The sequence below is a fragment of the Pedobacter sp. PF22-3 genome, assembly GCF_026239555.1.
Lineage (GTDB): Bacteria > Bacteroidota > Bacteroidia > Sphingobacteriales > Sphingobacteriaceae > Pedobacter.
The window spans coordinates 230,686-288,356 of record NZ_JAPIVP010000002.1 but is presented as its reverse complement, the minus strand read 5'-3'; the positions used below and the strand labels follow the sequence as shown (position 1 = coordinate 288,356).

Sequence of the window (57,671 nt, the reverse complement as noted above, 5' to 3'; positions counted from 1 at the left end):
ATTAAGCATTAGATCATCTTTTAACAGATGGTATAGCCTAAATATCTTTATTTTTTTCAATGAGCTGCACCATATGTTTATTGAATAACGAAACCCCATCCTTTAAGGTATCAAAAAACGCCAGGTCGGCACGCTCAATCTCAATCAGAGCTTTTTGCAAAACGCGGCCTCCCTCAGTTGTTAATCTAATGGTCTTTGCTCTTGTATCTGTTTCGTGTTCCTGCCTGGTGATAAAGCCTTTTTCCTGAAGGGTGCGCAATACTTTTGACACCATCATTCTGTCTGCATTGCTTTGGTTGGCAATGTCTACCTGAGTTACTGCATCACTTTTTTTCGAAAGCCATGCTAAGGCTGCCATTAATACCAATTGGGTTTGTGTTAAATTCAAAGGATCAAGTACCCTTTTTTGCTTTCGTTGCCAAAGCATAGTGACTTGCCCTAACAGATAACCTGGACTATCTGCCGGGCTTTTAAAATGAAATTCAATTTCTTCAGACATTATTCAGGATCCTCTTTTTTAATCAAAATGTTGATTCGCTTCTTATATCGATAAAATTAAAAATTCCGCAGCCAATTCCGTATCAGATCCGTTGTAATATTTGTTTTGTCGTTTACTTGAATTGCATCTGCTGGTTTATTTAGCATTCAGGAAAGTCAATTTGTAGCCATCTAGATCTTTAACATGAAATGCACGGCCAAATGGCGTTTCAATGATTTCTCCCGCATTTGTAACCCCGTTTCCAATAAACTTTTCTTTCAGTTCTACAACATTTTCCTCAACGGCGAACCAAATGGCCACGCCAATACCAAGTTCTCTGTCTTCTAGTGGTTCAAGAGGCGTACGAATAGCAAAACTTGCTTCGCCATGGTTATACTTAAAAACACAGGCTTGCGGATTCGAATTGCCGACTTCGAAACCCAAAAGGTTTTCATAGAAGGCTTTTGAAGCGTCTAAATTTTTTACTTGGAGGGATGCAAATGTTAATTGTCTCATAGCTTTTATTATTTTGTTGTCGCAAATATAATATTCACGACTACAAAATTTTGTTTGATTATTTATTTTTACAAATAGTGGACAATTGAATTTTTGGATTGTTCAGGAGTTTTGAATGGATTGATCTTATTTGGAAAATGCCATTTAAAATCTCATATCCTTCTAAAGGGCATTTTATTTTAAGATTAACGCCGGGTTAAATTTTGCGGCACCAGGTCTTCGCATCTCCCCTAAACTGCTGATATGGCATAGTAATAGATTCTAACTATTTCATTATAGAATTAAATGATTGTGATTAGTTATTTCAATTCTCTAATTTTAATCATCCGGTTTAGTCTTTTAGTAACGGATTAAATTTTACTAACAAAATATTATACATAATGGAAAAAGAATCGAACGATATCAGTAAATGCCCGTTCCATAACGGCAGCATGAAGAGTAATGTAGCAGGTGGTGGCACCAGAAATGGCGATTGGTGGCCGAAGCAGTTAAAGTTGAGTATTTTACGTCAGCATTCTAACTTGTCTAATCCAATGGATGACGGATTTAATTATGCTGAGGCTTTTAAAAGTTTAGATCTTGCTGCCTTGAAAGCAGACCTTCATGCACTGATGACCGATTCGCAGGATTGGTGGCCGGCAGATTTTGGTCATTACGGAGGTCTGTTTATCCGCATGGCCTGGCACAGTGCCGGAACTTACAGGGTAGGCGATGGCCGTGGTGGTGCTGGTGCCGGTTTACAACGTTTCGCACCACTTAACAGCTGGCCAGACAATGTGAGCCTTGATAAAGCCCGCAGGTTACTTTGGCCGATTAAACAAAAATACGGCCGCAAAATTTCGTGGGCAGATTTAATGATTTTAACCGGAAATGTTGCCTTAGAATCGATGGGTTTTAAAACCTTCGGTTTTGCTGGTGGTCGTGAGGATGTTTGGGAAGCTGATGAATCGGTATACTGGGGTTCGGAAACCACCTGGCTTGGTGGCGATCTTCGTTACGGACACGGCTCTGATGGTGCAGATAAAGCACATGGTGTGGTGGTTACAGACGATGATGCCGATGGCGACGTACACTCCCGTAATTTAGAAAAACCACTTGCAGCCGTGCAGATGGGATTAATATATGTAAACCCTGAAGGACCGGATGGAAACCCTGACCCGATTCTTGCTGCTAAAGATATCCGCGATACTTTTGGCCGCATGGCGATGGATGATGAAGAAACGGTGGCTTTAATTGCCGGTGGACACACCTTTGGCAAAACCCATGGTGCTGCTTCCGCAGATCATGTAGGCAAAGAACCTGAAGCCGCTGGTATCGAAAGTCAGGGGTTTGGATGGAGTAACAGTTATGGTTCTGGTAAAGGCGCTGATGCAATTACAAGCGGATTAGAAGTAATCTGGACGACTACACCAACGCAATGGAGCAATAACTTTTTCGAAAATCTTTTTGGATTTGAGTGGGAATTGACTAAAAGTCCTGCCGGTGCACACCAGTGGAAAGCGATTAATGCAGATGCCATTATTCCGGATGCCTTTGATGGAGCTAAAAAACACCTGCCAACCATGCTCACCACCGATCTTGCTTTAAGATTCGACCCCGCGTATGAAAAAATATCAAGACGCTTTTTAGAAAATCCTGATCAGTTTGCTGATGCCTTTGCAAGGGCGTGGTTTAAGTTAACCCACCGCGATATGGGACCTGTGGCTCGTTATCTCGGTCCGGATGTACCACAGGAAGAATTGCTTTGGCAAGATCCTATACCTACTGTTGATCACGTATTGATTAATGAAAATGATGTTGCTGCACTAAAAACAAAAGTATTGGCTTCTGGATTAAGTGTTGCAGAACTGGTTTCTACTGCATGGGCTTCTGCCTCTACTTTCCGTGGTTCTGATAAACGCGGTGGGGCGAATGGTGCACGAATCCGTTTGGTACCGCAAAAAGACTGGGCTGTTAACAATCCGCCACAATTGCAAAAGGTATTGAGTGTATTGGAAGGGATTCAGAATGGATTTAATGCAGCGCAGCTTGATGGCAAAAAAGTTTCATTGGCCGATTTAATTGTGTTGGCAGGTGCAGCAGCAGTAGAAAAAGCAGCTGCTGATGCCGGACATTCCGTTGCAGTGCCATTTACGCCTGGCCGGATGGATGCTTCGCAAGCACAAACCGATATAGAATCATTTGGTTATTTAGAGCCGGCTGCCGATGGTTTCCGTAATTACCGTAAATCTAAATCTGCGGTTCCTACCGAAGAATTCCTGATTGATAAAGCCCAGTTGCTTACTTTAACAGCACCAGAATTAACCGTATTGGTAGGTGGTTTGCGTGTCCTTGACACGAATTTCGATGGTTCCAAGAATGGTGTCCTGACTACAAAACCTGGCCAACTTACCAACGATTTCTTTGTGAATTTATTAGATATGGAAACCGCATGGAAAGCGATTGCAGAAGATAAAGAGCTATATATGGGAAGCAGCCGTTCAACTGGTCAGCCAAAATGGACCGCAACCCGTGCCGATCTGGTATTTGGTTCTAATGCCGAATTAAGAGCGATTGCAGAAGTATACGCAAGTGCTGATGCACAAGATAAATTTGTGAAAGACTTTGTGGCTACCTGGAATAAAGTCATGAATTTAGATCGTTTTGGTTTAAATTAATTTTAAATGCACCACATGTTTATAAATAGGCTGTATCATAGAGTATAATTCAATCAATTTGTCACATTGAGCTTGTAGAAATGCCTTTTAAGGTATTTAAAACAGGTCCTTGGACAAGCTACCATTGATATGCTCCAATAAAATGGTCGTCATCTCGACTGTAGCGCAGCGAAATGGAGAGATCTATTTAGTTAGATTTAGCTTCGCTGAGCACTTGGTGGTTCTCGACTGCGTTGCACCCGATAGCTATCGTGTCCGCTCGAAATGACGGTAACTCAAGGAGATTTTTACGCGTGGGTTAATTGCTGTCTTTTAAGAAATAAAAAAATCTTTTAAGATTTTTTTATTTCTTAAAACAAAACTCAAACTGATTTGTCTTATAATTTCATTAGTTTGTTTGGTTTAGTTTTATTCTGTGGATGCAAATAAAACAAAATAATTGGCCTCATAGAAATATGAGGCTTTCTAGTTTATATAGGGCGCTATCCAAATACATTGGCGATAGTAATGCTAATCAATGCACCGACAGGAGACCTAATGCTGTCTCTTAAAAACTTGAATTTTTCTATCAAATTTTATAAATACATTCAAGTGTTTGTTTATGAGTGGTTTATGTTTATTCGATTTTTGATTCGAATGAAATATTATTCAAAAATTTTAGCGCCTGTAAAAGTAATCATACTATAATTTAACTTCTACGATAGCGTAATGCTAATCATCAAAATAATATTCTTGATTTTGTGATAAAATATCTATTATTGAATTGATAAAACGATTTATCAATAACCAAATATGATGATGAGCTTAGGAATATTTGCGCCCAGTGTGTCGTATATGTCTGTGTAGTTTGTTTGCGTGTAGTTTTAATCCATTTTAGAATAGGATCTCCCGGCACACAATTGCTTAACTGTAAGCCTTCTGATTAAAAATAATTGATAAAGCGTTTAGCTGCTAGCAGTTGAATGATATAATTAACTAACCATTTACTAAACCTAAACCAATGAAAATTAATCTACTCAAGATTTCAGGGCTTTCTGTGCTTTTTTTGCTCAATAGTCCTGCTTTTTCGATGAATCCGGTTGCTGAAAAATCTGATGGATTTTCAGCGCTAAATATGCCTTTGTTGCATATCCAAAACCGAAAAGTAATTACCGGAACTGTATTGGACGAAAAAAACATGCCTATTCCCGGAGTTGGCATCAAAAACATTTCGTCAGGTAAAACTGCTGTAACTGACGACGGTGGTAAGTTCAGCATTGAAGCCAACACAAACGATGTGATCCGTTTTTCTTATGTAGGCTATCAAAATAAAGATGTTACAGTAGGCAGCGAAGCCAACATCAGTATTAAAATGGCACCTGCCGAAGCCAATAAGTTAGATGAAGTGGTGGTAATTGGTTATGGATCTGTGAAAAAAACAGACCTTACCGGTTCTGTTGGGGTGGTAAAAGCCAGCGAACTTCAGGAACGTCCGTCTTCATCACTAAACCAGGCACTCGCTGGCCGGATCTCGGGCGTACAGGTAAACACCAACTCGGGTAGACCCGGCGGTCAGACGAACATCAAAATCCGTGGCTTTAGTTCAATCAATACGAGCAACAATCCACTTTATGTAGTAGACGGTGTGGCTTTGCCAGTGGGCTCGCAAACACAGAATAGTAACGCCATCGATTATATTAACCCAAGCGACATCGCTTCAGTAGAGGTGCTAAAGGATGCCTCTTCGACGGCTATTTACGGTGCAAGGGGTGCAAATGGGGTAATTTTAATTACCACTAAAAAAGGTACAGCAAATACCCAACGCATTACCTATGATGCAGATTTTGGTATCAATACATTGGCCGCACACCATGTTAAGATGCTCGATGCTTTCGAGTATGTTAAGGTGCAGGACCTTGCTTATGAAAACATTAAAGTTTACGATCCGGTAGGTTGGGCAGCAGGAAGTTATGCATCTACACCTGTTCCAAAAGCCGCCAGAATTGCCTTGCCCCAATTTTTTGATAGCAATGGTAATCCATTATATAATACCGACTGGTTAAAAGAATCTACACAGAACAAACTTTCGCAAAATCACCAGCTGGGTTTTACAGGTGGAAACGAAAATAGCACTTATGGTGTTTTTGCAGGCTATCGCGATGACCAGGGACTTTTACTAAACTCTTATTTAAAACGCTATTCGGGCCGGTTTAATTTCGATAGTAAAATTAAACCATGGTTAAAGGTAGGCGGTAATTTGAGTTACAATAACCAGGATGAAAACATTGTTGATCAGGGAACAGGCGGCTTAAATTCAGTGCGTATGATTACAGAAGCATTCCCTTTTCTGCCCATTAAACTGGCAGACGGCAAATGGGGCGATAACAAACTGATTCCATGGGCAGAAGGTGGCTCCAATCCAGTGCATATCTTAACCGATCAAAAATATGGTATGGTTACCCAAACTGCTTTGGGGAGTATTTATTCTACCATTAGTTTTAACAAAGATTTAGAGTTCCGTACCCAGTTAGGTGCCAATATTGTGAGCCGAAATATTAACGAGTACAATGCCAAACAATTATATGGAATCTCTGATGGCCAGAATGGAACGGCGAACGTAACCAATGATCGGGAAACCTTTTGGTCGTTGGAAAACTATTTAACCTATAACAAACGTTTTGCCGAATCGCATGCTATTAATGCATTATTGGGGATTTCGTGGCAGGCGACCAACTTCTTTAGCAATACCAGCCATGCCGAGAATTTTGTAACCGATTTTTACGGAAACAATAATATGGGCTCTGGAAGTAAATCGATTACAGTAGGCTCTAGCCGCAACAGATCGGCTTTTAACTCTTATTTCGGAAGATTAAACTATGCCTTTAAAGATAAATACCTGGTTACTTTTACCGGTAGGGTAGATGGGTCGTCCAAATTCGGAGAGAACCATAAATTCGCTTTTTTCCCTTCGGCAGCATTGGCCTGGAAAGCCTCAGATGAAGATTTTCTTAAAGGAAACAAAACCATTTCTAACTTAAAACTAAGAACCAGTTATGGTTTAAGTGGTAATTCAGAGCTTCCTGCCTATCAATCGCTTGCTACATTGGTTAATAATGCCGCAATTATTAACGATAGCAGGGTAACCGGTATTGGTATCGGCAGGTTGGCCAATCCAGACCTGGTTTGGGAAAAAACAGCACAGGTTGATGCGGGTTTAGAATTAGGCTTGTTTAACAATCGCATTAATTTAGAGGCTGATCTTTATTACAGAAAAACAACCGATATGTTATTAGATGCCCCGGTTCCACGTACCACAGGATATTCGGTGATTAGAAAAAATATCGGGTCTATGCAGAACAAAGGTTTAGATTTAGGGATCAATACGGTAAACGTACAAACAGACAATTTTACCTGGAAAACCAGCTTCAATATCTCCCTTAACCGCAACAAGGTACTTTCTTTGGCCACTCCTGATGATATTTTTGGTGTGGGTAACCCAAATTTCACCAATCAAACTGGTATTATCAGGGTAGGTGAGCCTGTTGGCTCATTCTGGGGGCTGGTACGTTTAGGCACCTGGAGCGAAGCCGAAAGGGCAGAAGCTGCCAAATATGTAAGTTACCGGGGTGGTAAAACCCTGCTTCCCGGTGATATTAAATATTTGGATGTAAACGGCGACCATGCCATTACAGATGCCGACCGCCAGATTATTGGTAACGGAACACCGAAAGGCTGGGGATCGTTGGGCAACTCCTTCCGTTATAAAAACTTGGAGCTGATTGTAGAACTTCAATATTCTTATGGCAATGATGTATTGAATATGACCCATCACTCAGGTGAAGACAGACAGGTGCAGGCCAATAGTTTTGCCAGCGTATTAAATGCCTGGACTCCACAGAATCAAAATACACCGATTGCTGCAATCAGGGATCAGTCTGCCGGATATGTAACCAACGTAGATACCCACTGGTTAGAAGACGGTTCTTTCATCCGTGGAAAAAACCTTTTACTGGGTTATACTTTTGATAAGACGCTTGTTGAAAAATTACGCTTAAACAAACTTCGTGTTTATGCATCTGTTCAAAATTTCTTCCTGGCAACCAAGTACACCGGTAACGACCCTGAGGTAACTACTTATGGAAATGCATTTGCACAAGGTCAAACATTTTTCGATTATCCAAAGCCCACTACTTTCATGGTAGGTTTAAATATTGGATTATAAACATTAAAAAAGAAAGGATATCAACATGAAAATAAACATAAAAAATATCGCTGTTTTGTTGTTGCTGAGCGGTGCTATAATCGGGAATTCGGGATGTAAGAAATTTTTAGATGAAACAGATCCAACCAATCTGTCTCCCAATAGTTTTTATACTTTGCCAGAACATGCAGAAGCAGGTATTGCTGCGGTTTATGCAGAGCTTCGGTTTATTGGAAACGGTGCCGGTATTTATTCGAACAACTGGCAGATGCTTGATGCGCCAACCGGCATACAATCTACCGAAACAGCACAAAACTCCGATCTGAACAATTTGTATTCACTAATTTATGACGGTACAAACCTGCATGTTAACCAAAACTGGAACGGACTTTATAAAGTAATTGCACAAGCTAACCTGGTGTTAGATAAAGTTCCGGGTATTAACCCGATGGACAATGCACAGAAAAAAAGAATTTTAGGAGAGGCTGCTTTCATCAGGGCCTGGGCCTATTTTTACCTGGTGCGTTTATGGGGCGATGTGCCTTTAATTACCAAGCCGATTACCAGTCCTAATGATCCTAATTTTTCTCCTTCACGTACGCCACAGGAACAGGTTTACAAATTGATTGTTGACGATCTGATTGCTGCAGAAGCGGCTGGTTTGCCTTTTATGGATGCTAGTGGGCGTGTTTCTACAGCAGCAGTTAAATCTGAATTGGCAAAAGTATATCTAACTATGGCCGGGCAACCCCTTAACAAAGGTGCAGCTTATTATAAATTAGCTGCAGATAAAGCCAAAGAGGTAATTGATTATTCAACAGGGAATCCATCATCACTTGGCTTGTTCCCCAATTATGGAGCCCTGCACGATGCAAAAAATGACAATAAGGTAGAACATTTATTCGGAATCCAGTACAATGACGCTGCCGGATCTGGTAACCCCTTGCAGTCATCTTATTTACCTTTGCACCAGCCATTGGTTTCTAAAATTGACGGGATTGGAACGGCTATTCCAACCACAAGTTTTTATGGTTCGTACGAGGCTGGCGATTTAAGAGCGAAAAACAGAGAAGGTTATTTCTTTACTGATTATTATACAGATGGATTTAAAATGCCACTTGTTAACCGCGGTAAGCCTTATATTTTTAAACACTTCGACCTGATTGCTAATGGAACACTAGGCGTAGAAGGTACCAGCAGGAGCGATCTGAATATTCCACAGATCCGTTATGCCGAAACCTTATTAATTTATGCCGAAGCACAGAACAGGGCAGATGGTAGTCCGAATGTTGCTGCCTATGCTGCGATAAATGCCTTACGACAAAGGGCGCAATTGGCTGACCTTGCAGGTTTGAGCCAAACACAGTTTGAAGAAGCGGTTTGGAGAGAGCGCTGGCACGAGCTGTGTTACGAAGGCATTATATGGTTTGATATGGTTCGCTTGCGTAAAGTGTACAATGAAACCACCAATGGTTTTGATAATTTTGTTGGCCACATTAATAAAAGTGTAAACCAACCTTTGCAAACCAAACATTTGCTGTTCCCGATTCCTACTCCGGAAATCAAAAATAACCCTAACCTGACTCCAAATCCAGGTTATTAACGAACAGTATTATTATTCATTTTCTAATGTTTGGTGTCACACCAACTATCAATAATTTTTAACAAAAACGGGTGCCCGATTTACGGCATCCGTTTTTGTATTATCGTTGTTTCACCTGAAGCACAACTGGACAGCGGTTTTTTGCTGCCCGCTCGCGAATATATTAAAGCAAAGCGGTATTGCACTTGCCAAACAAGTTGATTAGCAATTTTACAGCCTTTAAGTTTATGTAGACAGATTTAGGTCATCTGTAAATTGAATTTAAAAAAATAAAAGGCGGGAGGGGGGCTTTTTTTAATTTATTAGGCTTATTTTTGCAGCAAAATATAGAACCAAACAGGAGATCAAGTGGATCCCTGTGCATCTCGACAATCATTAGAAAAACTAATTTTATCAATGACAAACGACAAAAAAGAAATATTCGAAAGCGTAGCGCAACGTTTAAAAATTGAAGGTTTTAATGTAGTAAACCGTGATGAAACACGCCCGTGGGGTGGTTTCTTTGTAATAGATGAAGCGCAGGCGCAACAATTTGCTGATACTTATTTTGATGGATTAAATGTTGAAGACCTTAAAATTGGCGGTAAATTAAGTCCGAAAATTCTAATCGTTGCACCAAATACACGTTTATCTTGGCAATATCACCACCGCAGAGCTGAAATATGGCAAGTGGTTACCGGTACTGTTGGCATCAAAACCAGTCAGACTGATGAAGAAGGCGAAGTAAAAAAATATGCACCAAAAGACCAGATTAAATTACAACAAGGTGAACGTCACCGTTTAATCGGTTTAGACGATTGGGGTGTTGTGGCAGAAATATGGCAACATACAGATGCTTCAAACCCGTCAGATGAAAGCGATATCGTACGTGTTCAAGACGATTTCGGTAGATAATAAATAATAAAAATAGCATCCTGCTCTATACATTGGAGCAGGATACTCCTCCTCTAAACGTTTAAGCCAGCGTAGTTTTTGTATCACGGAAACTAAACGCTGCTAAAATACGTTTATATAGTATACAAATTCAATACATGATCATCCTCATTTTTTTTCTTTGCCATTGGTTTTTATCCCTGTTTAGCCAAACCTTTTTCCTTCACCGTTACTCTTCACACAAGATGTTTAAAATGGAACTTTTTTGGGAAAGGTTTTTCTATTTGATTTTACTGATTTCGCAAGGTTCATCATTTTTAAACCCGAGGGCTTATGCCATTCTGCATAGAATGCACCATGCCTACAGCGACACAGAAAAAGACCCACATTCACCACATTTTTTTAAGGATGTTTTCGGGATGATGATTGCAACAAAAAATATGTATATGAATTATCTGCAATTTAAAATACAGCCGGAGCCAGCTTTTCAGGGGAATTATCCCGAATGGCCAATTGTGGATAAGATTGGAAATTCATGGGGATGGAGAATCGCATGCGGTTTATTTTATATTGGCTTTTATATTGCTTTTGCCAACTACTGGTGGATGTATTTATTATTACCGGTCCACTTTTTAATGGGGCCGTTACACGGCGCAATTGTAAACTGGTGTGGCCATAAATATGGCTATTCTAACCATGATAATGATGATCACAGTAAAAACTCTTTACCCTGGGACTTTTTGTTGATGGGTGAGCTTTTTCAGAACAACCACCACAAAAAACCAAATAGCCCAAATTTCGCGACCAAATGGTGGGAATTTGATCCAACCTACCCGGTAATGAAGGTGTTGCACTGGATGAAAATTATCAAAATTAGAAAGGTTTAAAGTTAAAAGACTAAAGACCAAAGTAAAGACCAAAGCAGAAAGAATTTGAGTTCTCGCGTCGATTTCTCCTGCCATGGTCTGTGTCCCCACAGACCATCTTTAACTCTACTAGCAACATAAGGTTTTTTGCCACGGAAACACGGATTTAATAGATTCCCTTTCCTGCACTGTTTTGTGTTAGCTAAACCTGACAGTAGCGAAAATCCTTTTTGTTCGCAGTAACCTTACCTATACTGTCATGCTGAGGCACGAAGCATCTGCAGCCTATGAAAAGGATACTTGCATCACAGCATAACAGCACCTCAAAAAGATTGAAGCGAATGGCAGGACTGTCACGGCCGATAAAAACTGGACCCTGCTTTTCAGATAATAACGCATCTGTTTTTGCCACAGAAAACACGGAGTATATCCGCATTAATCAAATTCTTTTTATCTATTTTACCGTATATACTCCAATCTGTTTTAAAAATTAAACTACCGCATGATCAACTTCCTTAAAATCATTTTCTCTGTACTGTTAGTTTTTATGTGTTATAAAGTAATTAGCACTTCATTAGAAAGTAACCTGTTCGAACAATGGGATTTCCTGGGCGGCATACCCTGGATGCGTGCTACACTTTGGGATTTTTATGCTAACATCTTTATTATCACACTATGGATGTTTTACAAAGAAAAAAGCATTATTCTTAAAATCTCTATTGCTGTTTTGTTCGTATGTTTAGGCAGTATTGCAACCCTGGCTTATGTTTTAGTGCATTTATTCAAACTAAAAGATGGTGAAGGTGTTAAAGAACTACTTTTAAGGCATTGAGGAGTAAGGTTTAATGAGAGGGTTTTAAGAGGAGTTTATTTATAGCAAAACTGATTTTGGCTTTTGACCTTTTACCTTAAACCTTATGCTGCTGCAAACAGAACATCTACTATTCATCGCGCTCATTTCGCTTATTGCATGCTGTTCTATTATGGCTGTGGTTTGGCTTTGGGCAAAGAAAATTAAAAACGCGGGTGTGGTTGATGTTTTCTGGGCACTGAATTTCCCTGTAATTACGATCATCACATTTTTTTTATCTGATGGTTATGAACCCCGCAAAATCTTAATCTGTGGTATGTTTCTACTGGCCGAGTTGCGCTTGGGAATCCACCTTTGGCAACGTGTTATTGGTCATTTAGACGAAGAAGAGGGTAGATACGAACAGCTGCGTAAGGAATGGGGCGACAAAGCCGACCGCAATTTCTTTGTGTTTTTTCAGTTTCAGGCCATATCGAACGTAATTCTGGCTATTCCATTTTTCATTATCACTGCAAATCAGTCGCAGGCCATTTCCTTTTTAGAATATGCAGGTGCACTGGTTTGGGTAATTGCTTTTTTTGGAGAAATGATTGCCGACAGACAGCTTGCTGCTTTTAAGAAAGATCCAAGCAACAGGGGGAAAGTGTGCGATACCGGATTATGGTATTATAGTCGCCATCCTAACTATTTTTTTGAATGGCTAACCTGGATGGGCTATTTCATTTTTGCGCTCGCATCTCCATGGGGAATTTTGGCAATCATTAGTCCCGGAGTTATCTTATATTTATTAACCAAAGTTACCGGTGTGCCAAACAATGAAGAGCAAAACCTGAGGAGCAAACCTGTAGCTTATAAAAGATACCAGGAAACAACGAGTGCCTTTTTTCCGTGGGGGAAAAAGGATGGAAAAGGGAAAATGTAATACGGATGAGGGCAGTACAATTTGCAAAACCATCAGCCACTTTACATCGTACATTAAGCATTTTCCATAATAAATTATCCATTAACCATCTTATATTATTCCATTTTACATTTACATGTGGTACGATAAACTTTTAGAAAACGACAAACTTCCAGATGCAGCTTTGCGTATAGGTATTAGAAAATTATGTAAACAGCGCCTGGATGATGAAACGTTGGGCGATGAAGAATTGCAGCAGGAAAAATTTATGGATCTGGTTACCGAGCTGAAGCAATCACCCATTGCAGTAAATACAGCCGATGCCAATGAGCAGCACTATGAGCTACCCACCGAATTTTTTCAGTACTGTTTAGGCAAAAATTTAAAATACAGCAGTGGTTACTGGAAACCAGGGGTTAAAGATATCGATACCTCGGAAGATGATATGCTGGCTTTAACCTGTAAAAGGGCCGATTTACACAGTGGACAGAATGTTTTAGAACTGGGCTGTGGCTGGGGATCGCTTTCATTGTATATGGCGGCTAAATTTCCGGAGAGTACTTTTACAGTGGTTTCGAATTCTGCAACTCAAAAAATCTTTATCGATGAAACGGCGAAGCAGCGTGGAATACAAAATTTAACGGTTTTAACTGCCGATATGAATACGTTTACCATTGCCGATACATTTGACAGGGTGGTATCTGTTGAAATGTTTGAACACATGCGAAACTATAAATTTTTGCTCAACAAGGTTGCCTCATTTCTGAAACCAGATGGGAAGTTATTCGTGCACATATTTACGCACAAAACCCTGGCATACAAGTTTGAGGTAATTGATGAAACCGATTGGATGAGTAAATACTTTTTTACAGGTGGGATTATGCCCTCTAATCACTTGTTTTTCTACTTTAACGACGACCTCAAAATCGATAAACATTGGGTGGTAAATGGAACTAACTATGGCAAAACTTCTGAAGCCTGGTTAAGCAACATGGATAAGCACAAAAAAGAAATCATGCCTATTTTAGAAACTACTTATGGTAAAGACCAGGCGGTGAAATGGTGGGTATACTGGAGGTTATTTTACATGTCTTGCGCAGAACTGTTCAATTACAATAAAGGAAACGAATGGATGGTATGCCATTATTTGTTCGAAAAGGTATAACCCGATGCGTCACCCTGAACTTGATTCAGGGTCTTTCTAACAGATGCTGACCACGAAGTAGCTACAAGGCGATTGAAAACACTATTTCTACTTGTAAAATAAATCCTATAGCTATCGGATCAGCATGACGATTAATCAAATCTATTACAATGAAAACACTCGCCATTATCGGCTCCGGAATAGCAGGCATGGGTTGTGCCCATAAACTGCAACATAAATATGATATAACCCTTTTCGAAGAGCTCGATTATATCGGTGGTCATACCAATACCATTACGCTCGAAGAAGATGGGCAACCCATTTACCTGGATAGTGGCTTTATGGTTTTTAACTATCAGACCTATCCAAACCTGACAGAAATGTTTGCCGAGATTGGTGCCCCGGTAATTAAAACAGATATGTCTTTCAGTGTACAGTTTTTGCCGAAAAAGTTAGAATATAGTGGCTCGAGCTTGAACCATCTTTTTGCCCAACGGAAAAATCTGTTTAATATTCCCTATTTAAAAATGCTGATGCAGATTAACCGCTTTAACAAACAAAGCGTAGAGATTTTGGATAAGCCTGAATATCAGGATTATTCGATCGGGCGTTTTTTTGAGGCATTTGGTTATAGTGAGGATATGCTTTGGCAATATTTGATTCCGATGAGTGCTGCAGTATGGAGTGCCCCGATGGAACAGATTTTGGATTTTCCCGCAGTTACACTGATCCGTTTTTTTAAAAATCACGGCTTTTTAGGTTTGGATACCCAGCATCAGTGGTACACGCTGCAAAATGGCAGTCAGGCTTACCGCGAGAAACTGATAGCACCATTCCGCGACAGAATCAAAATCAACAACAAAATTGTTTCCGTAAAAAGATTAGAGAATGGTAAAGTTGAAGTGGAAAATCAAAAAGGCGAGAAATTCGAATTTGATAAAGTAATTATGGCCAGTCATGCAGACCAGACTTTTGAAATTGTAAAAGATAAAACAGCTTTAGAAACTGAACTCCTTTCTAAATTTAAATACCAGCTAAACAAAGCCGTTGTACATACCGATGAAAAGCAGATGCCCGAAACCAAACTGGCCTGGAGCAGCTGGAATTACCGTGTAGAAAAACAGGGCGATAAATTATTTCCCAGTACCATTTACTGGATGAATAATTTACAGGGCGTTTCTAAAAAACAGAGTTATTTTGTTTCTATTAATCCAACAGGCACATTAAATCCTGAAAAGATCATTAAAGAAATCGATTACCACCATCCTTTATTCGATGTTCCGGCCATGCGGGCTCAGGAGCAATTGCACAGGCTAAACGAAACCGGTCCGGTATATTATTGTGGAAGTTATTTTAAATATGGTTTTCATGAAGATGCGTATAAAAGCGCAGTGGATTTATGCAGAGAGCTATAGCGTAGTTACGTCATTCCCAACTTGATTGGGAACCACGCAGTGCTCATCGAAGATAATCGTAATGCTTTTAGCCCAGCTTCTAAATTGCATTAAGATTTCCGCCTGCACGGGAATGATGGATCGTTTATCATAATTTGTCATCCTGAATGCAATGAAGGATCTTTTATAAAGATTCTTCGCTGCGCTCAGAATGACAATATATTAAGAGTGACAAATCAATAATAAAATTTTGTAAATTGTAATATTAATGCAAATCAACTCAAATATCTACACCGCAAAAGTGATGCACCACCGCTTGGCGCCCAAAAAACATTCTTTTTGGTACAGCGTGTATATGTTTTACATCGATCTGGATGAGTTGGATTTGCTTGCGAATAAACTGCGCTGGTTTAGCCGCAATAAATTTAACCTCTTTTCTTTTCGCGATGCTGAACACCTTCAGTTACCAAAGGAAAATCCCGATAAAACCAAAAATACACGTCAGCATTTAGAAGATTATTTAAAAGAGCATGGCGTTGATGGCGCCAGGCTTAAAATAAAACTCCTTACCAACCTCAATGTGCTGGGTTATAATTTTAATCCCGTTTCCTTTTATTATTGCTTTGATGAGCAGGGCAATCCGGTATGTTGTGTAGCCGAAATCAGTAATACCTACCGGGAAATGAAACTTTTTTTCTTTGGAAAAGATGAATTGCATGGTGATATATTTAAAAAAATCACTACCAAATATTTTTATGTTTCGCCGTTTATTGACCACGACGATTCTTTTGATTTTAAGTTAAAAGTGCCGGATAATAAACTGGATATTAAAATTGATGATATTGATAAGCACGGCAATCGCTTTTTTATCAGTACTTTAATAGGAGAGAAAAAGCCATTAACCAATGCTGCCTTACTTCGCTATTTTTTTTCTATACCCTTAATTCCGTTGCAGATCATGGGTATGATCCACTGGCAGGCCCTTAAACTTTGGATAAAAAAAATACCTTTTCATCCAAAAGCCAAAAACCCTGAGTTGCAACGCAACGTATATAAACCCTATAAACCACAAGTTAAATAGATTAAAGATTATGAATACGCTTACCGCTACCAAAACATCAAAAGGTTTTTTCGAAAGGGCTGTGCTGAGCGCACTTTCTAAAATGACATTAGGGAAATTGGAACTTTCATTGCCAAACGGCGAAACAGTGATTTTTGGAAACGGTGAACATAAAATTGAAGCACATATTCAGGTTAACCATTCCGATTTTTTTAAATCCATTGCACTTTATGGTGATATTGGTTTTGGTGAAGGCTATACCTCGGGTTTGTGGGATACTACAAATATTACCAACGTTATTAAATGGGTAATCCTTAATATTGAAAATGCGCCTTCGGTTACCGGGAGCAAGGTGAAATCCATTGCGCTGAATATTTTTAAATGGGTGAACAAAATCTACCACGTGCGCAGGGCTAATACTTTGGCCGGATCTCAGAAAAATATATCTGAGCATTACGATCTGAACAATGATTTCTTTGCTACTTTTCTGGATAAAACCATGACTTATTCAAGTGGTTACTTCAACCCTGAAGGTTTAAGTTTAGAAGAATCGCAATACGCCAAATACGATCGCCTGGCGAGGCAGTTAAAGATTAAGGCAACTGACCATGTGCTGGAAATTGGAAGTGGTTGGGGCGGTAATGCGATTTTCTTGGCCAAAAATTATGGATGTAAAGTTACCTCGGTTACCATTTCTAAAGAACAGCAAAAATTGGCTATGGAACGTGTAAACGCAGAAGGATTGGCCGATAAGGTTTCGGTTATTATCCAGGATTACCGCAAAATTGAAGGTGTTTTTGATAAAATCGTATCCATCGAAATGCTTGAAGCCGTAGGCCATCAATATTTAGAAACCTATTTCGAAAAATGCCAGCAGTTGTTAAAACCAGACGGGATTTTTGCCTTTCAGGTAATTACCTCTCCCGATTGTAGATATGACAAATTGAGAAGTGGTGTAGACTGGATTCAGAAGCATATTTTTCCGGGTTCGCTTTTACCTTCGGTAGCAGCCATAAACAAAGCTATAAATGAAACCGGCGATTTAACCATGGTTGATTTGAAAGATATGGGTTTGGATTATGCCCGTACACTTCATTTATGGTTTCTTGAATTCAATAAAAACCTCAATAAAGTAAAAGCTCTGGGCTTTGATGAAACCTTTATCCGCAAATGGAATTATTACCTGAATTATTGCGAAGCCGCTTTTGCCATGCGGAATATTAATGTCATGCAAATGGTTTATTCCAGACCTAACAATATTTCGAGGTAGGGAGGATGTGAAATGGAAGATGTAAGATGGAGAATGTGAAAATCCCATCTTCCATTATACATTTTACATTGCCAGTGTCTTTTACCGATGAAAGTTAGGTGTTTGCCGATTAATTAATAGAGTTGGTGTAAAAAGTATAGCGTATTATTGTAACAAAATGCAATTTGCGCAGACTAATTACTAAAGACAAACTCTTGAAATGAAAAAACTTTTACTATTAACTTTTATCCTTGGAATATTTTTTACTGCACACGCCCAGTTTCCTACTGGCGGACTTGGTGGAGGGCCTCAAAAATCAGCCGTTACCGGAAGGATTACTGCCACGATACTCGATTCATTAACTAAGAAGCCAATTGATTATGCAACGGTTTCTTTGATCAATGTAAAAAACAATAAATCAGTAAATGGTGGTGTAACCGACGAAAAAGGAAAACTAACCTTACAGAATGTTTCTCCTGATTCATATAAACTGATGATCGGTTTTATGGGCTATAAAACAAAATCTGTTTTGGTTACCACCACACCTTCTAAACCTGATAATAATATAGGTACCATTTATATTTCTGGATCAGAAAATACTTTGGCCGATGTACAGGTGCAAGGTACTAAAGCAATGATCGAAAATAAGGTAGACCGCATGGTGTACAATGCAGAGGCTGACGGAACAAATGCCGGTGGCGATGCAACCGATGTAATGCGGAAGGTGCCAATGCTCTCTGTTGATGCCAATGGTGATGTTCAGCTCCGTGGTGCAGCTGTGAGGGTCTTGATCAATGGAAAACCTTCTGGTACCATGGCTGCCAGTGTTTCTGATGCCTTAAAAATGATCCCTGCCGAGCAGATTAAAAGTGTTGAAGTAATTACCAGTCCATCAGCTAAATATGATGCAGAAGGTTCTGGCGGTATCATCAACATTATCACTAAAAAATCAAATGCCCAGGGGGTGAGTGGGAGTGTTAATGCTTCTGCAGGTACCCGCCAAAATAATGGCGCATTTAATTTAACTGCAAAAACAGGCCGTTTAAGTGTAAACACCAGTTTGGGTTCTAATTTCGCTTATGCACAAGATTCGAGAGTGGTAATCGTGAATAACACACAGTTAAATGCAGGTGGTTTCAATAATATTTCTCAGGATGGAATCTCAAGATGGAGCCGCAACGGACTTAATGGAAGTTTAGGTTTGGATTATGATTTTAATGCCTATAACAACATCAGTACAAATGTTAAATTAAATCGTTTCTCTAACGGCGGTCCAGGTTCGGCTACTTATATTATAAATAATTTGCCAGCTACCAATATCAGCAACATGGATATGACACGGAGCAATATGGACTGGAACGTAGATTACAAAAAAACGAGTAAAAAAGAAGGCGAGGAGTTTACAATTTCTGGTCAGCTTTCTACCGGACGTACACCTACAAGCTTTAGCAACCTGTTAACTTCGGCAGCTTTTCCTAATGGTGTGCTCACAGCCAGCGATAATACGGCTAAGAACAACGAATATACCGGACAAACAGATTATACCTATCCATTTACAAAATCGACTATTTTAGAAGTTGGTGCCAAAGGTATCTTCCGTAATGTAAAGAGCCAGTATGGATCCTCAGATAGAGATTTTGATTATAACCAGGATGTAGCCGCAGCTTATGGAGTAATCAGTTTCGATATTACCAAGAAAATTAAATTTAAAGGTGGTATAAGGGCTGAATACACTAAAATAGATTTTAATACACTAACCAGCGGTACAGAAAAAAATGATTATTTTAACTTATTCCCAAGCTTTATTGTCTCTCAGACTTTAAAGAAAGGTGGAACAGTTAAATTTAGCTATAACCGCAGGGTGCAGAGACCAAGTGAAAATTATTTAAATCCATTCAGAAACGAAAGTGATCAATTTAATATTCAACAGGGAAATCCGCAGTTAAGTCCAGAGTTAAGTCAGAATTTTGAATTGGGTTATTCAACTTTTGTTAAAGGGTCGGTAATTAATGCTTCTGTTTTTTATCGTCGTACCGGTGGCGTAATAGAAAGCTCGATATCACCTATAACTGAAAATAATATCACTAAAGTATTATCATCTTTTATCAATGTAGGTACTGCGCAAACTTATGGGGTTAACCTTTTTGGGTCTTACAATCCAAAACCGAAATGGACTTTGATGAGTAATATTTCTGCTAATACCTATGAGGTAACCAACAATGCAACCAATATTAGTACAGGTACATTTCTAAACTATAGCATTTTTGGCCGTTCGGCTTACGGTTTCGGTAAAGGCTATAATTTCGAGTTGTTTGGTGTGGCCACTTCAGCACGTAGAACCTATCAGGGTAAAACAGATCCTTTCTATTTTTATGGTGCATCAATTAAAAAGGATATCTTAAATAAAAAGGGAAGTATTGGTATTAACACTTTAAACCCTTTTACCAAAGACCTGCATATTAAAACTGAAAACAATTCAATCAATCCATTGGGTACTGTTTACCAAAGCAGTAATATTTATTATCCATTGCGTTCTTTTGGTATTAACTTTAGTTATTCATTCGGTAAGCTTAAGTTTACAGAGAAGAAAAAGATTAAAAATGATGATGTTAAGCAAGATCAGCAGCAAGGCGGTATGGGTGGAATACAACAGCAGCAATAAGAATATATAAGTAAATAGTTCAGGCCTCCCGATCAAAAAACGGGAGGCTTTTTAGTTTAAGATTTACTTAAATACTATTGGCTCTTGCAGATTATTCCAAAAAAATAAGATGTGAATAGAATTATTATTGACACGATAAAAGATTGAAGTTTGTTTTGTAATCAGACCAATCCTAACATTTACCTCAAATGAGGATTCCTTAAACATATATGGTTGTTCCGAAATTAATTTTATTGTTTTTTCCGTTTTTTTTGATAAACTTATCAGCTACATGATCGCCAAATTTCTGTTGTATAAAAATATAAACTGAAGTAATGGTTTCTTTTGCTCTTTTTGTATAAAAAATATTTAAAGCCATTATTTGCCAATCATATCCTTTATGCCTGTGTAGGGGGTTAAATCGCCTGAATCGGCTTGTTTCAAAGATTCTTTAATGCCATCTTTTACCCGTTGAGGTATTACCTCACTTTTTTGTTCAAAAGTGATTTTCATCGCTTTTATCACTGCTTTCAAAGCAGTAAGCTGCTCTTTATTTTCAGGGTAAACAATTAATGCATCCATATTCAAAATTAAAGATAATTATTGCCATTAACAATAAAGCCTCGTTATTCTATAATCAAACAAATGTTACGCTTTAGAAGAAAAAAGGTAAAGTAATGTCTGTTTTTCAGATTTTTCTTACCCTTTTTAAAATCATCAGGCTTAACGGATTAAAAGAATAGCCACTAATATTGTTATGCAGCATTACAACCGATTGATCGTAGAATAAAGGAACAACCGGAGCATAATCCATTACCATTTGGTCCATTTTTCGGTATAGTTCAAAGCGTTTTTCGTTGTCGGTTTCATAGTAACTTTTCTCGAACAGCTGATCAAATTCCTTATTGTAGAAAGCGGTATAATTTGGTCCGTAGGGCACTTTGTTTTTGGAGTAGAACATAGAAAGGAAATTCTCTCCATCTCCATAATCGGCCAGCCAGGAACCACGAAAAAAGTTGACGCTATTTTTCGACATCAGATCCCGAAGACTGGCGCTTGGGCTTACGTCAATTTTAACTTTAATACCTACGGCAGTAAGCTGGCCCTGAATAAATTCGATCAGATCTTTATAAGTGGTAGTGGTATTTAAGGTTACCTCTTCCATCCCTTTACCTTCCGGGAAACCAGCTTCCGCTAAAAGTTTGGCTGCAAGTTTAGGGTTGTAGGCATATCCCCGAACAGCCAGGCTATCGAAACCGGGCATGCCTTTAGGTATAAAACCAGATGTAGCCGAAACACCAATGCCATTTCTCAGGTATTTAATCAAACGGTCGCGGTCTATCGCATAATTAATAGCCTGTCTGATTTTTTTTAAGCGTAATGGCGATTTCTTCACGATCGATAGACTGGTATCGACCAAAATACCAACATATTCAGTGCATAGGTAAGGGCTTTTGGTAAGCGTAAATTTCCCTTTATACTTTGAGGTCATTTTTCCGCTTTTGGTTAGGATATCATCGCGATAACTGCCATCTACATTATAGTAAAAATCCAGATCCTTTTTCAAAAAACTCATAAAACCACTCTGCTTATCGGTAATGAAACTGGCTTTTACGGCATCAAGATAAGGTAATGCCTTTCCTTTGGCATCTTTTTCAAAATAATGATCGTTTTTTAACAGTACCAGTATTTCGCCTTCTTTCCAATATTTAAATCTAAAGGGGCCGGTACCCACCGGATGACTTCTGAAATCTTTCCCATAATGTTCTACCACTTCTTTAGGTACAACAGAGCAATATTGGGTGGTGAGCAAACTCATGAAGGGTGGGAAAGGGCGCACCAGTTTAATCTGGAAAGTCGAATCATTCAGCGCAGTAAAATTGCTTTTATCCTTTACCTTATCGCTAAAAATCCACCCGCCTGATGAAGCCACTTTAGGATCGATCAACCGATAAAAACTGTACACAAAATCGCTCGCAACTACTTTCCTGCCTTTTCCGTTTTTAAAGATGGGATCATCATGAAAGTAAACATCGTTACGCAGGTTAAAAGTATAAGTAAGTGCATCTTCCGAAACCTGCCAACTTTTGGCGATGCAGGGAAGGGTTTGCAGCGATGAATCGATCTGTACTAAACCATTAAAAATCTGGTTGGTCATCCAGATGGCATTCTGGTTGCGTGCAAAAGCCGGATCAATTGAAGTTAAACCCTGATCGAGATTGATATTGAATACTTTTTTGTCGCGATAATCAGCCTTTTCCTTACATGAAACGAAGATGATTACACAAAAAAACCAAAATATATATTTAAATGAGCCTCTCATGCGATCAGGAATGTTATTTTTGCACAAATTAATAAATTTAATGCAGATGTCTTTTTTAAACGATTTATTTATTGGCCTCGATGAAGCTAAACAGGAAGAATTGCAGGAGCGTTTAGATTTAGTAGAGCACAAGATTAAATTTATGGATAAAATGCCTGTAGCCTGTATAGATGCTGGTAATTATCCAGGCTATTTGTTGTCAGAAGAAATTGCATTGGCAGGAGGCATGTTAGAAGCCGATATTTTAAGTGCTGTTTTCATCATTTATTATCAGCCGGGCAAAACGCTTAACGATTTAATGCGGGAAGTGCCTTCGGTATTGGATACTGATTGGCCAGCCGTAAAAAACAACCGCATTATTTTATTGAACGATGATGTAGAACGTGAGCGGACTGCCGAAAATGCTGTTTCCCTGATAGAAGATATTGCAGAAATGCTGCACCCGGGTTCCTTTATTTTTGGGCATGAAGGTGATAAGTGGATCAGGTTTGGCGCTTAGGATGTGAGATCTGAGACGTTAGATCTGAGATGTGAGACGAAAATTGCAACTTATACCATTCCAACTTTAAGCCTTTCAACACTTATCGGCTAAATATAGTATCTATTAGATTATAACATCATACATTACACGTATTGCCTGGCCAGGTTTATGCATCATAAACCTTCCATCCTTCAAATCTCCCTAATCTGATACTCTTCTATTTTTCGGTAAAGTGTGGTCAAACCGATTCCCAATAACCTGGAAGTTTCTGTTTTGTTCCCTTTGGTATGGATCAGTACCTTTTGAATGTGCTGTTTTTCTATTTGTTGCAGGTTATAATCGTTTTCTATTGGGGTAAATTCAAAGAATTCTGGTGGGAGGGCCGTTGCGCTTAACACATCGCCATCTGATAAAATAACTAAACGCTCAATGATGTTTTTTAACTCACGGATATTTCCTTTCCAACTATGACTGCTCAATATGGATAAAATTTTATCGTCCATTTTTGGTGCTGATCGATTCACCTTATTGGCAAATTCTTTCAGGTAGTAGGCAGCCAGTGCAGGAATATCGGCTTTACGCTCGCGGAGTGGGGGCAAAGTAATGGTGAAAACAGAAAGGCGATAATACAGATCTGACCGGAATTTTCCTGATAATGCATCAGCTTTTAAATCTTTATTGGTGGCGGCTAAAATGCGAACGTTTACCTGTTGCGTTTGGGTATCGCCAACTTTGATAAAAGTCTGGCTTTCCAGAACACGTAATAATTTTGCCTGTAAATCGAGGTTCATCTCACCAATTTCATCTAGCAGCAGCGTGCCACCATTGGCTTCTTCCAATAACCCTTTTTTGTCTTTATTGGCACCTGTAAAGGCTCCGGCTTTATATCCGAATAATTCGCTTTCCAATAAATCTGGACTAAAACCACTACAGTTTAGCGCTACGAATGGTTTTGTTGCCCTAAGGCTTTCATAATGAATAGATTGTGCGAAAACTTCTTTTCCTGTTCCGGTTTCGCCAAGCAACAAAACCGTGGTATCGGTTGTGCTTACTTTTTTTGCGAGATCAATAGCTTCTTTTAATGTTTTAGATTGACCGATAATGGTATCAAAGCTATGTTTCCTGGAGATTTTGTTTTCGAGATCAGAAACCCTGCGCTGCAGATTAGATTTGTCCATTGCTTTGTACAAAAGCGGAATAATTTTTTCGTTATCGTCGCCTTTTACAAGATAATCAAATGCGCCATTTTTAATGGCCAAAACCCCATCAGCAATGGTTCCGTAGGCAGTGAGGTTAATAATTTCTACGTAAGGTTTTATGGCCTTAATATCTTTAACCAACGCAACGCCATTTACATCTGGAAGCTTTACATCGCTGATGACAATACTTACATCATTACTTTTTAAAAGTTTGAGTCCTTCTTTTCCGGTATTGGCTTGTAAGGTTTTAAAGCCTTCAAGTTCTATAATCCTGGAAAGTAAACTGCAAATTTTCTTTTCATCATCAATGATGAGGACCATCCCATTCATAGGTTAAAATTATGCTGCAATATTAACAATAAATATACCGAATAGTTAACGATTGTAATAATTCGGACTTTCCGGCTTAGGTCGAAACTTAATCGATGAAGCTAGGCATAAAAATAACTTTTCAATATGGTAAAAAGCCTTTCAAAATGGTAGGATATTCTTTCTGCTTAACATAATGTTATTTGTTTTTTTTAAATTTTAATACTGATAGACAGTGTTTTATGTTTTTTATCTCTCTGTGGGTATCGCTTTTGATGACTGGCAGATATGAAATTTTATTAAAATGAACAATTCAATAATTTTTGTCAGGATAGCAACCAGTGCAGATGCAAAATATGCAGATGAAATAGTAGCAGAAACACAAAGCTCCGCATTGTTAAGAGGTTCAGGCATTTCGAAAAGAACGCCTGCTTCTGTTGTTGAAAAAATAAATGCCGGAAAAGCTGTTATTGCCGTAACTGCCGCTGGCGAATGGGTTGGCTTTTCGTATTTAGAAGGCTGGCAGAAAAATGCCTTCATTTCCAATTCAGGATTAATCGTTGCACCTAAATTTAGAAACTCTGGCGTTGCCAAAAGTATTAAAAACCGGATTTTCAGTCTCTCTCGTCGCTTATATCCCGAAGCCAAAATATTCAGTATTACCTCTGGCGCAGCCATTATGAAAATGAATAGTCAACTGGGGTTCGAGCCCGTAACCTTTGCACAAATCACTCAGGATACAGCCTTTTGGGAAGGTTGCAAAAGCTGTGTTAACTATACTATCCTCGAAAGCAAAAATAAAAGTAACTGTTTATGCACGGCCATGTTATTCAGTCCGGCACATATCGATCAAATTATCGCCAGTGCAGAAAATACCCTTAAATTGAAAAAAGACCTAAACCTTAAAAGCATTTAATACATTGCTATGAATACTGTAGAAAAACAACTGATCATCAGCCATCCTGATTTAAATCTATTATATAACGGAGCAATAGAACTTTTGTCTGCTTTAATTGCTATACCATCTTTTAGTGGCTCAGAGCAGGGCACTGCCAATGAAATAGAGGCGCATATGGCTAAACATGGCATTAGTACTATCCGTAAAAACAATAATGTATGGTGTTATAATAAGTATTTCGACCACGCAAAACCGACTATTCTCCTCAACTCGCACCACGATACCGTAAAACCAAATGAGCAATATACATTAGATCCTTTCCGTGCCATCATTGATGATGAAAAAATACATGGCTTGGGCAGTAACGATGCAGGTGCTTCACTGGTGTCGCTTATTTCTACGTTTATTTATTTTTACGAATCGACTGATCTTGCTTTCAATTTATGTTTGGCGGCCACTGGCGAAGAAGAAAATTCGGGTTTAAATGGCATCAGGAGTATATTGAATGACCTTAAACCCATTTCTTTTGCCATCGTTGGCGAACCAACAGGTATGCAAATGGCCATTGCAGAAAAAGGTTCGATGGTAATTGATTGTACAGCCAAAGGCAGATCAGGACATGCCGCACGTGAAGAAGGCGATAATGCCATTTATAAAGCGATTAAGGATATCGATTGGTTTTCACATTTTCAGTTTCCGATTGAAGACCATTTACCTGCGCCGGTTAAAATGACTGTTACAGAAATAAATGCATGTTTACAACATAATATTGTACCAGGAGAATGCCATTTTACGGTCGATATCCGTTTCGATCACAATTATACCCCACGCGAGATTCTAAATGTCATCATCAACCATACCATAAGCAGTTTTAACGTACGCCCTAATGTACTCCATCCTTCCAACATCGACGTATTACATCCGCTGGTAGTGGCAGGGTTGGCGCTTGGCAGAAAAACCTATGTTTCCCCTACCAGTTCCGATCAGGGTTGGCTAACGGTGCCTTCTGTAAAAATGGGACCGGGAGAATCAGCCAGATCGCATACAGCAGATGAGTTTGTGCTGATTGAAGAAATTGAAGAAGGGATAACACTCTATATCCATCTGCTCGAATCTGTTTCTAAAAGACTGTAAATCGGATAAACGCCATTTTTGTACCTTTTTCGTTTCGGAGGCACTAAAATAAAAGCATTTTGAGCATATTTGAATTTCGCAAAACAAATAATATGTTCAAAAGATTAACTGCCATATTTACCCTATGCTTAACGGTAATGTGCTGTGCGGCGCAACAGGTTCGTCCAGCAAAATCTTCCGAGATTTATAGAGAACTCAAAACCTTAAAACACCTGCCCAAGGTTTTGTATCTGGCAGCCCATCCGGATGATGAAAATACGGGTTTACTGTCGTGGTTAATTAACGATCAGCATGTAGAAACCGCTTATTTGTCGCTAACCAGGGGAGATGGCGGGCAAAACCTTTTGGGTACCGAACAAGGCGCGGCATTGGGCTTGATCAGAACACACGAACTTTTGGAAGCCCGTAGATTAGACGGTGCGCAACAATTTTTTACCAGGGCGATTGATTTTGGCTTCTCTAAAAATACCAACGATACCTTTAAACAGTGGGATGCCGATAGCATTACCGCAGATGTGGTTTGGGTAATCAGAAAATTCAGGCCTGATGTAATTATCTGCCGTTTCCCGCCCACTGCTGCTGCCGGTCACGGACAACATGCAGCTTCTGCAGTTGTTGCTGAGAAAGCATTTAAAGCGGCTGCCGATAAAAATATGTTTCCTGAACAGCTGAAATATGTTGCCGTTTGGCAGCCAAAAAGATTGTTGTGGAATACTTTTAGGTTTGGTGGTGTGAATACAACAGCTGAAAACCAATTAAAGGCAACCGTTGGGCAGTATGATGCTCAATTGGGCATGGGTTATGGTGAATTAGCAGGATTAAGCAGGAGTTTGCATAAAAGTCAGGGGGCAGGAACACAGTCTGTGGCCGGTGTACGTACCGAATATTTTAGCAATGTTTTGGGTGATCCGGCCAAAAGAACGCTTTTTGATGGCTTAAACATGAACTGGTCTGATAAAGGTATAGCTGATATTGATGAACTGATTGATATTGTATTATTATCTTTTAATTACAATCAGCCTGATAAAAGCCTGCACGGACTGTTGATGCTAAGAAAAAAAATTGCAGAATTGCAGGATGTTGCACTAAGAAAGGATAAACTGGCTGCTATTGATAACATCATTTTAAGCAGCGCAGGTTTTATGGGCGAGGTGGTCACTAATCAACCTGAAGCAATTGCAGGCAACAGTTATAATTTCCGGTTAAACCTCATCTCAAGATCGGCTACTCCAGTAAAAGTAGAAAGTGTAAACTGGTTAAACCAAACAGATAATTTAAATAGAACGCTGGCAAACGATTCGCTGATTACCATTGAACGTAAAATCCAGATTCCGGCAGATGCTTCGCCTACTGAACCTTATTGGCTAGCTAAGCCGGCAAAAAATGCGGCAACATTTAGCGTGGTAAATGATACATTGATCGGCCTTCCGGAAATGCAATCACCTATAAATGTATTGTTATCGCTGAAAATAGAATCAGAAAAATTTGCGGTTAGATTGCCATTATCCTATAAAAAATTAGATCCTGTTAAAGGTGATGTTGTTGAGGCGCTGAGGATTATCCCGGTGCTTGATTTAAGTTTCACCGAACCTGTTTATTTTGCTAAAGAAAAAGAAGCTTTAAATGTTAGCCTTCGCTTAAAGGCCAATAAGAACATTAATTACGGCAAAATTACTTTTAAAATTGGGAACCAGGTTGTAAAAACCTTCCAGGGCATTAACCTGGCCGAGAATACGGTTAATACTATGAATTTCCTTATCCCAGTTGAAGATTTAGCTAAAATTAAAACCAGCCAGAATAAATTAGAAGCAGTTTTTTCATCAGAAACAAATGAATATTCAAAAGGGCAGGTGTTAATTCAATATCCGCATTTGCCAACCCTCCAGTATTTTGTTCCGGCCACTACCTGGTTAATTAAGGGAGACATAAAAGTATTGGCGAAAAAAATTGGCTACATTGAAGGGGCAGGAGACCTCATCCCCGAGTTTTTAAGACAGGCAGGTTTACAGGTTGACGTACTGACAGAAGCAGATATCTTAAGCCCGGCAAAATTAGCAAGTTACGATGCTGTGGTAACAGGCGTAAGGGTAATCAATACCGAGAAAAGAATTAAAAACTGGCAAACTGCGCTACGTAATTATGTAGAAAATGGCGGAACCATTGTAATGCAGTACAATACCACGCAGGATATGGCGCTTCAGGATTTTGGCATTTATCCTTTTAGTATAAGCGGTAAAAGGGTAACTGAAGAAAATGCAGCGGTCAAGTTTTTAAAACCCGACCATAAATTACTGAACTATCCAAATAAAATCACTGCTGAAGATTTTAAAGGCTGGGTGCAAGAAAGGGGCGCTTACTTCCCCGATCAATGGGATGCTAAATATGAACCGCTTTTCGAAATGCACGATACTGACGAGGAACCGCTTCAGGGATCAACCCTATATGCTAAATATGGTAAAGGGAATTTCATTTATACACCGCTGGCATTTTTTAGGCAATTACCTGCCGGAAATGTTGGTGCAGCCAGGTTGTTTTTTAACTTTTTATCAGCGGGAAAGTAATCAAACTATAAATAGTGATCAAGGAAAATTAGGTTTTTTTCATTAAATTTGATTTATGGATACCATTAGAATTAACATATTAAATCCCAAAGCCACAAAGCTATTGAAAGATTTGGCAGCTTTAAATCTCATTGCTATTCAAGATGTTTCCAAAAATGGATTTGCAGAGGTATTGAAAAAACTACGTTCCAAATCTCAAACCATCCCTACATTCGAAGAAATAACAAATGAAGTAGAGTTGGTTAGGTCTAAACGTTATGCCAAGTTCGAAAAGTAGGATCATTCTAGATATTAATCTTTGGATTAGCTTTCTAATCTCAAAAGATTTTTCCAAGCTTGATGAAATAATTTTCTCGAAGAAGAGCATTTTAATCTTTAGCAAAGAACTATTAGAAGAATTTATTGAAGTTGTTAAGCGCCCAAAGTTTAGGCGTTATTTTGCTCAAACAGACATTGAAGAATTACTTGAAACTATAGATGAATATGGAGAATTCATTGTAGTCAAATCTAGAATTGAAATTTGTCGGGATGCAAAGGACAATTTTTTACTTTCACTTGCAGTTGATGGGAAAGCTGACTTCTTATTAACTGGAGATCAAGATTTATTGATGATAGAGAAGATCGGCAATACAAATATTAAAACAATTTCATCATTTTTTGAAGATGAGGTTAACAAAATATAACGGATCAGGAACTTTTGAATGTCGTTGTTGTTTTGTGATCTGATTTTTCAGAATGCTGTCCTTAAAAATGAAAAACCAATTTAAAAACTGGAATACCTGGTACATCCTTTTGGCACTTGCACTGGTATTTCAGCTTGTATTTTATTATTTGTTTACTAAATTCTGGGCATGAGTAATATCGATTGGGCCGTATTGATATTTACGCTGCTTGCTGTGGTAACCTATGGCGTTTTTATTGGTCGAGGGCAAAAAAGCAATGCTTCCTATTTAAAGGCTGATAATAAAATGCCCTGGTACATTGTGTTGCTGGGTATTATGGCTACACAGGCCAGTGCCATTACTTTTTTATCAGCACCAGGGCAGGCTTATACGGATGGCATGCGTTTCGTGCAGTATTATTTTGGTTTGCCATTGGCCATGATTGTCATCTGCATTACTTTCATCCCCATTTTTCAACGGTTAAATGTATATACGGCTTACGAATATTTAGAGAACCGTTTTGATAAAAAAACGAGGGTTTTAACGTCATTGTTATTCCTGTTTTCTCGTGGATTATCAACCGGCATCAGTATTTATGCACCGAGTATTATCCTCTCAAGTGTTTTAAACTGGAATATTTATTTAACCAATATCCTTACCGGCGGCATTTTATTGATTTATACCTATGTTGGTGGTGCAAAGGCAATTGCACATACACAGAAGCTACAGTTTTTAATTATACTAGGTACCATGGCCTTCGCCGGATATCTTTTGGTGCAAAACATGCCAAATGGAATCGGATTTAAAGACGCACTTTACCTGGCCGGGAAATCGGGTAAACTGAATGTAATCACTACGGATTTCGATTGGAAGGATAAATATAATATCTGGAGCGGTTTAATTGGCGGATTTTTTCTGGCGCTTTCTTACTTCGGTACAGATCAGAGTCAGGTTGGAAGATACATTACCGCCAAAGATAATACCAATGCTAAAATGGGATTATTACTAAACGGACTGGTTAAAATCCCGATGCAATTTGCGATCCTCTTAATCGGCGCATTATTGTTTGCTTTTTTCTCTTTAAAACCGGCTCCGATTTATTTCAATGAACGATCCTACCAGTATTTAAAAGAAACTCAGCCTCAGCAAGCCGTAGCTTTTGAAAAAGAACACAATGCCTTAGCGCAGAAATTTAACCAGCTATCAAAAAATATCCTTGCTGAAAAGGAAAAACATTCACCATCTCTAAATTCTTCGATAGCAGATTTTAATTCGACCCAAAAACAGGTAAAGGAACTGCATGGTCGGGTAGAAGAGGCCATAAACAAATCGAATTACAATGCAGAGAAAACCGATACCAACTATATTTTTCTATACTTTGTGAAAAATACCCTTCCGGTCGGGATGATCGGGATGCTTTTCGCTGTCATATTTTTGGCCAGTTGGGGTTCTATTTCGGCCGCGTTAAATTCGCTGGCTGCCTGTTCTTTAAAAGATGTACATCTTATTTTTAGCAAAAAAGAAGTAGACGACCAAACGGAATTAAAATACAGCCGTTTGCATACTTTAGGCTGGGGCATTTTTTCAATAGCTGTTGCCATGTTTGCCACACAAATGGGATCCTTAATAGAAGCTGTTAATGTGTTAGGCTCACTTTTTTATGGGCCAATTCTAGGTATTTTTCTGGTTGCTTTTTATTTTAAAAAGATAAAAGGCTCCTTGGTTTTCATTGCAGCGATCCTGTCTGAAATTGTAGTGGTTGCTATATACAAGTTCGATATTGTTTCCTTTTTGTGGCTTAACGTAATTGGTGCTGCCGCAGTAATTGCTTTTTCACTAATAGGCTTATTGTTTTACAGGCCGAAGGTAATTGTAAGCGAATAAGCTTAACTGTCTTTGGTATTCCGCAGAACGCTACGGATGTAAGATTGGATAAGCGTTGCTGACTCGCTTTTTAGCATTGAGTTGTAACTCAATATTATTCATTAATCCGTAGAGACGCTACGCTTAACTCTACGGACAGAATCTAATGAGCTACTGCCCTTATCGTCATTCCCATATCAATTTCTTAAAGGTTATTGTTTTATCGCGTTAAAGCCATAAATTCGTAAAACAAAAAAACAACAAAAACAGATATAATACTATGAAAACGATGATTAAATCAATCGCGTTGCTATTTACAGCGATTACCATTTCTGTAAGTGCAATGGCACAAGATGCGCAGCCTAAACCGAGTCCGGCAGCAACTGCAACGGGAAAAGTTAAAGGTGCAACCATTACAATTAATTACAGCAGTCCGGCAGTTAAAGGACGCAAAATTTGGGGCGGTTTAGAAGCCTTTGATAAAGTGTGGCGTGCAGGTGCAAACGAAGCTACTACTTTCGAAACCGATAAAGATATCATGGTAGAAGGTAAACCTTTGGCAGCAGGAAAATACAGCTTCTTTTTAATCCCTAAAGAAAGCGGAACCTGGACAGCTATCTTTAACAAAGAACCAAAACAATGGGGTGCTTACAAATACGAAGAAGCTAAAGATGCTTTACGTGTAGATGTTAAAACCAAAGCCTTAAAAGCAACACAAGAGCGTTTGGTTTATAAAATTACCAAAAGCGGTTTTGCTTTAGAATGGGATAAAATTTCTGTTCCGGTTAATATCAAATAACTAAATAAAATTATTGAGAGCCGTCCCAGTTTAATATTTGGGATGGCTTTTTTATGCCCTTTTTAAAGGGGAAGGAACTTCTTTTTGTGCACAGGCATTGCGCTCCAAATGGCATGAGTTTTTTAGGATTGGGAAATGAATGGCCGGTGGTGCTTGGAGGTTAACAGCCCCGCTTTCGCTTATAGTCCTCGCTACGCTCCGGGCTATTCCGCTTAATCGGGTTTAGGAACAAAGGTTGGTGCTCATTGTACCCAACAAACGGAACACTAAGGTAGCCACCTGGCCCAGGTTGCAGCGTTACCCTGCAGCAACGAGGAACGAGGCAGCGAAGCGTAAAAGCGGAAAACGGGAAGGAACTTCTTTTTGTGCACAGGCATTGCGCTCCAAATGGCATGAGTGTTTTAGGATTTGGAAATGAATGGCCATTGGTGCTTGGAGGTTAACAGCCCCGCTTTCGCTTATAGTCCTCGCTACGCTCCGGGCTATTCCGCTTAATTGGGTTTAGGAACAAAGGTTGGTGCTCATTGCAACCCAACAAATGGAACACTAAAGTAGCCACCTGGCCCAAGTTGCAGCGTTACCCGGCAGCAACGAGGAACGTGGCAGCGAAGCGTAAAAGCGGAAAACGGGAAGGAACTTCTTTTTGTGCACAGGCATTGCGCTCCAAATGGCATGAGTGTTTTAAGATTGGGAAATGAATGGCCATTGGTGCTTGGAGGTTGACAGCCCCGCTTTCGCTTATAGTCCTCGTTACGCTCCGGGCTATTCCGCTTAATCGGGTTTAGGAACAAAGGTTGGTGCTCATTGCAACCCAACAAATGGAACACTAAAGTAGCCACCTGGCCCCGGTTGCAGCGTTACCCCTGCAGCAACGAGGAACGAGGCAGCGAAGCATAAAAGCGGAAAAACGGGAAGTAACTTCTTTTTGTGCACAGGCATTGCGCTCCAAATGGCATGCGTGTTTTAGGATTGGGAAATGAATGGCAAGTAACGAATATAATTAGTATACAAAAGCTTTATGGAATTTTGGTCAAGGCATACTTAAAATTATATTGTTTGATATCGCAGTTAAAGTTTTTTTACTTAAACTGGATTTCAAGCCTGAAAAATAATTTAAAAAATTTAATAAATATGGCAAACTAATTCCCCGTATTACTGTTGTTCTAGTATAAATTTAAGATCATGGCACCTTTAAAATTAAGCGAAGAACAGCATGCTACATTAAGCAATAGAAACACATTAGAACAAGTTAACGAACAACCTTTAGAACTTCACCCAGAAGCATATAAAGTAAAAGGCCCGTCGCCGCATAAAATGAAGACGGTATCGTCATCATTGCGGAACTATGCTCATGGTTTGTACGGATTGTTGTAAGAAACGCCTCCTAAAAATCTCATCATACCAGATTATATAAAGCAGCCAGATTTTGAAAAAATTGGCTGCTTTTTTATCTTAATAAACTGTAGATCTATTTTACATATTATCGTTCCAAACAGTTTTGCGTTAGTGAAAGTAATCAATGACCTCGCGTTGCAAAACAGATGCTGAAATAAGTTCAGCACCACGTAACGCGGGATCAGACATGGTAAATTCCAATAGACTATCGTCATCCTGAATTTATTTCAGGATCATTAGTTAAAAATACAATAGTAAGTTCATCCTCAATTTTTAATTCCAAATTTCTATCTTATATTGATGAAACAAAGTGCAGGAATATTGCTCTTCAGAAAGAAAGAAAAGCAGATAGAATTTTTTCTGGTTCATCCTGGTGGACCATTCTTTTCCAAAAAAGATCTTGGCTTTTGGACAGTGCCAAAAGGAGAATTAAATGAAGGGGAAGAAGCTTTAACGGCTGCCATCCGCGAATTTAAAGAAGAAACTGGTGAGAACTTAATCGGCGACTTCATCGAACTAACGCCTATTGTACAAAAGGGAGGTAAAAAAGTATTGTGTTGGGCATTGGAGGGAGACCTTGATCCCTCAACCGTTGTTAGTAACACCTTCGAAATAGAATGGCCGCCCCGATCGGGTAAAAAACAAAGTTTTGCAGAAATAGACAAAGCCAATTGGTTTACTTACGCTGATGCCATTACCTACATTAACGAAAAGCAGATTGCTTTGCTTGATGAATTAAAATCATTGTTAGGCCGTTAATTCAAAGTGTAAAATATTCTTTTCTGCACCATTTATAATGATCGAGATCTGATGGTCGCCCAAATGAAATTTACGTGTGGTAATCAGCACAAATTTTTGTTTTCTGGTGATGTTTATGGTTGCACTCGCAGGGTAAACTCTCTCCGAAATTTTATATACCTTTTTGGTGTTCTGCCCATTTTGTTTTTTATAATAAATGGCATATTCCAGTCTCACTTTTTGTTCAGCAGGATTGCTATTAAAAATAGAAAACGAAAACTCCAGGCTTTCGCCAATGCTGATCTGTGGTGTTAAGATTTTAAAATCTTTCAATAAAATCCCTGCATCATCTAAGCCATAATGTTTAAGGATATCGGTATGACCTTGTTTAAGTAATGTGCGGCTGCCATGTTTAATAATTGCCTCCGTTTCGGCACCTAAACCTGACCATTTTTTAGCAATATTTAAAACCACATGGGGATGATCTTTTGCAATATCATTTAAGCTATTGGCAACACTCCGCCTTACATATGCTGAAGGATCTGTTTTAAGATTTTCCAATATGGGTAAAATGGATGTCGGGTCTTTTTTTAGAAAAGGAATACCCATGGCCCAAGGCAATCGCGGACGGCTACCTTCGCTGGCAAGCCTTCTTACTTTAAGGCTTTTGTGCAGCGACCATTTTTGCATGCTTAAAATCATCTCATTTTCATATTTTAAGATAAAAGGACGAACAGCAAATTCGCAACTTACAAATTGTGTAACAAATTCGAGCGCTTCAACAGAACTTGCTAAATCATCAATGCCATAGGTTTCAATATAATCAGGTAAAAACATATAAGCCAGGCCATCTTCTCCAATGCCTTGTATCCTTAATTGTTCAATTATTTTTTTAATGAGCGTAATCGCTTGAGGATAATCTTCAGGTAAAAAATCATGTAATACCTTGGTAGTGTGCTTCATTCGCTCTTTCAGTTCTTTAGATTCGAACTCGGGTATAAAGATCTTTTTGATGAATAACCCTTTTTCGAAACCTGGTATGGTTGCGGTCAGCGCAAAGGCTACCCTATCGTAAAAAGCAGGTGAATATAAATTTTTAAGCAGGCTTGCCATAATGTAGGTAATTATCGATGGAGATATGATTTTTGATTCGCGCCTAATTTACTAAAAAAGTTAGTATCTGTATGGCTTGTTCAACTAATTGTTTAATCATCTTATTTTTTACGTTTCATTTAAGAATTTAAGCTTTTTCTTTGGCACATTTGTTTATCATAAAAACAATGAAATGGATACAATAAAAATAGGCTGGATTGGATTGGGAAATATGGGAATCCCGATGGCAGCGCAATTGATAAAAGCAGACCATGCAGTTACGATTTACAACAGGAGCAAGGGCAAGGAAAATTTGCTGAAAGAGATGGGCGCATCAATTGCCGAAACACCTAAAGCGTTAATTGCTGCTACTGAAGTGGTAATCATTATGGTATCTGATGATGCCGCAGTTGATCAGGTTTTTAATGATAAAGACGGTCTCTTTGACGCCGATATTTCAAATAAAGTGATCATTAACATGAGTACGGTTTCTCCTGCGATTTCTAAAGAGATGGCTTTTTTATGTAAAGAAAAAGGCGGACAGTATTTAGATGCACCAGTTTCAGGAAGTGTGAAACAAGCAGAAACAGGCCAGTTGGTAATTATGGTCGGCGGTGATGAAACTGCATTTGAGCAGGTAAAAACTATACTCGAAAAACTGGGTAAAATGGCAGTACGCCTGGGCGATACAGGTGCAGGTAATGTGGCTAAACTAGCCATTAATTCATTACTGGCTTTGTATACCCAAGGTTTGGCTGAAACCGTAGTATTTGCCAATCAGCAAGGAATTGAAACTGAAGACCTGCTTAATCTGCTCAATAATGGCGCTATAGCCAACATCTTCACCAAAATTAAAGGCGATGCCATTATTGCCAATAACTATAAGCCTGCTTTTGCACTTAAACATATTGTAAAAGATTTAAATCTGGCAAAAGCCATCGGACTTGATTCACCTTTGGCCAAAACCGCATTAAATACTTTTGAGGCAGCAACTGCCAAATATGGGGAGGAAGATTTGATTGCCGTAATTAAACATGTTAAAGAGTAACGAGATCTTTTTAATGCTAAAGGAATAACCATAGGAGGTTGCTTCCTATGGTTGTTGTACTCAATATTTATTAATTATCGCTTTTTTCAGATGGAAATTCTAATAAGATATATCAATAGAAGCATAACATAACTTTTGCCTACACGCCTTTGACCAGCAAGTACTTTTATTACTTGTTTATTGATAAACGGAATAATCCGATTTGTATATATTGGTTATTTTATAAGTTTTATATATATCGTATACTTTTATCGAAAAGTATAAAAAGTTTCATGTATGCCATATGCTTTTATGTAAAAATTAAAAAGTTTCATGTATATCGTATAAAAAAATGGTTGCTATATTTTTAATCCGCCAAAAGTGCTGCCTAAAATTATAGCCAGTACAATTAACGTAATCACCACATAGAGTTTATCTTTTTCCAATATAAAAGCGAACAATGAGAATATGATCCGCAAAATTGGTGTAATGATCAGGAGTAATACGCCAAACTGGATTATAGCCATTGGTTTAAAAGTAAAGAGCCCTTTAAAAATGCCATCGAAGGTAATAAAGTCGTTTTCTTCACCTTTAAAAATATGGTAGTCGGGCCGGCCTTGTGTGCCGTTCTGTACCAAAAAAAGTATGCCGCCCAATAAAACGACCAGGCTTGCGGTAATTACACCAAATCTTAATAGTTTGCCCACAATTTTTTCTACATCGCGGTCTTGTATAAGATGGGTTGAGATCATATTTTTCATTTTATTTTAACTTAAAATTTGTGATGATAACCATTGTAAATCATTTCTAGCGCAACGAAAGTAATGGCGATACAGAAAATAATCCTTAAAATAGAAGGGTTGATCTTGGTTAATAATTTAGCTCCCGTAAAAGCCCCGCCCAATACACCAAGCACTACAGGGAATGCAATTCCCGGATCCATATAACCACGTTGCAGGTAAACTACAGCACTGGCTGCGGCGGTAACACCGATCATGAAATTACTGGTGGTGGTGCTTACCTTAAAGGGGATTTTCATGGCTGTATCCATGGCCAGTACTTTTAATGCACCAGAACCAATTCCTAATAAACCCGACATTACGCCGGCTACCGTCATGATGGAAAAACCGCCGCCAACATTTTTAAGCTTATAATCAACCGAGCCGGTTGGCGTGGGGTAACTGCTATTGAGTTTTAATACCGCAGAAAGTTTACTGCCTTCTGTTAAGGCTTCCTGATTCTTTTTTCTCAAAGTCATAGCAGCAGAGAAAAGCAAAACACAGCCGAAAAGAATGGCGATAGTATTGGTGGGCGTATAAATGGCGATTAATGCTCCAAGTACTGCACCCAAGGTTGTTGCGATTTCCAAAAACATACCCAGGCGGATATTGGTAATGCCTTCTTTTATATATGCGCTAGCTGCGCCGGATGAATTGGCGATAGAAGCAAGTAATGCTGCGCCGATGGCATATCGGATATCAACATGAAAAACTAGCGTAAGCAATGGAATAACTACTACTCCACCGCCAAGACCTGTTAGCGATCCAATCAGGCCTGCCAGGTAAGCGCCGAGGATTAGGATCAGGGTAAATGTTAAAATGGTCATGATATTAATGATTATTGTTCAAAATGGTAGTGGTTGTGGAAAGGGCTGCATCCGTATTACCCGCTTTTATGGCATTAAATAATGCCTCATGCAAGTGATGGCTCATGGCGAAATGAGTAACGCCAGATGGTGCGCGTTTAGTAAAAAAATCTCTGATGATTACCGTAAAACTTTCATAAAGATCACTCAGTACATGGTTACCAGATGCGCGGGCAATAGCCAGGTGAAACGCGATATCTGCATTGGCACATTCAGTTCTTGATTCGCTTTCGATGGCTGATTTTCTTTTTTCAAGAGCATCTTTAATGGCTTTCAGATGTGAATCAGTACGATTTTTAGTAGCCAGTCGAACAATTTCCTGTTCGAGCAAAGCCCTAACCTGGTTAATCTCTTCAAAATCAGCACCGCGCAAACGCTGCTCAATAGGCTCTGTAGAGGTGGCATTAACTTTTGTTCCAAAGCCTTGCTGTACCGTAAGTATTCCTGATAAGGTGAGCGATTTTATGGCTTCCCGAATGGTGGAGCGGCCAACACCATATAGTTCCATTAAAGCTGGTTCTGAGGGAATTTTTTCGCCAACTTTAAATTTGCCTTCTTTAATGTCGTTCCTGATTTTGGCAGATATCTGTTCGAAAAGTCTGCTTTCTTTTTCCATGGTGTGAGATCAATGACACAAACATACGATGTTTAATTTAAACATCAGATGTTTTGTGTCTGGATAATATCATTTTATTTTCAGCAATTTTAAATTGGTAATTACCTTTTGGCTAAATCATGGAGTAAAAGGATCACCTTATATAACCTATTAACGATGTGTTCAACATGCATTCTTTGTTTGTCAGAATTAATAATGGTGGTCAAACAAAGCAGTTTAAGAAAATAATTGATTCTTAATATGCTTTAAATCAGTTATTTATTTTGATTCAGTAAAAATAAATCACCTAATATTTGCATCGTACGAAATTTGTCGTACCTTTAAAATATGAAAAGTACTCAGACTGAAAATAATCTGCCCGAACCAACCAAAGCTGAATTAGAGATTCTTCAGGTATTATGGGAGTTCGGTCCATCTACAGTTCGGTTTGTAAACGATAAACTGAACGAGCAGCGGGAGGTAAATTACACCTCAACCTTAAAGCAGATGCAGATTTTAACCGAAAAAGGGATATTAAAACGTGATGAGAGCCAAATGAAACACATTTATATCCCGGTAGAAGCAGAAGAAAAAACCAAAGTGCAGTTATTAGATCGTTTCGTAAACACCTTGTATAAAGGCTCCGCATCTAAATTGATGATGCAACTTTTGGGGAACGAAAAAACATCAAAAAAGGAAATCGAAGAGATTAAGCGGCTATTGGATAGCATGGACTAATTAACCAGAACAGAAGCTAAAGAACCACCATAATGGAATTTAAATTAATCAATCTTTTACCCGATAACTGGCTTCATGCCCTGGGTGCTACCTTGTTCCACTCTTTGTGGATTGGTGTTATTTTAGCTTTGCTAGCTGGTTTGGTCATGTTTACTTCCCGTAAGGCAAGCGCTACATGGCGTTATAACTTACTTACGGCATGTTTAGGCTTGTTTGTTGTGGCAATAGGTTTTGCTTTTTATCAGGAACTTCAGCAATCGGATCAGCATAAACAATCGCAGGTCGTTCATCAAATAGGGATTAATTTGCCCAAGGCAATTGCAGATCAACAAGCGGTTACAAATGTACAGCAAAACATGTATTCAGGACTTAACCGCATCCTATCTTTATGGAATGCCTATGCTTATCAAATTGTATTGGTTTGGTTCCTGATCATCTGTGGAAAAAGCATCCAATTAATGGTAGGTTTGAATGGTGTATATCATTTGCGTAACTATAAAACCTACGCACCAGGTAAAAAGTGGGATGAAAAATTAAATGAACTTGCCCAAAAACTGGGTTTAATCCAACATGTAAAGCTGATGCAATCGGGCATTGCGCAGGTACCCTTGGTAGTGGGTCATTTTAAGCCTTTAATCCTCATTCCTTTGGGTTTACTAAATAGCTTGTCTACTGCAGAGGTAGAAGCCATTCTTTCTCATGAACTGGCCCATATTAAACGGAAAGATTATTTGGTGAATATATTGCAAAGTTTCATAGAAATTGTCTTCTTTTTTAACCCTGCGGTACTTTGGGTATCTCAATTAATAAAAACAGAACGTGAGCATTGCTGCGATGATTTGGCCATCGCCTGTGTAAACGATCGTAAAAATTACGTTCAGGCCCTTATTGTTTGTCAGGAATTTAAGCAGCGTGCACCTGCTTATGCCATGGCCATGAGCGGGACTAAAGGTAGCCTGCTACACAGAGCTAGCAGGATGTTATTCAATACCAATTCAACTTTAAACAAAATGGAAAAAACGATATTAACCATCACCCTGGTATCAGTAGTGATTTGCAGTGCCGCATTTAAAAGTATTGGCCATGCTGAAACAGTTACCAGAAAAGAAACATCCACTACAGTTGTAATCTTACAGGATACAACCAGGAAAAAAGCTAAGCCTGTAGAAGGAAAATCTGCAGATCAAATTGAAAAGGAGATCAATGCAAAAGTAGATAACCAGCTGAAGAAGATGAATGAAAAACAACAGCTGCCAGAAACGAAAGAAGATAGAAAGGCCAGGCTTACTGATGAAAAAGCCAGGCAAGCGGACGAAAAAACATGGCAGAATGATGTAAAACAGGCTCAGGAAGATGTTAAACAAGCAGCTATTGATGCTCGACAAGCAGAAGTGGATCGCAAACAGGCTTTAATTGATGCTAAACAAGCCATTATTGATGCCAAACAAGCTGTTGAAGATGCGAAAGCATACAGCGGATTATCAAAAGAAGATAAATCAGTAGGTTATTCGATATCGACCGGCGTACCTCGTCCACCTAGAGCACCAAAAGTGCCGCGCGCTGCATATGCTGTACCAGCGGTACCAGCAGTACCTGCAGTACCCGCTACACCTGCTGTTCCTGCAACGCCTCCAACACCACCAACACCAGCCGTTTACAGTGAAGGTGGTACGGGTAAAACCAGTTCAAAGCGGACAGTTACTTCGAAAACCGTAACCAATGGCGATGGACATGATTATACCAATGCAATCAATCAGGAATTGATGAAAGATGGCATCATCAGCAGTACCAATAAACTATCATACAAACTCAATAAAAATGAGCTGATCGTAAATGGGGTGAAACAAAATACCGAAGTTCTGCAAAAGTATAAAAAGCGGTTTTTGAAGAACGATAAACACTCGCTGATGTATAATTTCCTGATTGAAAATAACTAAAATCAACCTCTAAAAGCTTAATCCAACAACATCTCATGAAATACAAGGTCATGGCTTTTTTAGCCGTATGTATAAGTATTGCCTTTACTTTTGCCCATGCACAAAGTCCTCCATCCAGAATTTATGGCCATGTATTGGATGCCGATGGAAAAAATATAGAATTTGCGACAGTCGCTCTACTCAAAGATTCTACATTGGTTAAAACCACTTTTACTGAAAAGGATGGACTATTCAGTTTTGATCAGCTTGGTTATGGAAAATATCTGATTAAAATATCTGTTGTCGGATCGCCCATATACCAAACTGATACAATGGTGCTGACTGCAGGCCATGACGTTATTGCATTGCCGGATATCAAAATCAAGACTGGCGCAACCAATTTAAAGGAAGTAACCATTTCAGGGCAAAAAGCTTTTGTAGAACGGAAAATAGACCGGACGGTTGTTAATGTAGATGCCTTGATTTCGAATGCGGGTACAACTGCATTGGATGTGCTGAGCAAATCGCCTGGCATAAATGTAGATCAAAATGGGGTAATTTCGTTGAAAGGTAAAAATGGGGTAGCCATTTTTATTGATGATAAACCAACATATTTATCAGGTTCAGATCTGGAGAACTATTTGCGTTCATTACCTTCCTCTTCGCTTGATCAGATTGAGCTGATGACCAATCCACCTGCCAAGTACGATGCTGCCGGCAATGGAGGCGTAATTAACATCAAAACCAAGAAAACCAAAACCGCCGGCTTTAATGGGGGAATTAATCTGAGTCTAAATCAGGGCGAGCTAAGCCGTTCGAACAATAGCTTCAACTTTAATTACCGAAAGGATAAGGTTAATGTTTTTGGGAACCTGAGCTATAACCTCAATAACAGTTTTACCGATCTTGATCTGAACCGGAAATATAAAAATGCTGATGGTAGTGCCAAATCCTACTTTAATCAAAATTCTTATTTCCACAGACATGGCAATACTTTTAACCTTAAAACCGGGCTAGATTATTATGCATCAGAACGCACCACGTGGGGTGTAGTACTTACCGGCATGAACAGGATCTCCAAACAGGTGAACAACAATACCAGTAATCTATCTAATGCCTCAATGCAGTTAGATTCGGTAATCAGGGCTGAAAATATTGATCAGATTAAGTATCAAAATGCAGGTGTAAACTTAAATTACAGGCATAAATTTAAGCAGGCAGGGCGGGAATTAACCTTTGATGCAGATTACCTGCTTTATCGGGATCGAACCGATCAGACCTATAATAATTTTAGTTACCTGCCAAGCGGAGCCTTAAAATACCAGGATATTTTAACGGGTAATCTGCCTTCTAATATTGATATCTATACCGCCAAAATGGATTATTCGCATCCACTGGAAAATAAGTGGAAGCTGGATGCAGGTGTTAAAACCGCTTATACCAAAACGGATAATATTGCCGATTACGCTAATACTGCAAATGGAAGAACAAGTGCAGATTATGAAAAGAGCAATCACTTTTTATATAAGGAGAATATTAACGCGGTTTACCTGAACATGAGTAGGGAAGGGAAACGGTTTTCGCTTCAGGCCGGCTTGAGGTATGAAAACACGGTTTCTAACGGGCATCAATTGGGCAATCTGATCAAACGCGATTCGAGTTTTAAAAGAACCTATAACAGTTTGTTCCCAACGGTTTATTTTTCTTATAAACTGGATACTGCCGGAAATAATGAGTTGGGCTTAAATTATGGGCGAAGGATAGATCGTCCGTATTACCAGGATCTGAACCCGTTTTTCTCACCATTGGATAAATTTACTTATTATGTTGGAAATCCATTCTTAAAGCCATCATTTACACAAAGTTTAGAGCTTTCGCACACCTATAAAAATAAAATCACCACCACTTTAGGTTACGGCTGGGTGAGGGATGAGGTGAATGAAACCATAGAGATTGTAGATGGTACCTATTATAGCAGGCCAGCCAACGTGGGAAAAACCACGGTAGCCAATGTTTCGGTAAATGCAGAGATCGACCTCACTAAATGGGTTAAACTGAATGCTTATGTAGAGTATGCAAAAATAGTTTCGAAAACAGATTTTTATACAGGCTTTCTGGTTACCAATGGAAGTTATTTAAAGGCAAGTCCTAATCTTCAGTTCAAAATCAGTCCGACGTGGAATGCTGAGGTAAATATGCGTTACCAAAGTAAACTGTCTAATGTGCAGTTTTTGTCGGGGCAAGTGCATGAGTTTGGTGCAGCGGTACAGAAAAAACTTTCATCAAAAAGCACCTTGAAATTAACTGCGAACGATATTTTCAGAACTAGAATATATACTGGGGTAATTAATAACCTGGCAAATGCAGAAGCTAACTGGGTTAACCGTCAGGATTCAAGATCAGTTGTGGTGAGTTATAGTTATCGTTTTGGGAAAACCTTTTCTTCCCCTGAAAAACACGAATCTTCTGGTGCCGATGCAGAAAAAAACAGGGTGAAGAATTAATTAAATAGATTGTCATCCCGATCCGATAGCTATGGATGGAGAGCAGCATGGAGGGATCTGTGTAGTTTGTGTTACCAACGTGGGTTATTTTTGGCCACTTAAGCCACCTGAGGGCAGCTTAGTTTAATTCGAAAATAAGACAAATCTAGGGTAATCAATTTCCGTGTTCTCCGAGCCTCCGTGGCAAAAAATAAGAATGGTTCGTGTCTCCACGAACCATGGCTGCAGAATTAATATAAATGAAGTATCTTATTGGTGCAGCGGTAGCCGACGAAAAATCGTCATTGTAAAGCCAATTTTTTCATTGGTGTTTTTTGGAAAGCAATGTCTGTGGTGCTTCGGTTCCGCTAGTCCCGCCCTTTGCTTAATTCCGTGAAGGACGGAATAACGCTGTCGGTCGGGTTTATTTCACCCTGGACAGTAGTACTGTTCAAGCCCTTTAAACCCGATCGGAGCGAGACTGTTTTAGCCAAAGAACTTCTGTAATTGCTTTCCAAAAGATTAAAATATTGGCTTGCATAGAGCAATGGTAGGTACAGGCTTCTCTAAATACCAGGTCCAATTTTCTAAACAAACTGATTCAATACCAACACCCCAACAAGCCCTAAAACAGAAACCAAACTTTCCATCATGGTCCAGGTGCTAAAAGTTTCTTTAAGGCTGAGGTTAAAATATTCCTTAAACATCCAGAAGCCGGTATCGTTTACGTGCGAAAACATTAAACTTCCCGCGCCTACAGATAATACCATTAATTCTGGCGAAGCACCGGGGCCAATTAAAGGAAGTACCATACCCGAAGCAGTTAATGCGGCCACTGTTGCCGAACCCAGGGTTACCCTAAGTGATGCCGTAATTAACCACGCGAGTAATAATGGCGATAAATTTAAACCTCCGGTAAGCTGTTTCACCGTTTCGCCCATACCACTATCAATCAATATCTGTTTAAAGGCGCCACCAGCAGCAATAATAAGGATAATCATGGCAATACTTTTAACCCCTTCAGCACACGATTCCATGGCTTTTGAAATGGAAGTTTTTTGAAGTGCCAGCGCGATAATAACCGAAATTAACAGGGCTGCGGTAGGATCGGCTAAAAATGTAAACAGCGGTTTACCAATATAGTCTATCTTAATGCTGCTCCCAATGGTTCCGGCGATGATTAAAAATACCGGCAGCAATGCAGTAATAAAACTTCTTGAGGCAGAAGGAAGATTTTCTTCTTCACTAATGCTAAAGTTGTGGACTGTTAACGATTGATCCCGTTTGAGAATCAATCTCGGAAAGTAAATGCCCGCAATAACCGCAATGGGCACGCTTAAAGTTAAGCCATAAATTAATGTTTTACCAATATCGGCATGGAAAATTCCGGCTAAAGCAACAGGCCCAGGGTGAGGGGGTAAAAAACCATGTGTGACTGAAAGGGCTGTGGCCATTGGAATACCGATGTATAATTTTGATAACCCTGTTGTTGCTGAAATGGCAAAAACTAAAGGGATTAATACTACGAAACCAGCATTGTAAAATAACGGAATTCCAACCAATAGACCCGTTAACAGCACGGCCCACTGGATATTCTTTTTGCCAAAAGCACCAATTAAAATAAAAACGATCTTTTTTGCCGATCCGCTATCTTCAATCAGTTTACCCATCATCGCACCAAGGGCCAAAACCATTACCATGCTGCCCAGCGTGCTACCTATTCCATTGCTAATGGAGTTCATTACCTTTGTAGCAGGCATTCCCAGTAAAAGACCTGTAATAATTGCCACAGCAATCAGGGCAATCATAGGGTTGATCTTTTTTAAGATCAATACGAAAAGCAATAAAATACCGAAAAGCAGGATCAATAATGACATTTGGCTAGAAATTAGGTAATGTAGTTAAATATAGGATTTTAACCCCAGCTATTTTTTAACCGTAATGGTTCGTCCGGTAACGAGGTTGAATTCGTAAATCCGGTACAGGCCATCATCTTTTACTTCTATGCTTTCTACCAGGCCCGTTTTGCTAAAGGTATCGGTAACCATATCGCCAATTTTTACATCCTGAAGAATATCGTTCGGTGTATCGCTGTTTAATCTGATCATAAAAGTAAAAGTATCGATTATTCATAAAACATGTCAGTTTTTTTAAACCAGTGTGTTAAATTTTGATTCGATGTGGTTTCTGGCTTGTTTTTGAAACTCTTCGGGTGTTTGTTGCGTCTGTTTTTTAAAAAAACGGCTGAAGTATGGCCTGTCTGAAAATCCCAGTTCGTAGGCAATCTCTTTGATGGTTTGCTCACTATGGATAATTTTTCGTTTAGCTTCCAGTATAATGCGGTCGTGAATGATCTGCATGCCGGTTTTGTTTAGTTTTGCTTTTAAAATCTGGTTCAGTCGTTTAGAACTGATTCCGATTTTGCCCGCATAAAAATCAGTATTCCTAACCTGTTGGTAATTGCTTTCGAGCAACATCAAAAATTCATAAACCCTTTTTTGCTGTACATCATGGCTGGTAAATTCATGTTCTTTAACTTGTATCAATTTTAATAAAAACACCTTTAACAATGCCTTCGTAATGATAAAATTGTTGCCTGCTTTCTGGTATTCATCTTCAATCAATCTGTAAATGCTGCTCAGCTCTGCTGCTGTTTCTGTATTGAGCCTAAGGCAAGAAAATTCACCCTGAACATTAAAGATTTTGAACAGATCAAGCAAAAATTCTTTTTCTTCCCCTTCCAATACTGATCTTTTAAATGAGATTAATACCCCATTTTTGCCTGCTTTATTAAGCTGATGTACGCGGTAAGGCGGAATCAGATAAATCCAATCACCTTTGCTGTCAAATTCGGATTGTTGCAGGGCATGTAAAGGCTCTTCATTTTTAAGCCATACAATTTCAAAGAATTCTTTTCTGCCCGGATCGTTGAGGTAGCTGGGCGGGCAGTTGCTTAAATCGCGGATGTAAATAATGGCCCTTTCCAGATGGGTGCTTTCTGTTGATAAACTCATGATGGTTAAAGTTAAAAACTTAAATTCTTAGCGATTGGATTAAATGATAATTATGGTGGACTATTCGGAAAAGGTGTCTTAATTATGGCTAATGCATGACTTTGTTTTATCTGTTTTTCCAAATTGTCCCATATAAATGGCGGAATGTATAATCCTCGTTTTATGTGGCTACCATACCTTTGAGCCATTAAGGCAAAGTAGTAATGGAATCAAAAGAATCAGTAGAAATGATCAATAATGAAGTTTTGACAGATGAGCTGGATAATCAGCAATTGGCTTGGGATCTGCAACTGAACCTGGATAAGATTATAGAAGAGAATACACAATTAGCCAAAAAAGTGCAGTTAGATCAGCTCATTCCTTTTATATACCATATCCAGCATGCAAAACGGATTTTTGTTATAGCTGCAGGCCGTTCGGGTTTTGCAATGCAATCGGCCGCTATGCGTTTGATGCACCTTGGACTAACCGTTTATTATGTTGGCGATACCGCCACTCCGGCTATCAGCACTGGCGATTTATTGATTGCAGCATCAGGTTCCGGAACAACCGGTTCTATTGTGCGGGCAGTAGAAAAAGCGATTGGAGCAGGTGCAAATGTAGTAAGCATTACCACGAATGCCGGATCGCCCTTGGCAAAATTATGCAATCACCTGGTTTTGGTTCCGGCCGCAGAGAAAGAAGATCACAGTAAAAAGGTATCTACCCAATATGCCGGGAGCCTTTTTGAGCAATTTCTGCTCCTGCTTAATGATGCCATTTTTCAGTCACTTTGGAAATTAAGCGGTCAACCTGCAGAAGAACTCTGGAAAAGACATGCCAATCTAGAATAACAATTTAGTTAATTATATATCAATACCATCATGGCAAAATTACAAGTAGCAATAGATTTATTAACAACGGAAGAAGCACTGGCATTAGCAGCAAAAGTTGCGCCTTACGTAGATATTATTGAATTGGGAACTCCTTTGATCAAAAATATGGGTTCAACGGTGATTACCGCAATGAAAGCAGCACATCCTGACAAACTGGTATTTGCAGATTTAAAAACTGCTGATGCTGGTGAACTGGAAGCTGATATCGCATTTAAAGCAGGTGCTGATTTAGTAACCGTAATGGGTGCTGCAGGAAATGCAACAATTATTGGAGCCGTTAAAGCCGCAAAAGCACATGGCAAAGGCGTGGTTGTAGATACAATTGGTTATCCTGACCGGGTTAAAAGAGCACAGGAAGTGACAGCATTAGGTGTAGAATTCGTAGAACTGCATGCTGGTTTAGATGAACAGTGGACGGCTGGTTATTCTATCCAGGTTTTAATTGATGAGGCTGCAAGGGCTGGTGTTCCGGTTTCAATTGCAGGTGGCGTAAATATTGATAATGTCGCCGCTGTTATAAAAGCAGGAGCAATGGTAGCCGTTGCTGGTGCTGCCATTTATGGCGCTGAAGATCCGGCTGCAGCTGCCAAAGCACTTCGCGAGGCAATTGATGCTGCATAGCACAAGTTCATTAAGTAAAGGTTTTAACCACAGATGCACATAGATAAATACGAATTTTATAGCAGTATTTATCTATGCGCATTCTTTTTATCTTGTGAAGATTGGGCAAGTTTTGGTTAAATGATATTTAAGATTTCTATTGATCTTGTTTCGTCCAAACCAAAATAGCAGTATCATCTCTTGAAAAAAAAACAATTTGCTATGATATAATTTTATGGTTTAGGTTGAATTAACTTTCCGTTCTTAAAATCTTTAAAGGTGGTTGATTCAGGATACTTCTTGTGCTCAATACACCCGTAACTACCACAAGTAATACAATTGAGCCAAACAACAACAGGGTTGGCACAAATGGAGGCAAAAAGGCCGCGTCGAAAGTAAATTTAGCCAATGCCCAGCTTCCGCTTATGGCTAAAATTAATCCGGCACCTGCCGCAAAAGCACCTAAAAAGAAATATTCGATCCCATTTATTGCTAAAATCTGCTTTCTGCTCGCACCCATTGTCCGCAATAAAATGCTTTCCTTTATCCTTTGATTTTTACTGGTTAATACCGAAGATATTAAAACAATCCATCCGGTTACCATACTAAAGCCAGCCATAAATTGAATCACAAATCCAATTTTGCTTAATAACTCATCCAACAGTTTTAATACCAGATCTAAATCAATAACGGATACGTTTGGAAATTTTTGTACTACTTCTCCCTGAAAACGGGCTGAAACTGCTCCAGATGGTACCCTGGTCATCAACACATGAAACTGTGGTGCTTCTTCCAATACACCCGCTGGAAAAACGACCCTGAAATTGGTCTGCATTCTGCTCCAGTTTACTTCTCTTAAACTTCCAACAACCGTTGGGATCATCATGCCCTGCACATTAAATAGAATTTTATCATTCAAACCGACATTAATGGATTGGGCGTAACGCTGATCCAGCGAAATATAAACCGTTTCGTTGGGTTTTATTTTTCCGGTCCATTTGCCTGCTGTAATCTTCTCTGCGGCGGTTAAGGTGTCCTGATATGTAGCCCTGATTTCGTTTCGATAGGCTCTTCTGTTATTGGTATCTGCACTGGCTTTCTTTCCATTAATTTCTTCAATGCGCATGGTAATAACAGGCACCTGATTCATTAGCGGCAATTTGAAAGCTTTGGTTAAACTGTCCAATCCTTCTTTTTGCGTATTCTGGATATCGAACATCACCATGTTGGGCTGGTTGTTGCCAGATGACAGTGTAACACGGCTCATTAATATGCCCTGCACAAAAAATAGGGTGCAGATAAATGCAGTTGATAAACCTATAGAAACGGTAAGCATTAAGGTTTGGTTATTCGGACGATAGAGGTTGGCAAATCCCTGCCGCCATAAATAACTCGATGAGTTGGGTAAAAGCTTTCGCACCATAAACATTAATACTTTCGAAAGTAAAATCAACAGTAAAAAGGCAACAGCAATACTGGCGGTAAATACCAGCGTCTGTAGCCATGTTTTCATCTGCAAATGCGTAAAAGCTATAATAAAGGCTGCCATAAGCAGATACACTATCCAGGTTAGCGGATCTCTTTTTCCACCTGCTTTTTCAAAAGATATCCGGATCGCATTTAATGGCGAAATTTTTCTAACGGATAAAAGTGAGGGAAGGGCGAAGAGTACCGAGATGATCAAGCCCAACAAAATACCCTGGCCTACAGCTGGCCACGAAACCTGCATGGTAATCTCGATCGGTAGAAAATCTTTTAATACCAATGGAAGTAAAAACTGTATGCCCGTACCTAAAGCTGCGCCTAATACGGCAGCAATTAAGCCAATAAAAAAGACTTGTATCAGGTAGATCAAAAAGGCATGACGGGATTTTAATCCTAAACACCTTAGCGTAGCAATGGCACTTAATTTTTCCTGTATATATACGTGGATAGCACTACCTACACCAACACAACCCAGTAGTAAAGCGATAAACCCAGATAAAGCCAGAAAACGGTTTACATCTTTAAACGATCTTCCGGTCTGTTCTTTTCGTGATTCTACTGTATCGGCATCAAATCCTTCCTGCTCTAATTTACTATCGTTCTTTTTTACCCACTCATCTATTCCGGATGGATTATTGTACCTGAAATAAAATTTGTTATTGATCCGGCTTCCGGTTTTAATCAAGTTGGTTTTGTCGAGTATTTGTAGTGGGATATAAACTGTAGGCGCTATACTGGCACCAATACCGGTTTGCCCTGGTGCTTTGGTTAAAGTGCCCAATATATTAAAATTGAGGTCTCCTATTTTTACCGAATCGCCAACTTTTGCATTAAACTGCAGCATCAGGGTTTGATCTACTAATGCATTTCTACCTGATTGAAAATGCTTGGCTGCCGCCAGCGGAATGGTTTCTATGGTGCCATAGTAAGGGTAGTTTCCCTCCAGAGCCTTCATTTGTACTAAACGGCTGCCTCCACCTTTTTGGAAATAAATCATTGAGGCAAAAGTTTTCTCCTGCGATCGCTCATTGCCAAGCGTATCAAGCATTTTTTGCATGGCTTTGCTTACACCCTTTCGGCTATCTAAAACCAGATCAGCCCCTGTAAGTTCTTTTGCCTGTGCATCAATATCTTTTTGCAGATTATCTTTAAACGAATAAACGGCAACAAGAGCTGCAATGCCCAAAATAATTGATGAGATAAAAAGCAACAAACGTGCACGGTTTTTCCTGCTATCGCGCCAGGCCATTTTGAATAGCCAGGAAAACGGAACAGATTGTTTTGGAAGGCTATTGGACATAAGTAGGATTTTCGTCTGAAATGATTATGCCACCTTTAATTTTAATGTTTCTTTCCGTTCTGGCAGCCAACTCAAGATCATGTGTTACGATGATCAAGGTGGTTCCCGCATCTTTGTTTAAATCAAAAAGCAATTTGATTACTTTTTCACTGGTTTCGGCATCGAGGTTTCCGGTAGGTTCATCCGCAAAGAGAACGGCGGGTTGGTTCGAAAATGCCCTGGCCAACGAAATGCGCTGCTGTTCTCCACCCGATAACTGGATGGGATAGTGATGCGAACGGTCGGCCAGACCAACTTTATCCAGTAGTGCTAAGGCATGTGAACGGATATTTTTTGCGCCTCTTAATTCTAAAGGAACCATTACATTTTCTAAAGCGGTTAAAGTAGGTAGCAACTGAAAATTCTGAAAAATAAACCCTATATATTGATTTCTAACGGCAGCGCGCTGATCTTCGTTTAACTTTTCGAGTGCAATTCCGTTCAGTTCGACAGTTCCGCTGGTAGCCCTGTCCAATCCGGCACACAAACCTAATAAGGTGGTTTTTCCGCTTCCCGATGGACCTGTAATGGCCACCGTTGACCCTGCTGTTATCGAGAAATTAATATTATCGAGAACGGTGAGTTCCCGCCCGGCACTTTGGTAAATTTTGCTTACATTTCGGATGTTCAATATGCTTTCCAATAGCTGAATTTTTAGGGTTTGCGTATAGATGTAGTCAAACATAACAGGGCATTGCCTGTTAAAATAATGGTTTGATAATTAGATACAGATTAATTAGATATGTTACGAAAACGATTAATGGGGCTATTTGTTTTGAGCCTTGTGGTGATAAGCTGCGGAAACCGACAAAGTAAAAACAATACAGATCAAACTTTAGATTCAACTGACCAAAAGGAGACTGCTGTGGCAAACGGGCAAAAGAATATTCTTTTTTTTGGTACCAGTTTAACTGCAGGTTACGGGCTCGACCCGACAGAAGCTTACCCGGCATTGATCCAAAACCGGATTGATTCTTTAAAAATGCCTTATAACGTAATTAATGGTGGGCTAAGTGGCGAAACTTCTGCTGGCGGTAAAGCGCGGATTGACTGGCTGCTTAAACAGCGCGTAGATATTTTTGTACTCGAACTTGGCGCTAACGATGGGCTTAGGGGATTGCCCGTTGCGCAAACCACTAAAAACCTTCAGGCCATTATCGATCGGGTAAAAGCTAAATACCCAGATGCTAAAATGGTATTGGCGGGGATGCAGGTTCCGCCAAATATGGGTGCAAAATATGCTGCCGACTTTAAAAACATGTTTCCTGAACTGGCAAAGAAAAACCAAATGGCCCTGATCCCATTTTTATTGGATAAAGTTGGGGGCGTTCCCAAATTAAACCAGGCCGATGGTATTCACCCTACAGCAGAAGGGGATAAGATTTTAGCAGAGAATGTTTGGGTAGTGTTGAAGGGTTTGCTGTAGTTTTTAAAAGCGAAGAACACTAATTTGAGTGAAATAATGCTCCGTAGTGTCAGTGCCTCCGCAGTATAGAAATACTACAGATTGTTTAACAACAGAGAACAAAAGGAGAAAGCACAGAGGTCATAGAGTTACGCGTTACCGTTTGATTTTTAGCAGTTTTATTTAATTGACTATTTTTTATCCGCAGCCAAAATCATATATTTGATGGATATTTTGGCTGCAGATATTTTTTTATCCACAGCCAAAAATGTATTTTTGACTATATTTTGGCTGCGGATAATTAATCCATTCGCTAACTCATAAAAGGAAAATGGAATTGCTCATCGGAAGAATTGCTGAAAGAAAAATACTCGAAGAAGTGCTCACATCATCTTCATCAGAACTTTTGGCCATCTTTGGCAGGCGAAGGGTTGGAAAAACTTTTCTGATCCGCTCGTTTTTTAAAAAACAACTTATCTTCGAACTCTCGGGCGTTCATAATGCAAATGCTACGGAGCAGCTACTTAATTTTAGCAGGTCGATGGCAGAGGCTTTAGGTTCTCAATTGGCAATCGCACCGCCAAAAAACTGGACGGAGGCCTTCTGGCAACTTAGAGAATTTGCAACTCCTATACTCAAAAAAAGAAAAGCGGTAATTTTCTTCGATGAATTCCCTTGGCTAAGCTCGCATAAATCGGGTTTTCTTTCTGCGTTTGAATATTTCTGGAATCAATGGGCATCACAACAGCCAAATTTAATTGTTGCCATCTGTGGATCTGCTGCCACATGGATGATCAAAAAAGTTGTGAACAGTAAAGGAGGTTTACATAACCGGCTGACTCGAAAAATACGTCTTTTGCCTTTTACATTGCATGAAACGGAGCAGTACCTTAAAAAAAATAATATCCATCTTGACCGTTACCAGATCTTGAATATTTTTATGGTAATGGGCGGTGTGCCACACTACTTAAGGGAACTTAAAAAAGGTGAAAGTGCTATTCAGGCTATCGACAGGCTTTGCTTTACTAAAGATGGCCTGCTGTCCACAGAATTTGCAAACCTTTACCGCTCTCTTTTCGAAGCCGCAGACAGACACATTGCTGTAGTTAAGGCGCTGGCAGACAAACCATCGGGATTGACAAGGAACGAGATCATTGCCGCTTGTAACCTGAAAAGTGGGGGAACTACGAGTATCTTACTTGAAGAACTGGTAGAGTCTGGCTTTATTACGCCATATCTGCCTCTCCATAAGAATGCCAATAAAAGCATTTATAAACTTAGTGACGAATACAGCCTTTTTTACCTCAAATTTATCGAACATTCCAGATCTACCGGCGCAGGCACATGGCTAAAAAAATCATCTACATCTTCCTGGAAAAGTTGGAGTGGCTATGCCTTTGAAGGAATTTGTATGAAACATGTAGGTCATATTAAACAAGCATTGGGCATTTCCGGGGTATTTACTGAAACTTCAGCCTGGCGGCATGCGCCAAAAATGGGAAACGGTACTCAGATCGATCTATTGCTCGATCGACAGGATAATGTGATCAGTATATGTGAAATGAAATTCTCCAATACTGAATTTGCAATAGACAAAGCATATGCTGCTGAATTACAGTACAAACTTGATGCATTCCGTCGGGAGAGTAAAACTAAAAAAGCACTTTTTTTAGCTATGGTTACCACATATGGTGTTAAAAGCAATATATATACTATTGGTTTGGTACAGAATGAGGTTACCATGGATGATTTATTCGACTTGTAGGATTAATAAAAGAATCGTTTGGATGAAAGGTTTCGTTTACACTTTTGGTAATCCGTCTACAGCTCAAACCGAATAAGCTGAGCAGCAAAACCAGGCAATAAATTTTTCATTAAAATTCTCCTTTAAGTTCGTTCAGGTCTTTTTCAAAGGCAATTTTTTGTGGATCTTCTTTAAGGTATAAAATAGAAAAATACTTCTGCCTAACGCTATCCAGATCAAACAGATCTACAATTTTTTTAATGTTTGCCCGATGTATTTGGTTAAACTGATTGGTATATTCGAGTTCAAAATCGACCATTGGTTGCGCATTGATATACGTTCCGGTCTGGCTAAATTTGAGTAACCTGGCAGTAGTCTGCGTACCTTTAAATTTAATCCGGAATAATTGATCAGGTTTGCCTATAAACTTTTTGGCTATAAAAGCACCAAAAGTGCGATAAAGAAGCAGCATAAAGGCACAGGTTAATAAAGGGTGGCCAATACCCATAAAATGCCAGCCCATCCCATTGCTTTCTACATCATACGAATAAATGTAATACCAAATAACAAGAGAGGCAAAGGTAAGCCAGGCCAGGTTAGTCAGAAATACGGTCATTTTTTTAATGCTTACCTCTGTAGAAGCAAAAATAAAGTAAGGGAATTTATTTACTTCTTTGTCTAACAAAATACCAACAGTTTTACCCACTTCATAACGGCGTTCATAAGGTTTTGCATCGTTTACCATGGTTTTTTGCATAATCGGACTTCCCGACAGATTTTTAAACTGCAAGGTAAGTTCATAAGTGTCGTATGTAGCGCCTGTTTTATGGATTTTTGTAGATTCCAATATCTTGGCTTCCCGCGGTTCGCCCGTGGTTTTAAGTTTTTCTATATTACGTTTAATTGAAAAAGTGCGGAACACCCATTTCTGGTAATAACCAATTAACAATATAGCCCAAAATAGTATAGATAGTGCAAGTATCGAAAGCGAATACCATAAATTGTCACCCATTAAGTTGGGTATGCTATCGTCTTTGGTGTTGTAATAGATGAGCATGGGGAACGGAATAGCAAAAAACAGCATGTAAATTATCCAGAATATAGAAAATCCTTTTCTCATAATTGTTCAGGTTAGATGGATCACAAAATGATGATTTATTTAATTGCGCAGTATTTGTTTTTATATAGTAGCCTATCAATCACTTTTGGATAGAATTTCTGTATCATCTTCCTTTGTTTTTATTCCAGGTTAAAATATTGGCTGAACCATTGATCAAAGGCTTTTTGGTGTTTTTCCTGGGCAGTTTTAATCAACTCATTGGGCGCTTCTATTTGGTTTAAGTTATATTCGCCTTTCATCCATTTTAAATATTTGCCTAAATCTTCAGGCTCTTTATAGCTGTTATCATCTTTATAGAAATAAGTTTGATCAAATTCCACCCAGATTTCGGTACCATAGGTGAGTAGATGCAGCAATTTCAGAATATTTTCTGCCACTACATGTACGCCACCTTCATCGCCAAAAACCACGATGGGCATCTGGTTTAAGGGTTTGCTCGTTCCATCGTTCCAAATGGCATAAAATGAGCCTGTACCATTGGCCTGTGCAAAAAGGAGTAACTGCTTTAAAAAATCTTCATCTTCGCTCCAGCTAAGTAGTCCTGATTTATCATCGATCAAAACACCAAAGCCATTCGCATAATTTTCGACAGAGGAGATATTATTCTGGAAATAAATCAGTTTTTCAAGTTCGACAGGGATTTCACTTAAGCCTAAATTTTCTTTAAAATCTATTATGTTTATCATAGGTAGGTTAGTTAATGATAGAATTATTAAATGAAATAATGAGTGAAGAAGCAACAACTAAAAAGGCATCTTTTTTACCTCAATACCATTGTCCTTTGCGTAGGCCTCTGCAATGTCCCAAAGCTTATTGTATTTCTGTGCAAAGGCCTCATAACTTTTATTGTCCATTTCTGTTATGGCCTCATTAATATCGCTTTCCTGTGCATGCCCATCAATCATCTTTGCAACCTTCAGGTGGTCGGTCTCATAGCTTTTTAGCACAAAGGCATAAAGATCAAGCGCTGCATCGATCATCGGTTTTGTTTTTTTAGTGGGTTGTAGATCCTTTATCTTTTTTACATTAGCCACTACTGTTGCGATGGAGTTATTTCGAAGATATTTCTCACAGGTATTAAAATCTGGCGTGTTTGCGCCACCCTTAATATATTTCAGATAAGTATTGAAATATTGCCCGCCAAAGCGTGATATGGAATTTGTGTTTAAAGCTACCCGGTCAAAATATTCTTCGGGTGTGTTTAAAGAAAATTCGCATGCGGTGATGGTAAAGACCATCACCATTAGCATGACATTTTTAATATTGAGGCGCATAAACTTCTTATTAATATTTGCCAACAAATGAAGACTTGTCTTCGAACCATTTACCAATAAATGGAACAGGTTTTAATGCACCATTGGCTGCATTGATGATTCCAATGATCCAAAGAATAATAAATGCATAACCTACAAATCCTAAAAAGAATAAACTAGGCACTATACCAGCAATGATGGTAAAGGCTATGTTAAAAATAATACTTACAATGGCTAAGCCTAAAGATTGTCTTAAATGATATTTAAGTAAAGTGTCAGCTTTATCTTTTCCGACAAAATAAGCTACTAACCAACCAATAAGGGTGATGTAAGAAACGATTGAAAGGGTTTTGTTGTCCATGATTTCTGTTTTTTAGATTGAAAAATTATTTAGATCAAATTTGGGGTAATCTATGGTCATCTAAAAGAATCTGTCGCCTACAGAGTATCTACAACGTTTTGGAAAACGTCTACAATACATCTACAGCTAAATTTAACAATCTGTATTTCAGGTTTTTAACTTGGTATTTGTTTTTGAGATTTTGTCTACAATTATCACCTAAATCAATCTTTATGCTAATTTTACCCTATGAAACATCAAGGTT

At 39.0% G+C, this 57,671-nt stretch carries 50 protein-coding genes (1 of these 50 running past the window's edge); 31 read left to right on the top strand and 19 right to left on the bottom strand.

Annotation, left to right across the window (positions count from 1 at the left end; translation table 11 throughout):
* Nucleotides 1-37 precede the first annotated feature (37 nt).
* Together OQX63_RS04415 and OQX63_RS04410 are read right to left on the bottom strand one after the other, a co-directional pair.
* Nucleotides 38-499: a MarR family winged helix-turn-helix transcriptional regulator gene (locus OQX63_RS04415; protein ID WP_265849672.1), complete on the bottom strand. Its 462-nt coding sequence runs from the start codon at nt 497-499 to the stop codon at nt 38-40.
* A gap of 135 nt (nt 500-634) precedes the next feature.
* The gene (locus tag OQX63_RS04410; protein WP_265849671.1) at nt 635-994 is read right to left on the bottom strand and encodes a VOC family protein; all 360 of its coding nucleotides are present in this window, start codon (nt 992-994) and stop codon (nt 635-637) included.
* Nucleotides 995-1,374: 380 nt separating this feature from the next.
* Here OQX63_RS04410 and katG point away from each other — a divergent pair, with 380 nt between their 5' ends.
* The 12 genes from katG to OQX63_RS04350 all read left to right on the top strand — a co-directional run bounded on the left by katG (nt 1,375) and on the right by OQX63_RS04350 (nt 20,394).
* The gene (gene katG, locus OQX63_RS04405) at nt 1,375-3,651 is read left to right on the top strand and encodes a catalase/peroxidase HPI (RefSeq protein ID WP_265849670.1); all 2,277 of its coding nucleotides are present in this window, start codon (nt 1,375-1,377) and stop codon (nt 3,649-3,651) included.
* Between the two features lie 1,000 nt (nt 3,652-4,651).
* Nucleotides 4,652-7,852 (top strand): SusC/RagA family TonB-linked outer membrane protein, encoded by a 3,201-nt coding sequence (locus OQX63_RS04400; RefSeq protein WP_265849669.1) that lies wholly within the window; start codon nt 4,652-4,654, stop codon nt 7,850-7,852.
* Nucleotides 7,853-7,877: 25 nt separating this feature from the next.
* Nucleotides 7,878-9,434 (top strand): RagB/SusD family nutrient uptake outer membrane protein, encoded by a 1,557-nt coding sequence (locus OQX63_RS04395; RefSeq protein WP_265849668.1) that lies wholly within the window; start codon nt 7,878-7,880, stop codon nt 9,432-9,434.
* Nucleotides 9,435-9,830: 396 nt separating this feature from the next.
* Nucleotides 9,831-10,328: a phosphoheptose isomerase gene (locus OQX63_RS04390; RefSeq protein ID WP_183761882.1), complete on the top strand. Its 498-nt coding sequence runs from the start codon at nt 9,831-9,833 to the stop codon at nt 10,326-10,328.
* A gap of 137 nt (nt 10,329-10,465) precedes the next feature.
* Nucleotides 10,466-11,194 (top strand): acyl-CoA desaturase, encoded by a 729-nt coding sequence (locus OQX63_RS04385; RefSeq protein WP_265849667.1) that lies wholly within the window; start codon nt 10,466-10,468, stop codon nt 11,192-11,194.
* A gap of 481 nt (nt 11,195-11,675) precedes the next feature.
* Entirely contained in the window at nt 11,676-12,005 is a 330-nt protein-coding gene (locus OQX63_RS04380; protein ID WP_265849666.1) for a DUF1475 family protein, read from the top strand.
* 85 nt (nt 12,006-12,090) lie between these two features.
* Nucleotides 12,091-12,906 (top strand): DUF1295 domain-containing protein, encoded by an 816-nt coding sequence (locus OQX63_RS04375; protein WP_265849665.1) that lies wholly within the window; start codon nt 12,091-12,093, stop codon nt 12,904-12,906.
* A gap of 115 nt (nt 12,907-13,021) precedes the next feature.
* The gene (locus OQX63_RS04370) at nt 13,022-14,050 is read left to right on the top strand and encodes an SAM-dependent methyltransferase (RefSeq protein ID WP_265849664.1); all 1,029 of its coding nucleotides are present in this window, start codon (nt 13,022-13,024) and stop codon (nt 14,048-14,050) included.
* Nucleotides 14,051-14,199: 149 nt separating this feature from the next.
* Nucleotides 14,200-15,444 (top strand): NAD(P)/FAD-dependent oxidoreductase, encoded by a 1,245-nt coding sequence (locus OQX63_RS04365; RefSeq protein ID WP_265849663.1) that lies wholly within the window; start codon nt 14,200-14,202, stop codon nt 15,442-15,444.
* A gap of 247 nt (nt 15,445-15,691) precedes the next feature.
* The gene (locus tag OQX63_RS04360; RefSeq protein WP_265849662.1) at nt 15,692-16,504 is read left to right on the top strand and encodes a DUF1365 domain-containing protein; all 813 of its coding nucleotides are present in this window, start codon (nt 15,692-15,694) and stop codon (nt 16,502-16,504) included.
* A gap of 10 nt (nt 16,505-16,514) precedes the next feature.
* On the top strand, nt 16,515-17,753 hold the full coding sequence (locus OQX63_RS04355; RefSeq protein ID WP_265849661.1) for an SAM-dependent methyltransferase: 1,239 nt from the start codon (nt 16,515-16,517) through the stop codon (nt 17,751-17,753).
* Between the two features lie 199 nt (nt 17,754-17,952).
* Entirely contained in the window at nt 17,953-20,394 is a 2,442-nt protein-coding gene (locus OQX63_RS04350; protein WP_265849660.1) for an outer membrane beta-barrel family protein, read from the top strand.
* A 199-nt stretch (nt 20,395-20,593) separates the two neighbouring features.
* Here OQX63_RS04350 and OQX63_RS04345 read toward each other — a convergent pair whose 3' ends face one another.
* From OQX63_RS04345 to OQX63_RS04335, 3 genes are all read right to left on the bottom strand, one after another.
* Nucleotides 20,594-20,752 carry a hypothetical protein gene (locus OQX63_RS04345; protein WP_265849659.1) on the bottom strand — a complete coding sequence of 53 codons (159 nt, stop codon included), beginning with the start codon at nt 20,750-20,752 and terminating at the stop codon, nt 20,594-20,596.
* On the bottom strand, nt 20,752-20,955 hold the full coding sequence (locus tag OQX63_RS04340; RefSeq protein ID WP_265849658.1) for a DUF2683 family protein: 204 nt from the start codon (nt 20,953-20,955) through the stop codon (nt 20,752-20,754). Before OQX63_RS04340 ends, OQX63_RS04345 begins: the two co-directional genes overlap by 1 nt.
* Before the next feature lie 106 nt (nt 20,956-21,061).
* On the bottom strand, nt 21,062-22,696 hold the full coding sequence (locus OQX63_RS04335) for an ABC transporter substrate-binding protein (RefSeq protein ID WP_265849657.1): 1,635 nt from the start codon (nt 22,694-22,696) through the stop codon (nt 21,062-21,064).
* Between the two features lie 46 nt (nt 22,697-22,742).
* Here OQX63_RS04335 and OQX63_RS04330 point away from each other — a divergent pair, with 46 nt between their 5' ends.
* Nucleotides 22,743-23,195: a hypothetical protein gene (locus OQX63_RS04330; RefSeq protein WP_265849656.1), complete on the top strand. Its 453-nt coding sequence runs from the start codon at nt 22,743-22,745 to the stop codon at nt 23,193-23,195.
* A gap of 173 nt (nt 23,196-23,368) precedes the next feature.
* On the opposite strand, the gene OQX63_RS04325 is transcribed toward OQX63_RS04330, so the two are convergent.
* Nucleotides 23,369-24,706, bottom strand: a complete 1,338-nt coding sequence (locus tag OQX63_RS04325; RefSeq protein ID WP_265849655.1) for a sigma-54-dependent transcriptional regulator — start codon at nt 24,704-24,706, stop codon at nt 23,369-23,371.
* 283 nt (nt 24,707-24,989) lie between these two features.
* Here OQX63_RS04325 and OQX63_RS04320 point away from each other — a divergent pair, with 283 nt between their 5' ends.
* The 9 genes from OQX63_RS04320 to OQX63_RS04280 all read left to right on the top strand — a co-directional run bounded on the left by OQX63_RS04320 (nt 24,990) and on the right by OQX63_RS04280 (nt 34,756).
* The gene (locus OQX63_RS04320) at nt 24,990-25,601 is read left to right on the top strand and encodes an N-acetyltransferase (protein ID WP_265849654.1); all 612 of its coding nucleotides are present in this window, start codon (nt 24,990-24,992) and stop codon (nt 25,599-25,601) included.
* Nucleotides 25,602-25,610: 9 nt separating this feature from the next.
* On the top strand, nt 25,611-26,717 hold the full coding sequence (locus OQX63_RS04315) for a M20/M25/M40 family metallo-hydrolase (RefSeq protein ID WP_265849653.1): 1,107 nt from the start codon (nt 25,611-25,613) through the stop codon (nt 26,715-26,717).
* A 92-nt stretch (nt 26,718-26,809) separates the two neighbouring features.
* Nucleotides 26,810-29,278, top strand: a complete 2,469-nt coding sequence (locus tag OQX63_RS04310; RefSeq protein WP_265849652.1) for a PIG-L family deacetylase — start codon at nt 26,810-26,812, stop codon at nt 29,276-29,278.
* Nucleotides 29,279-29,333: 55 nt separating this feature from the next.
* On the top strand, nt 29,334-29,555 hold the full coding sequence (locus OQX63_RS04305) for a hypothetical protein (RefSeq protein WP_265849651.1): 222 nt from the start codon (nt 29,334-29,336) through the stop codon (nt 29,553-29,555).
* Nucleotides 29,536-29,961 carry a putative toxin-antitoxin system toxin component, PIN family gene (locus OQX63_RS04300; protein ID WP_265849650.1) on the top strand — a complete coding sequence of 142 codons (426 nt, stop codon included), beginning with the start codon at nt 29,536-29,538 and terminating at the stop codon, nt 29,959-29,961. Before OQX63_RS04305 ends, OQX63_RS04300 begins: the two co-directional genes overlap by 20 nt.
* A 168-nt stretch (nt 29,962-30,129) precedes the next feature.
* The gene (locus tag OQX63_RS04295; RefSeq protein ID WP_265849649.1) at nt 30,130-31,824 is read left to right on the top strand and encodes a sodium:solute symporter; all 1,695 of its coding nucleotides are present in this window, start codon (nt 30,130-30,132) and stop codon (nt 31,822-31,824) included.
* Between the two features lie 259 nt (nt 31,825-32,083).
* Nucleotides 32,084-32,602, top strand: coding sequence for a DUF2911 domain-containing protein (locus OQX63_RS04290; RefSeq protein ID WP_265849648.1), 519 nt, complete (start codon nt 32,084-32,086; stop codon nt 32,600-32,602).
* Nucleotides 32,603-33,784: 1,182 nt separating this feature from the next.
* Complete coding sequence (locus tag OQX63_RS04285) at nt 33,785-33,976, top strand: hypothetical protein (RefSeq protein ID WP_265849647.1); 192 nt, start codon at nt 33,785-33,787, stop codon at nt 33,974-33,976.
* A 321-nt stretch (nt 33,977-34,297) separates the two neighbouring features.
* The gene (locus tag OQX63_RS04280; protein ID WP_265849646.1) at nt 34,298-34,756 is read left to right on the top strand and encodes an NUDIX domain-containing protein; all 459 of its coding nucleotides are present in this window, start codon (nt 34,298-34,300) and stop codon (nt 34,754-34,756) included.
* Here the strand turns inward: OQX63_RS04280 and OQX63_RS04275 are convergent.
* Nucleotides 34,745-35,848 carry a DNA alkylation repair protein gene (locus OQX63_RS04275; protein WP_265849645.1) on the bottom strand — a complete coding sequence of 368 codons (1,104 nt, stop codon included), beginning with the start codon at nt 35,846-35,848 and terminating at the stop codon, nt 34,745-34,747. The two genes, OQX63_RS04280 and OQX63_RS04275, sit on opposite strands and share 12 nt — an antisense overlap.
* Before the next feature lie 172 nt (nt 35,849-36,020).
* Between OQX63_RS04275 and OQX63_RS04270 the strand changes: the two genes are divergently transcribed.
* Nucleotides 36,021-36,875 carry an NAD(P)-dependent oxidoreductase gene (locus tag OQX63_RS04270; protein WP_265849644.1) on the top strand — a complete coding sequence of 285 codons (855 nt, stop codon included), beginning with the start codon at nt 36,021-36,023 and terminating at the stop codon, nt 36,873-36,875.
* Nucleotides 36,876-37,213: 338 nt separating this feature from the next.
* On the opposite strand, the gene OQX63_RS04265 is transcribed toward OQX63_RS04270, so the two are convergent.
* From OQX63_RS04265 to OQX63_RS04255, 3 genes are read right to left on the bottom strand one after another with little or no spacing between them, the layout of a single operon-like run.
* Entirely contained in the window at nt 37,214-37,615 is a 402-nt protein-coding gene (locus OQX63_RS04265; protein ID WP_265849643.1) for a DUF1634 domain-containing protein, read from the bottom strand.
* An 11-nt stretch (nt 37,616-37,626) separates the two neighbouring features.
* Nucleotides 37,627-38,460 carry a sulfite exporter TauE/SafE family protein gene (locus OQX63_RS04260; RefSeq protein WP_265849642.1) on the bottom strand — a complete coding sequence of 278 codons (834 nt, stop codon included), beginning with the start codon at nt 38,458-38,460 and terminating at the stop codon, nt 37,627-37,629.
* 4 nt (nt 38,461-38,464) lie between these two features.
* Nucleotides 38,465-39,115: a FadR/GntR family transcriptional regulator gene (locus OQX63_RS04255; protein ID WP_265849641.1), complete on the bottom strand. Its 651-nt coding sequence runs from the start codon at nt 39,113-39,115 to the stop codon at nt 38,465-38,467.
* Nucleotides 39,116-39,442: 327 nt separating this feature from the next.
* Between OQX63_RS04255 and OQX63_RS04250 the strand changes: the two genes are divergently transcribed.
* Genes OQX63_RS04250 through OQX63_RS04240 form a run of 3 tightly spaced genes read left to right on the top strand, consistent with a single transcriptional unit; the run spans nt 39,443 to nt 44,252 of the window.
* Nucleotides 39,443-39,832, top strand: a complete 390-nt coding sequence (locus tag OQX63_RS04250) for a BlaI/MecI/CopY family transcriptional regulator (protein WP_265849640.1) — start codon at nt 39,443-39,445, stop codon at nt 39,830-39,832.
* A 32-nt stretch (nt 39,833-39,864) separates the two neighbouring features.
* Complete coding sequence (locus tag OQX63_RS04245) at nt 39,865-41,769, top strand: M56 family metallopeptidase (protein WP_265849639.1); 1,905 nt, start codon at nt 39,865-39,867, stop codon at nt 41,767-41,769.
* A gap of 35 nt (nt 41,770-41,804) precedes the next feature.
* Nucleotides 41,805-44,252: an outer membrane beta-barrel protein gene (locus tag OQX63_RS04240; RefSeq protein ID WP_265849638.1), complete on the top strand. Its 2,448-nt coding sequence runs from the start codon at nt 41,805-41,807 to the stop codon at nt 44,250-44,252.
* Nucleotides 44,253-44,818: 566 nt separating this feature from the next.
* Here OQX63_RS04240 and OQX63_RS04235 read toward each other — a convergent pair.
* The 3 genes from OQX63_RS04235 to OQX63_RS04225 are packed head-to-tail and all read right to left on the bottom strand — an operon-like array spanning nt 44,819 to nt 47,245.
* Nucleotides 44,819-46,108, bottom strand: a complete 1,290-nt coding sequence (locus tag OQX63_RS04235; RefSeq protein ID WP_265849637.1) for a gluconate:H+ symporter — start codon at nt 46,106-46,108, stop codon at nt 44,819-44,821.
* A 48-nt stretch (nt 46,109-46,156) separates the two neighbouring features.
* Nucleotides 46,157-46,339: a hypothetical protein gene (locus OQX63_RS04230; protein ID WP_265849636.1), complete on the bottom strand. Its 183-nt coding sequence runs from the start codon at nt 46,337-46,339 to the stop codon at nt 46,157-46,159.
* Nucleotides 46,340-46,381: 42 nt separating this feature from the next.
* Nucleotides 46,382-47,245 carry a helix-turn-helix domain-containing protein gene (locus OQX63_RS04225; RefSeq protein ID WP_265849635.1) on the bottom strand — a complete coding sequence of 288 codons (864 nt, stop codon included), beginning with the start codon at nt 47,243-47,245 and terminating at the stop codon, nt 46,382-46,384.
* A 203-nt stretch (nt 47,246-47,448) separates the two neighbouring features.
* Here OQX63_RS04225 and hxlB point away from each other — a divergent pair, with 203 nt between their 5' ends.
* Both hxlB and hxlA read left to right on the top strand, forming a co-directional pair.
* Nucleotides 47,449-48,078, top strand: a complete 630-nt coding sequence (gene hxlB / locus OQX63_RS04220; RefSeq protein ID WP_265849634.1) for a 6-phospho-3-hexuloisomerase — start codon at nt 47,449-47,451, stop codon at nt 48,076-48,078.
* A 30-nt stretch (nt 48,079-48,108) separates the two neighbouring features.
* The gene (hxlA, locus tag OQX63_RS04215) at nt 48,109-48,741 is read left to right on the top strand and encodes a 3-hexulose-6-phosphate synthase (RefSeq protein ID WP_134204049.1); all 633 of its coding nucleotides are present in this window, start codon (nt 48,109-48,111) and stop codon (nt 48,739-48,741) included.
* 229 nt (nt 48,742-48,970) lie between these two features.
* Here hxlA and OQX63_RS04210 read toward each other — a convergent pair whose 3' ends face one another.
* Nucleotides 48,971-51,505 carry an ABC transporter permease gene (locus OQX63_RS04210; protein WP_265849633.1) on the bottom strand — a complete coding sequence of 845 codons (2,535 nt, stop codon included), beginning with the start codon at nt 51,503-51,505 and terminating at the stop codon, nt 48,971-48,973.
* A complete protein-coding gene (locus OQX63_RS04205; RefSeq protein WP_265849632.1) occupies nt 51,495-52,229 on the bottom strand; it encodes an ABC transporter ATP-binding protein in 735 nt (244 codons plus the stop codon). Before OQX63_RS04205 ends, OQX63_RS04210 begins: the two co-directional genes overlap by 11 nt.
* Nucleotides 52,230-52,286: 57 nt before the next feature.
* On the opposite strand from OQX63_RS04205, the gene OQX63_RS04200 reads away from it, so the two are divergent.
* Both OQX63_RS04200 and OQX63_RS04195 read left to right on the top strand, forming a co-directional pair.
* A complete protein-coding gene (locus OQX63_RS04200) occupies nt 52,287-52,970 on the top strand; it encodes an arylesterase (RefSeq protein ID WP_265849631.1) in 684 nt (227 codons plus the stop codon).
* Between the two features lie 310 nt (nt 52,971-53,280).
* A complete protein-coding gene (locus OQX63_RS04195; protein ID WP_265849630.1) occupies nt 53,281-54,714 on the top strand; it encodes an AAA family ATPase in 1,434 nt (477 codons plus the stop codon).
* Nucleotides 54,715-54,823: 109 nt separating this feature from the next.
* Here OQX63_RS04195 and OQX63_RS04190 read toward each other — a convergent pair whose 3' ends face one another.
* The 4 genes from OQX63_RS04190 to OQX63_RS04175 form a co-directional block, all read right to left on the bottom strand.
* Complete coding sequence (locus OQX63_RS04190) at nt 54,824-55,813, bottom strand: hypothetical protein (RefSeq protein WP_265849629.1); 990 nt, start codon at nt 55,811-55,813, stop codon at nt 54,824-54,826.
* Nucleotides 55,814-55,932: 119 nt separating this feature from the next.
* Nucleotides 55,933-56,499 carry a hypothetical protein gene (locus OQX63_RS04185; protein ID WP_265849628.1) on the bottom strand — a complete coding sequence of 189 codons (567 nt, stop codon included), beginning with the start codon at nt 56,497-56,499 and terminating at the stop codon, nt 55,933-55,935.
* Nucleotides 56,500-56,556: 57 nt separating this feature from the next.
* Nucleotides 56,557-57,087, bottom strand: a complete 531-nt coding sequence (locus OQX63_RS04180) for a hypothetical protein (protein ID WP_265849627.1) — start codon at nt 57,085-57,087, stop codon at nt 56,557-56,559.
* Nucleotides 57,088-57,097: 10 nt separating this feature from the next.
* Nucleotides 57,098-57,427 carry a DUF4870 domain-containing protein gene (locus OQX63_RS04175; RefSeq protein ID WP_145856476.1) on the bottom strand — a complete coding sequence of 110 codons (330 nt, stop codon included), beginning with the start codon at nt 57,425-57,427 and terminating at the stop codon, nt 57,098-57,100.
* A 228-nt stretch (nt 57,428-57,655) separates the two neighbouring features.
* On the opposite strand from OQX63_RS04175, the gene OQX63_RS04170 reads away from it, so the two are divergent.
* Nucleotides 57,656-57,671 carry the 5' portion of a helix-turn-helix transcriptional regulator gene (locus tag OQX63_RS04170; protein ID WP_265849626.1) on the top strand. 1,829 nt of this gene lie beyond the right edge of the window, so 16 of the gene's 1,845 nt are visible here — the first part of the coding sequence; its start codon is at nt 57,656-57,658; the stop codon falls past the right edge of the window.

Bases quoted from the DNA above. Each gene is read 5' to 3' on its own strand.
- OQX63_RS04240 (WP_265849638.1), top strand. From the start codon at position 41,805: ATGAAATACAAGGTCATGGCTTTTTTAGCCGTATGTATAAGTATTGCC.
- OQX63_RS04270 (WP_265849644.1), top strand. From the start codon at position 36,021: ATGGATACAATAAAAATAGGCTGGATTGGATTGGGAAATATGGGAATC.
- OQX63_RS04325 (WP_265849655.1), bottom strand. From the start codon at position 24,706: ATGAATGGGATGGTCCTCATCATTGATGATGAAAAGAAAATTTGCAGT.
- OQX63_RS04205 (WP_265849632.1), bottom strand. From the start codon at position 52,229: ATGTTTGACTACATCTATACGCAAACCCTAAAAATTCAGCTATTGGAA.
- OQX63_RS04320 (WP_265849654.1), top strand. From the start codon at position 24,990: ATGAACAATTCAATAATTTTTGTCAGGATAGCAACCAGTGCAGATGCA.
- OQX63_RS04250 (WP_265849640.1), top strand. From the start codon at position 39,443: ATGAAAAGTACTCAGACTGAAAATAATCTGCCCGAACCAACCAAAGCT.
- OQX63_RS04185 (WP_265849628.1), bottom strand. From the start codon at position 56,499: ATGATAAACATAATAGATTTTAAAGAAAATTTAGGCTTAAGTGAAATC.
- OQX63_RS04200 (WP_265849631.1), top strand. From the start codon at position 52,287: ATGTTACGAAAACGATTAATGGGGCTATTTGTTTTGAGCCTTGTGGTG.
- OQX63_RS04265 (WP_265849643.1), bottom strand. From the start codon at position 37,615: ATGAAAAATATGATCTCAACCCATCTTATACAAGACCGCGATGTAGAA.
- OQX63_RS04390 (WP_183761882.1), top strand. From the start codon at position 9,831: ATGACAAACGACAAAAAAGAAATATTCGAAAGCGTAGCGCAACGTTTA.
- OQX63_RS04180 (WP_265849627.1), bottom strand. From the start codon at position 57,087: ATGCGCCTCAATATTAAAAATGTCATGCTAATGGTGATGGTCTTTACC.
- OQX63_RS04395 (WP_265849668.1), top strand. From the start codon at position 7,878: ATGAAAATAAACATAAAAAATATCGCTGTTTTGTTGTTGCTGAGCGGT.
- hxlB (WP_265849634.1), top strand. From the start codon at position 47,449: ATGGAATCAAAAGAATCAGTAGAAATGATCAATAATGAAGTTTTGACA.
- OQX63_RS04275 (WP_265849645.1), bottom strand. From the start codon at position 35,848: ATGGCAAGCCTGCTTAAAAATTTATATTCACCTGCTTTTTACGATAGG.
- OQX63_RS04385 (WP_265849667.1), top strand. From the start codon at position 10,466: ATGATCATCCTCATTTTTTTTCTTTGCCATTGGTTTTTATCCCTGTTT.
- OQX63_RS04345 (WP_265849659.1), bottom strand. From the start codon at position 20,752: ATGGCTTTAAATATTTTTTATACAAAAAGAGCAAAAGAAACCATTACT.
- OQX63_RS04350 (WP_265849660.1), top strand. From the start codon at position 17,953: ATGAAAAAACTTTTACTATTAACTTTTATCCTTGGAATATTTTTTACT.
- OQX63_RS04340 (WP_265849658.1), bottom strand. From the start codon at position 20,955: ATGGATGCATTAATTGTTTACCCTGAAAATAAAGAGCAGCTTACTGCT.
- OQX63_RS04195 (WP_265849630.1), top strand. From the start codon at position 53,281: ATGGAATTGCTCATCGGAAGAATTGCTGAAAGAAAAATACTCGAAGAA.
- OQX63_RS04190 (WP_265849629.1), bottom strand. From the start codon at position 55,813: ATGAGAAAAGGATTTTCTATATTCTGGATAATTTACATGCTGTTTTTT.
- OQX63_RS04175 (WP_145856476.1), bottom strand. From the start codon at position 57,427: ATGGACAACAAAACCCTTTCAATCGTTTCTTACATCACCCTTATTGGT.
- OQX63_RS04330 (WP_265849656.1), top strand. From the start codon at position 22,743: ATGTCTTTTTTAAACGATTTATTTATTGGCCTCGATGAAGCTAAACAG.
- OQX63_RS04245 (WP_265849639.1), top strand. From the start codon at position 39,865: ATGGAATTTAAATTAATCAATCTTTTACCCGATAACTGGCTTCATGCC.
- OQX63_RS04260 (WP_265849642.1), bottom strand. From the start codon at position 38,460: ATGACCATTTTAACATTTACCCTGATCCTAATCCTCGGCGCTTACCTG.
- OQX63_RS04280 (WP_265849646.1), top strand. From the start codon at position 34,298: ATGAAACAAAGTGCAGGAATATTGCTCTTCAGAAAGAAAGAAAAGCAG.
- OQX63_RS04360 (WP_265849662.1), top strand. From the start codon at position 15,692: ATGCAAATCAACTCAAATATCTACACCGCAAAAGTGATGCACCACCGC.
- OQX63_RS04235 (WP_265849637.1), bottom strand. From the start codon at position 46,108: ATGTCATTATTGATCCTGCTTTTCGGTATTTTATTGCTTTTCGTATTG.
- OQX63_RS04225 (WP_265849635.1), bottom strand. From the start codon at position 47,245: ATGAGTTTATCAACAGAAAGCACCCATCTGGAAAGGGCCATTATTTAC.
- OQX63_RS04300 (WP_265849650.1), top strand. From the start codon at position 29,536: ATGCCAAGTTCGAAAAGTAGGATCATTCTAGATATTAATCTTTGGATT.
- OQX63_RS04285 (WP_265849647.1), top strand. From the start codon at position 33,785: ATGGCACCTTTAAAATTAAGCGAAGAACAGCATGCTACATTAAGCAAT.
- OQX63_RS04400 (WP_265849669.1), top strand. From the start codon at position 4,652: ATGAAAATTAATCTACTCAAGATTTCAGGGCTTTCTGTGCTTTTTTTG.
- OQX63_RS04410 (WP_265849671.1), bottom strand. From the start codon at position 994: ATGAGACAATTAACATTTGCATCCCTCCAAGTAAAAAATTTAGACGCT.
- OQX63_RS04310 (WP_265849652.1), top strand. From the start codon at position 26,810: ATGTTCAAAAGATTAACTGCCATATTTACCCTATGCTTAACGGTAATG.
- OQX63_RS04210 (WP_265849633.1), bottom strand. From the start codon at position 51,505: ATGTCCAATAGCCTTCCAAAACAATCTGTTCCGTTTTCCTGGCTATTC.
- OQX63_RS04375 (WP_265849665.1), top strand. From the start codon at position 12,091: ATGCTGCTGCAAACAGAACATCTACTATTCATCGCGCTCATTTCGCTT.
- katG (WP_265849670.1), top strand. From the start codon at position 1,375: ATGGAAAAAGAATCGAACGATATCAGTAAATGCCCGTTCCATAACGGC.
- OQX63_RS04335 (WP_265849657.1), bottom strand. From the start codon at position 22,696: ATGAGAGGCTCATTTAAATATATATTTTGGTTTTTTTGTGTAATCATC.
- OQX63_RS04255 (WP_265849641.1), bottom strand. From the start codon at position 39,115: ATGGAAAAAGAAAGCAGACTTTTCGAACAGATATCTGCCAAAATCAGG.
- OQX63_RS04290 (WP_265849648.1), top strand. From the start codon at position 32,084: ATGAAAACGATGATTAAATCAATCGCGTTGCTATTTACAGCGATTACC.
- OQX63_RS04365 (WP_265849663.1), top strand. From the start codon at position 14,200: ATGAAAACACTCGCCATTATCGGCTCCGGAATAGCAGGCATGGGTTGT.
- OQX63_RS04230 (WP_265849636.1), bottom strand. From the start codon at position 46,339: ATGATCAGATTAAACAGCGATACACCGAACGATATTCTTCAGGATGTA.
- OQX63_RS04380 (WP_265849666.1), top strand. From the start codon at position 11,676: ATGATCAACTTCCTTAAAATCATTTTCTCTGTACTGTTAGTTTTTATG.
- OQX63_RS04305 (WP_265849651.1), top strand. From the start codon at position 29,334: ATGGATACCATTAGAATTAACATATTAAATCCCAAAGCCACAAAGCTA.
- OQX63_RS04355 (WP_265849661.1), top strand. From the start codon at position 16,515: ATGAATACGCTTACCGCTACCAAAACATCAAAAGGTTTTTTCGAAAGG.
- hxlA (WP_134204049.1), top strand. From the start codon at position 48,109: ATGGCAAAATTACAAGTAGCAATAGATTTATTAACAACGGAAGAAGCA.
- OQX63_RS04415 (WP_265849672.1), bottom strand. From the start codon at position 499: ATGTCTGAAGAAATTGAATTTCATTTTAAAAGCCCGGCAGATAGTCCA.
- OQX63_RS04295 (WP_265849649.1), top strand. From the start codon at position 30,130: ATGAGTAATATCGATTGGGCCGTATTGATATTTACGCTGCTTGCTGTG.
- OQX63_RS04315 (WP_265849653.1), top strand. From the start codon at position 25,611: ATGAATACTGTAGAAAAACAACTGATCATCAGCCATCCTGATTTAAAT.
- OQX63_RS04370 (WP_265849664.1), top strand. From the start codon at position 13,022: ATGTGGTACGATAAACTTTTAGAAAACGACAAACTTCCAGATGCAGCT.